This window comes from Micromonospora sp. LH3U1, from assembly GCF_028475105.1.
Classification (GTDB): domain Bacteria; phylum Actinomycetota; class Actinomycetes; order Mycobacteriales; family Micromonosporaceae; genus Micromonospora.
Map to the genome: position 1 here is coordinate 6,155,432 of NZ_CP116936.1, position 57,671 is coordinate 6,213,102.

Genomic DNA, 57,671 nt, shown 5'->3' on the forward strand with positions numbered 1-57,671 from the left:
TCGATGTCTCGCTGTTGGAGGTGGGATGACCTCGACCTTGCCCGAGCTGTACATCGCCGTCGATGTGGAGGCGGACGGGCCGATTCCCGGGCCGTACAGCATGATCTCGCTGGGTATGGCCGTGGCCGGCCACCCGGACATGGCGTTCTATACCGAGCTGCGGCCCATCTCCGACGAGTTCGTTCCGGCGGCGCTGGCGGTGTCCGGCCTAGACCGGGACCGTCTGCTGCGGGAGGCGCCCACCGCGCAGGAGGCGATGGCCGCCGCGGCGGCCTGGGTCAACGGGCTGCGCCGGATCGGCCGCCCGGTCTTCCTCGCCGCGCCCGCCGTCTGGGACGGCATGTTCGTGCACTGGTACTTCGTCCGCTTCGTCGGCCACAGCCCGTTCGGAGCCACCGGCTCGGGTGTCGATCTCCGCAGCTACTGGATGGGGCTGACGGGCAGCGAGTGGGTCCAGACCCGCAAGGGCAAGATCAAGCACGAGCTGGGCCTGCACGACGTGCCGCACACGCACCACGCTGGTGAGGACGCCGCCGAGCTGGCGCAGGTCTTCGACGCGGTGCTCCGCCGGCGGCAGCCGGGCGAGCAGGAATGACACTCAGCCGAGCAGGCGTGGGGCGATGACCGCCTCCCGGACGCTGCCGTCCGCGCCGCGGCTGACCTCGTACGCCGAGACACCCTCGCGGTCCGCGATTGCCTCGACCAGCCGGGTGCCTCGGTAGAGCAGGCCGACCCCGTCGTCGGTGCAGTGGCTGGTCGGCAGCGTCCCGTCGCCGACCAGCTCGTGCATGAGCGGGCGGCGCTGGCCCTCGCTGTCGTAGTGCACCCCGTTGCCGTACGGCAGCCAGGCCAAGCCCTCGGTGAAGCCGCGCAGCCGGGGGCCGAAGCTGTCGGTGGCGCCGCCGACATGCCAGCAGATCGAGCCGGCGGAGACGCCGGCCAGCACCACGCCGGCCTGCCAGCACTCGTGCAGGATCTCGTCGAGCCCGTGCACCCGCCAGACGGCGACCAGGTTGGCCACGCTGCCGCCGCCAACCCAGATCACGTCCTGGGCGAGCAGGTGGGCGCGGACGTCGTCGACGTTCGGCATCGGGAACAGGGCGAGGTGCGACAGCCGGAACCGGGTGTCGGCGAACGCGCCGTAGACGGTGGCGAACGAGGTGGGCTGATCGCCGACGGCCTGCCCGAGGTAGCAGACCCGCGGCTGCGGACCGGCCTCGGCCAGTTCGGCCGCCAACTCGAAGACCGGGCTGGGGCGCAGGTCGGCGGGACCCCGGTCACCCCGGAAGAAGCCCATGCTGGTGGCGAGGATGGTCGGTTCACTGGCGGGCATCGAGCGTCCTTCCGTCGGGGGTCGTGCAGCGTCCATCCTGCCGCAGCCGGCCGCATCATGGTCAACGAGACGGGTCGGGCCGCCGCTGGCGAGGCACCTCGACTTCGGCCCACAGAGGCCGGTCGGCCAGTGGCAGTTGCCCGGCAGCGGCACGCGGCAGGGTGAACCGGTCGGCGGCGGCCGGACCGGCCGAGACCGACTCGCGCAGCATCCACCGCACCTCGTCGGCCGTCCAACCCAACCCTGACCGAGCGGCGATCTCGCGAACCAGCCGCCGACCGACGCGGGTGTCGTCGTCGTAGAAGCGCATGCACCAGTGGTGCGTCCACATCCCGAGCGCCCGCAGGCCCGCGTCGTCGAGTGAGCCGGCCAGCCGGCCGCATGCGGTGTCGGGAAACGCCTGCTCGGGGTCGCCCGCCCGGTCCCGTTCGATGGCGCCCACCGCGGCCGGCGCGACGGCTCGCATCCGGCGGTAGAAGGACTGCGCCACCGCGCGGGGCAACGGCGGGAACGCACCCTGTGTCGACGCCGCCGCCCAACCCGCCACGCTCGTCATCCCCGCACCCCTTCTTGAGTTGGTGGCCGGACGGTACCCGTCACGACCGACACTTCCGGGCCGAAAAACCCCTCGGATCGTGGATAGCGACGATGACCTGGGGCGTCTGTATGGGTGACAACGAAACGGGGGTGGTGGATGGACGAGGACGAGCGCACCCGGCTGGCCGAGTTCGTCGGCAGCCGGACTCCGGCGCTGATGCGGGTCGCGTACCTGCTGACCGGGGACCGCAACGCCGCCGAGGACCTGTTCCAGTCGGCGTTGACACGGACCATCCCGAAGTGGGGAACCATCCGGCACGCCGATCCCGAGGGGTATCTACGCGCGGTGATGTACCGCGAGCAGATCAGCTGGTGGCGACGACTTCGTCGGTGGCGGGAGACACCGCTCAACCCGGCGGACGAACCGGTCGGCGCCGACCCGAGCAGCGGCTCCGACGTGCGGTTGGCGATGCGTGCCGCGCTGCGTCACCTGCCACCGGCACAGCGGGCGGTGGTGGTCCTGCGCTACTACGAGGACCTACCCGAGGCCCGGGTGGCCGAGTTGCTGGGCTGCTCGGTGGGCACCGTACGCAGCCGTACCCACCGGGCGGTCAAGCGACTGCGCGACCTGCTGCCGGAGGTCGAGTTGCTGGAGGTACGGCAATGAACGATCCCTTCGAGCACCTCATCCGCTCCACCCTCACCGACCTGGCCGAGGAGGCACCGATCGTGCATGACCAATTGAGCCGAGCGGAACGGCGGGTCCGCAACCGACGCCGCGCCACGGTGACGATGGGGGCGGTGAGCACCCTTGCGGCGGTCCTGATCGCCACCCCGCTCGCCCTGGCCGCGACCGGCTCGGACGAGCTTCCACCGGCCGCGCCCAGCCCGGCGGGCCCACCGGCCGTGCCCAGCCCGCCCGTGCCCAGCCCGTCCGTGGTGCCGACAGTCACACCGAGCCCCGACGGCCCGACCCCGTCGCCGTCGAGTCCGCTGGGCCCACCCGGGGTGCCGGGCCGGCCGACGGTCACGCCGATTCCGCCGGCCCCGCCCGGCGTGCCAGGTCGACCGACGATCAGCCCGACCCCGCTGGGCCCGCCCGGCGTGCCCGGCCGGCCGACGGTCACGCCAATCCCGTCGCCGTGAGCAGGACCGGTCAGGCCGGCGGTCTCCCCGCCCGGCCTGACCGGCAACCCACGGTCGTCTCCGGCCGCGGCGCCACGACGACGGTGGCTTCCTCCGGAGATCCCGGTCACCTTCGCGCCGGCACTCCCCGTACCAGCGAGCGCCGGGTGTCGCGGCGAACAGGTTGCGCCGGTCCACGGAGTTTGCCGAGGGCGGCAGGCCCGCTCATTCTTGGCCCATGACCGATCGCGGACACCCGAGGTGCGAGCTGCGGGGGCAACGATGAGCACCGCCATGGCCCGGGTGCCCGACTCGCTCACCGGGCAGATCGTCACACCCGGTGATCGCCGGTACGCGCAGCTGCGCTCGACGTACACCACGTCGGCGTCGCCGGCCGCCGTCCTGCTGCCGAAGACCACCGCGCAGGTGATCGACGCCATCCGGTACGCGCGGGAGCAACGGCTGCCCATCGCCGTTCGCAGCGGGGGACACGGCTTCTCCGGGGCGTCCTCCAACAACGGTGGCGTGGTCATCGACCTGTCCATGCTCAACCGGGTGCAGGTGCTCGACGAACGGGCCGGGCTGGTCCGGGTCGAGGCCGGCGCACGCTGGGCGAACGTCGCGAAGACGCTGGCCCCGTACGGCCTGGTGATCAGCTCAGGTGACCACGGCGGTGTCGGGGTCGGCGGCCTGGCCACCGGCGGCGGTATCGGCTGGCTGGTCCGTGCCCACGGACTGACCATCGACCGTGTCCGCGCGGTCGAGGTGGTGCTCGCGGACGGGACCCTGGTACGCGCGGACGCGGAGCACGAACCGGAGCTGTTCTGGCTGGTCCGGGGCGCCGGTGCGGGTGCGGGGATCGTGGTGGCGTTCGAGATCGAAGCCGCCGAGCAGCGCAACGTCGGCGTGACGCAGTTGGTCGTCGAGGCGCACCCGGACGGCCGCACCATCCGGGAGTGGACGAGTTACCTCGCGCAGGCCCCACGGGAGTTGTCCGCAGCCGCCATGGTCTACGCGGAGGGCCGCTCGGCCCTCCTGTCCATCACCGCCGTGGTGGCCGCCGAGAGCCTGCGCCGGGCCCGGCCCGCCGTGGAGCCGCTGCTCGCCATCGGCAAGGTGCTCGAACACCGGACCGACCTGCTGCCCTACCCGACCCTGGTGCCGACCGCGCACCTGCACCCCAACGTCGGGCAGCAGCGCGGAACGACCACGAACGGCCTGTTCACCGGGCTGGACGAGGCCGGTGCGCGGGCCGTCATGCGAGCGGTCACCGGACCGGGGCGGGCGGTGGTCCAGCTCCGCTCGTTGGGTGGGGCGATCAACGACGTCGCTACCGACGCGACCGCGTACCCGCATCGCCACCAGGACTTCATGGTCGCGGCCTCGGTGTTCCCGCCGCAGGGTGGCGCGGCGTTGGACGCCGCCTGGCGGGCCGTGGGCGCCCGCGCCGACGGCGCGTACGTCAACTTCGAGAGCCGGCCGGACCCGGCCGCGTTCGCCCGGATCTACCCGGGCGAGACCGGGGTCCGGGTGCGGCGGCTGTGGAAGCGGTACGACCCGGACGGTGTGTTCCGGCCGGCCCTGCTGACCGGTCAGCCCAACCGGTCCGGCCAACCCGCCCGATCCGGCCAACCCGCCCGATCCGGCCAACCCGCCCGATCCGGCCAACCCGCCCGATCCGGCCAACCCGCCCGATCCGGCCAACCCCACCGACGCCGCCGCTGACCGTCGACCGGGCCGCCGACCCACCCCGACCCGGAGGCGCGCACAGCGAGGTCCGATTCCCGCCAGCCGATGGCCCGCCGAGCGGGGCATCATCGGTGACATGGAGATGGACTTCGAGCGGTGTTACCGAGCTGTGGACAGCCGTGACCAGCGGTTCGACGGCTGGTTCTTCACCGGTGTGACGTCCACCGGCATCTACTGCCGGCCGTCCTGCCCGGCGATCACACCCAAGCGGCAGAACGTCCGGTTCTTCCCGTCCGCCGCCGCCGCGCAGGGTGCCGGGCTGCGCGCCTGCCGCCGCTGCCGGCCGGACGCCACGCCCGGCTCGCCCCTGTGGGACATTCGCGCCGACGTGGTCGGCCGGGCGATGCGGCTGATCTCCGACGGCGTGGTCGACCGGGACGGCGTACCGGGGCTGGCCTCCCGTCTGGGCTACACCGAGCGGCACCTGCACCGGATGCTGAGCGCCGAGATGGGTGCCGGGCCGCTGGCGCTGGCCCGGGCCCAGCGGGCACAGACCGCCCGGATCCTGATCGAGACGACCGACCTTGCGATGGCCGAGATCGCGTTCGCCGCGGGCTTTGGCAGCGTGCGGCAGTTCAACGACACGCTCCGCGAGGTGTACGCGAGCGCCCCGTCCGACCTGCGGACGGCCCGTGGCCACCAGCAGGCACCGGCCGGGGCGGGGACCATCGCGCTCCGGCTGGCGTACCGTCCGCCGCTGCACGCCCAGGCGCTGCTGGACTTCCTCGCGGTGCGGGCGCTGCCCGGCGTTGAAGAGGTTCGCGACGGGACGTACCACCGGGGTTTGCGGTTGCCGCACGGCACCGGCCAGGTGGCGCTGACCCCGGCGGACGGGCACGTGGCGGCGACGCTGCGGCTGGCCGACCTGCGGGACCTGGCGCCGGCGGTGGCCCGCTGCCGCCGGTTGCTCGACCTGGACGCGGATCCGGTGGCCATCGACGCCACGCTCGCCGCCGACCCGGCGCTCGCCCCGGCGGTCGCCGCCGAACCCGGCATCCGGGTCCCCCGCGCGGTCGACGGTTTCGAGATGGCCGTCCGCGCCATCATCGGCCAGCAGGTCTCGGTCCTCTCCGCCAAAACAACCCTGACCCGCCTCCTAACCACCCCCACCCCACAGGTTGATCATGACGTTGTTGTCAACGACACCGGCGTGTCGCGACAACAGCTTCATGATCAACAGGGCGAAGGAGGGCCGGGGGGACTGCGGGGGTTTTTGGGGGCGGAGGAGGTTTTGGCCCTGCCGGACTCGGGGTTCGGGATGCCCGTGGGGCGGCGGGAGAGCCTGCGCGGGCTGGCTCGGGCAGTGGTTGACGGGTCCCTCGACCTCGCGGCGGGTGTGGATCGGGAGGAGACCGTGCGGCGACTGCTCGCGCTGCCCGGCATCGGCCCGTGGACCGCGAACTACCTGGCCATGCGCGCCTTCGGCGACCCGGACGTCCTCCTCAGCACCGACCTCGCGGTCCGGCGCGGCGCCGCCGCGCTCGGCCTGCCCGACACCCCGACAACCCTCGACGGGTACGCCGACCGTTGGCGTCCCTGGCGGTCCTACGCCACGATCAGACTCTGGAGAGCGGCATGAGCATCGACAGCACCGTACTGAGCACGCCGACCGGCCCGCTGAGCATCCTCGCCGGCCCGGATGGCGACGTACGGGCAGCCGGCTTCACCCCGGACCCGGCGGCGCTGCTGCCCCTCGTCCACCCGACCCTGCGGGCGCCACTGCGACAGCGGAACGACCTCGGCCCGGTCAGTGCGGCGGTCCGGTCCTACCTGGACGGTGATCTCGCCGCCATCGACGCGGTGCCGGTCCGTCAGCTGACCGGTGGAGAGTTCATGGCGCACGCCTGGCAGGTGCTGCGCGAGGTGCCGCCCGGCACCCCGGTCACCTACACGGGGTACGCCGCGCTGGCCGGGCGGCCACCGGCGGTGCGGGCCGCCGCGGCTGCCTGCGCCCGGAACGCGGCGGCACTGTTCGTACCCTGCCACCGGGTACTTCGGACCGACGGCACGCTCGGCGGCTACCGCTGGGGGCTGGACGTGAAGAAGTGGCTTCTCGGTCATGAGCGGCGGTTGACAACAAGCTGACAGCAGCAGGGACACCCATTGCCGCTACCGTCGGGTAGTGCCTGCGGAGAACGAGGGCGACCCGGCCGCTCGGGCCGCTGCGGGCTTCCACCCGGTGCACAACCTCTGGCGGCTGCGCCCCTACCTGCGCCCGTACGCCGCCGAGTTCGCCTGGCTGCTCGTCGCGGGTCTCGCCGGCACGGCGGCCGGAATCGCCGTACCACTGGTCGTGCAGCGGGTGGTGGACGGGCCGGTGGCCCGACACGAACCCGCCGGGCTGCTCCAACTCGGCGGCCTGGCGCTGCTGCTCGGCGTGGTCGAGGCGGTGCTCATCTTCATCCGCCGGTGGGTGCAGTCCTCCTCCGCCGTGGGCATGGAGGCGGCGCTGCGCGCCGACGTCTACGCCCACCTGCAACGGTTGCCGACGAGCTTCCACGACCGCTGGCAGTCCGGCCAGTTGCTCTCCCGGATCACCAGCGACCTGTCGGTGATCCGCCGGTTCCTCTCCTTCGGCGTGTTCTTCCTGGTGCTCAACCTGACGACCTACGTGGTCGTGGTCCTGCTGCTGATCAACCTGCACCCGGCACTGGGTGTGCTGGTCGCGGCCAGCGCGGTGCCGCTGCTGTTGATCAGTCGACGGTTTGGGCGGCACTACCACGCCGCCTCCCGCCGGATGCAGGACCAGCAGGGCGACGTGGCGACCCTGGTCGAGGAGACCGCGCAGGGCCTACGCACCATGAAGGCGTACGGCCGGGGGCCCGAACTGGCCGCCCGCTTCGCCGGTGGGGCCCGGCGGCTGCACGACACGGGCGTCAGCAAGGGGCGGCTGTTGGCCAACACCTCGGCGCTGCTCGACCTGGTGCCCAACGTGACCCTGGGCGTGGTCCTGGTGGCTGGGGCGGCCGCCGCCGCGGAGGGCGCGCTCACCATCGGTGAGCTGGTCGCGTTCGTCAGCCTCCAACTGATGCTCATCTGGCCGGTGCAGTCGCTGGGTTGGATCATCGCCAACGGTCAGGAGGCCGCCACCGCCGCCGACCGGATCCAGGAGGTGCTGGACACCCCACCCCAGATCGTCGACTCCCCCGGCGCGCTCGCGCTGCCCAGCGACGCGGTCCAGGGCCGGCTCCGCTTCGAGCGGGTCGCGTTCAGCTACCCGGGTGCGACGGCACCGGTGCTGCGCGAGATCGACCTGACCATCGAGCCAGGCGAGACGCTGGCACTGGTCGGCGCCACCGGGTCCGGCAAGAGCACGCTGCTCTCCCTGGTGCCCCGGCTGCACGAGGTGACCGCCGGCAGGATCACCCTGGACGGGCACGACCTGCGCGAGCTGCGGCTGGCCTCACTGCGCCGACTTGTCGGGGTGGCGTTCGAGGAACCCACGCTGTTCTCCATGTCGGTGCGGGAAAACCTCACCCTGGGTCGCCCGGACGCCGGCGACGACGACGTCCGGGCGGCCCTCGCGCTGGCCCAGGCCGACTTCGCGTACGACCTGCCGTGGGGGTTGGACACCCGGGTGGGTGAGCAGGGGTTGTCTCTCTCCGGCGGGCAACGGCAGCGGCTCGCGTTGGCGCGGGCCGTGCTCGGCCGACCTGCGGTGCTGGTGCTGGACGATCCGCTGTCCGCTCTCGACGTGCACACCGAGGCGCTGGTCGAGGCTGCGCTGCGGCGGGTCCTGCGCAACAGCACCGCACTGCTGGTGGTGCACCGGCCGTCGACGATCGCGCTGGCCGACCGGGTCGCCCTGCTCGAAGACGGACGGATAACCGCGATCGGCCGACACTCCGAACTGCTGGCCACCGTGCCGGCGTACCGGGCGCTGCTCGCCGCCGAACCGCCCGCCGGGGAGCCGCCGCCGTCCGGAGCCACCGGGTCGAGCCCGTCCGCTTCGGACGGCTGGGGGCTGGTGCACTCGTGACCGTCCCGAAGCAGGCCGACCCACCGCCCGAGGAGGAGCCCGAACTCACCCGCTGGCGCGGAACCGCCACCGACCCGGAGGCCGACCGGAGTCGAGCCGAGGACGACACACCCGAGGCGGTGGCCCGGCTGCGCCGGCTCAGCCGGACCCTGCTGGCCGACCTGCTCCGCCCGCACCGGAGACGACTCGCCGCCGCCGTCGGTCTGCTGCTGGCCCAGAACGCCGCCGCGATGGCCGGCCCGTACCTGGTCATGATCGGCATCGACCGGGCCATCCCGCCGTTACGCGCCGGCGACCCCGGCCCGCTGGTCGCCGTCGCCGGGGCGTTCGCGGTCGCCTCGGTGACCGAGTACGCGGCCCGCCGCGGGTTCCTCACACTCTCCGCCCGGATCGGCCAGGCCGTCCTGCTCGACCTGCGGCAGCGGGTGTTCGGGCACTTCCTGCGGCTGTCCGTGGGCTTCCACGAGCGGTACACCTCCGGCCGGATGGTCTCCCGGCTCACCAGTGACCTGGACTCGATCGCCGAGCTGGTCGACGGTGGTATCGACAGCCTGGTGCTGGCCGGGCTGTCGATCCTGTCGGTGGCCGCCATCCTGCTCTGGCTGGACCTGCCGCTGGCCACCGTGACGCTGCTCGCCTTCCCGTTCCTGTTCTGGCTGTCCCGCTGGTTCGCCCGGTCGTCGGCCAGCGCGTACCGGCGGACCCGGGACGCCGTCGCGCTGGTCATCGTGCACTTCGTCGAGTCGATGCGGGGCATCCGGGCCGTGCAGGCGTTCCGGCGGGAGCCGCGCAACCAACGGATCTTCGTGGCGCTCGGCGACGACTACCGACGCACCAGCCTGCACGCGTTCCGGCTGATCGCCACGTACTCGCCCGCGATCAAGCTGATCGGCAACGTCGCCGTGGCGGTGGTGCTCTGCTACGGCGGTTGGCGGGTGCTCGGCGGCCAGACCGAGATCGGTGTGCTGGCCGCGTTCCTGCTCTACCTGCGCCGCTTCTTCGAGCCGATGCAGGAGTTGAGCCAGTTCTACAACTCGCTGCAGTCGGCCACCGCGGCATTGGAGAAGCTGGCCGGGGTGCTCGACGAACCGCCGGCCGTCGCCGAACCGGTCCGGCCCACCCCGCTGCCGACCGGGCCCGCTCGCGGCGAGTTGACCTTCCGGGCGGTCTCCTTCGGCTACCGCGCGGACACGCCGATCCTCGCCGGGTTGGAGCTGACCGTGCCGGCCGGGCAGACCGTGGCGCTGATCGGGCCGACCGGCGCGGGCAAGTCGACCATCGCCAAGCTGGTCGCCCGGTTCCACGACCCGGACACCGGCACGGTCCGGCTCGACGGGGTCGACCTGCGCGACGTGAGCGACGCCGACCTACGCCGGGCGGTGGTCCTGGTGACGCAGGAGAACCACCTGTTCAGTGGGACCGTCGCGGAGAACATCCGGTTCGGCCGCCCGGGCGCGGACGACGCCGCGGTCCAGGCCGCCGCGCGGGCGATCGGCGCGCATGACTTCATCGCCGCACTGCCCGAGGGGTACGCCACTCAGGTGCACCGACGCGGCGGCCGGCTCTCCGCCGGGCAGCGGCAACTTGTCGCGTTCGCCCGGGCGTTCCTGGCCGACCCGACCGTGCTGATCCTGGACGAGGCGACGTCGTCGCTGGACGTACCGACCGAACGGCTGGTGCAGCGGGCGCTCGGCACCATCCTGCGCGACCGCACCGCCCTGGTGATCGCACACCGACTCTCCACCGTGGAGACCGCCGACCGGGTGCTCGTCCTCGACGACGGGAAGGTCGTCGAGGACGGCCCACCCGCCGCGCTGGCCGAGACCGACGGCCGGTACGCGGCCCTGCACCGGCAGTGGCGCGACTCGCTGATCTAGCCGTGCGGCCCCGGCCGGTGGCCGTTCCCTGCCGGCCGGTGTGTTCGGCCGCAACTACGTCGCCCCACACCCGGCAGGTGCCTACGATCGCAGGATGACCGATACGGCGAGGACGGCCCGCGCCGGCGTTCCCGAGCGTCCGACCCTGGACGGGCTCGAGGAGAGCTGGGCACGCCGCTGGCAGGAGGAGGGCACGTACGCGTTCGACCGCTCCAAGCCGGCTGTTCCGGGTCGCGGCGCGGCGTCAGACGCGCCGAGCCGGAATGGTCGCAGCGTCGACGTGTACTCCATCGACACCCCGCCGCCGACCGTATCCGGCGAGTTGCACATGGGGCACGTGTTCTCGTACACGCATACCGACACGGTCGCGCGGTACCAGCGGATGCGCGGCAAGGCTGTCTTCTACCCGATGGGTTGGGACGACAACGGCCTGCCCACCGAGCGTCGCGTGCAGAACGTCTACGGGGTGCGCTGCGATCCCGCACTGCCGTACGACCCGGTGTGGCGGCCACCGTCGGCGCCGGTCGACGACGCGGCCCGCCGCGACCCCACCCCGATCTCCCGCCGCAACTTCATCGAGCTGTGCGAACGGCTGACGGTCGCCGACGAGCAGGTCTTCGAGGCGCTGTGGCGGCGGCTCGGGCTCTCGGTGGACTGGTCCCTGACGTACACGACGATCGGCCGGATCGCGCGGGCCACCAGCCAGCGGGCGTTCGTGCGCAACCTGCTCCGCGGCGAGGCGTACCAGTCGGAGGCGCCGACGCTCTGGGACGTCGGTTTCGCCACCGCGGTCGCCCAGGCCGAGTTGGAGGACCGGGAGCGTCCCGGCGCCTACCACCGGCTGCGGTTCATCGCGTCCGGTGGGCGCGAGGTGCTCATCGACACCACCCGACCCGAGCTGTTGCCGGCCTGTGTGGCGCTGGTCTGCCACCCCGACGACGAGCGGTACGCCGACCTGGTGGGCGGCACCGTGCGCAGCCCGTTGTTCGACGTCGAGGTGCCGGTGCACGCCCACCCGCTCGCCGACCCGGGCAAGGGCACCGGCGTCGCGATGGTCTGCACGTTCGGTGACCTGACCGACGTGACCTGGTGGCGTGAGCTGGGGCTGGCCACGCGGGTGGTGATCGGCCGGGACGGCCGGCTGCTCCCCGAACCGCCGGCCGGGGTGCCGGCGCAGCCGTACGCGGCGCTGGCCGGGCAGACCGTCAACGGCGCCCGCCGGGAGATCGTCGGAATGCTGGCCGACGCGGGTGACCTGATCGGTGAGCCGCGCCCGATCACCCACCCGGTCAAGTTCTACGAACGCGGCGACCGGCCACTGGAGATCGTCTCGACCCGGCAATGGTATCTGCGCAACGGCGGCCGGGACGACGCGCTGCGGGCGACGCTGCTGGCCCGGGGCGAAGAGCTGCACTGGGTGCCGGCGCACATGAAGCACCGCTACGACCACTGGGTGGGCGGCCTGACCGGGGACTGGTTGGTCAGCCGCCAACGCTTCTTCGGGGTGCCGGTGCCGGTGTGGTACCGGCTCGACAACACTGGCGAGCCGGACTGGACCCACCCTCTCACGCCGGACGAGTCCGCGCTGCCGGTCGACCCATCGACCGACCCGGCACCCGGTTACGACGAGTCGCAGCGCGGCCAACCGGGCGGCTTCATCGGCGACCCGGACGTGCTGGACACCTGGGCCACCTCGTCGCTGACCCCGCAGATCGTCGGCGGCTGGGAGACCGACCCGGACCTGTTCGCCCGGATCTTCCCGATGGACCTCCGCCCGCAGGGGCAGGAGATCATCCGGACCTGGCTCTTCGACAGCGTGGTCCGTTCGCATTTCGAACACGGGGTGCTGCCCTGGCGGGACACCGTGCTCTCGGGCTGGATCCTCGACCCGGACCGCAAGAAGATGGCCAAGTCCAAGGGCAACGTCGTCACCCCGCTGGCGCTGTTGGAACAGCACGGTTCGGACGCGGTGCGCTATTGGGCGGCCAGCGGCAAGCCCGGCATGGACCTGGCCTTCGACCCGGCGCAGATCAAGGTCGGCCGGCGGCTGGCCACCAAACTGCTCAACGCGTCCAAGTTCGCGCTCGGGCTGGGCGCGGCGGACGCGCTGCGCGCCCCGGCGACCGCTCCACTGGACCGGGCCATGCTCGCCGAGCTGGCCACCGTGGTCACCGCCGCGAGCACCGCCTTCGACGCGTACGACCACACGGCCGCGTTGCAGGTGACCGAGGCGTTCTTCTGGCGGTTCTGCGACGACTACATCGAGCTGGTCAAGGAACGCGCGTACGGCACCGGCGCGGCAGCCGACTCGGCGCGCGCGGCGCTGGCCTCGGCGCTGTCGGTGCAGCTGCGGCTGTTCGCCCCGGTGCTGCCCTACGTGACCGAGGAGGTCTGGTCGTGGTGGCGGTACGGCTCGGTGCACCGAGCGCCGTGGCCCACCACCCACGAGGTGGCCCGCACCATCGAGGGGACGGGTGAGCCGGCGCTGCTGCGGCTTGCCGGCGACGCGTTGAGCCAGGTGCGGCGGGCCAAGTCGGAGCGGAAGCTGTCGATGAAGGCGGAGGTGCCGCTCGCCGAGGCGCTCGGCCCGGCAGCTCTTCTGGAACAGCTCACCCTGGTCGCCGACGACCTGCGGGCAGCCGGCCGGATCGGCAAACTCGACCTGCTCCCCGACCGCACCCCGGAGCTCGTCATCGCCTGCGCCTTCTGAGCTGCGCCCGCCGCCCATTCCGCTGGAGCGGCTCCGTCCGCCGCCGCCCACCCCGCCGGGGCGGCGACGGACGGGCCGTCACCAGCCGCGCAGGAAGCGCAGCCCGAGCAGGAACGCGACCACGGCGGGCCCCACCAACAGGGTGATCGCCTGGAGGCGGTAGGGCATCCGGTGCCGGGTCAGCTCACCCGCGTTGCCCAGCACGATGGCCCCAGCCAGCATAAGGAACGCACCCCACCAACCGGTCTCCGGGTGGATCAGATCCACCCGGATCAGTTGCAGGGTCAGGCCGAGCAGCGCGCCGGTCAGCGCGAGCAGGGCCACCGCCCGGTGCAGGCCGCGGGCCAGCGGGTGGGCTGCCCGCCAGCCGTAGGTGCCGGCGACCGCCAGGCAGGGCAGCACCACCAGCAGCGGCCAACCCCGACTCATCACGCCGAACATCAGCAGCGCGCCCACCGCGAACACCAGGGTGCCGACGCAGGCGAGCATGTACCCGGCGAAGGCCCGGCCACCGCCCCGGGCCAGCAACGGCCCACCGCTGGCCGCGATCAACGCGGCCGGAATCAGGATGAACACCGCCCACCAGTGAAACTGGCCGGTGCCCTGAGCGGCCGTGGCGACCGTGGCGCAGGCCAGCCCGGCGACCGCCAGGCTGGTCAGCCACGGCCGGCTGGTTCGGGAGTACGGCTCAGCCAACGACGTCCGCTCCGCTTCGACGCTCACGCCCACCAGCCTGGCCCGAGGTGGCCCGGCCGGTCCATCCGGCCAGCCCTACCGCCGCGCGGGGGCTGGCCGGAACAGCGTCTCGCACCGTTGTCAGCTCGTCTCGCCAGCCACGCTGAACGAGCGCAGGCGGTCGATGGCGAGCACTGTGAAGCCGACGCTGACCAGCGCCGTCATCACCGACGCCACCGGCACCGACACGCCGCTCTCCAGCAGTCCGGTGGGGGCGATCCGGTCGGCGAGGGTGATCACGTACTGCTGAATGGAGAGCACCTTCGTGCCGCTGACGACGTTGCCCAGCAGCCCTTCCCAGATCAGCACGTAGACCAGGCCGAGCAGCACCGGCCGCCTGGTGACCAGGCTGAGTGCGAGGAACAACGCCGAGTACGCCAGCGCGCCGAGCGCCGCCGCGACCGCCAGCGCCAGTCCGAGGCGTACCGAATCGGCGAGCACGCCCGCGACGTAGAGCGGCACCGCCACGGTGACCGCGGTGACCCCGGCGGCCACCGCGAGCTTCGGCAGCACGATCTGCCAGCGCGGCAGCGGCTTGGTCAGGATGTGCACCACAGTGCCGTCGTCGATCTCGGCGCCCAGCACGCCCGTGCCGATGATCAGCGCGACCACCGGCAGCACCACGGCCAGCCCGAGGCCGACCAGCACCGGCGGCCCCCACTGGCCCGGGTCGACGCCCAGCGACCGGCAGAGCACGGCCAGCCCGAGCAGCAGCAACGGCAGCGGGAGCAGCAGCAGAAACCGGCGGCGGCCGAACAGCCCGCGCGCGGTGATCCAGGTAATTGTCGACATGTCAGGCCTCCACCAGGTAGGAGAAGACGCTCTCCAGGGACTCGTCGGACGGCACCAACTGGCGCACCCGGATGCCTTTGTTCAGGGCGATCCGGGGTAGCGCCCGGGTGAACGCGCCGTAGTCACCGGCCCGCACGGTCAGGCCGGTCGGGTCCAACTCCACCCCGCTCACCGACGGCTCGGCGATCAGCGCGACGGCCAGCGCCCGGTCGTCGGTGGAACGCACCGCGAAGACGTGCGGGCGGTTGGTCATCAACCGGCGGATGGTCCGGAAGTCGCCGGAGGCGGCCAACCGGCCGGCCACCATCACCTGCACCGTTCCGGAGACCTGTTCGACCTCCTCCAGGATGTGCGAGCTGAACAGGATCGTCCGGCCGGCGTCGCCCAGGGTGTGCAGCAGCTGCATCATGTGCAGCCGCTGGCGCGGGTCCATCCCGTTGAACGGCTCGTCGAGCAACAGCACCTGCGGGTCGTGCACCAACGCGGCGGCCACCCGGGCGCGCTGGCGCATGCCCTTGGAGTACGTGCCGATCCGGCGGTCCTGCGCCGACTCGAGCTCCACCAGATCGATCGCCCGTCGCGCTGCGGCCGCCGGATCGGGCAGCCGGTGCAGCTTCGCGCTGGCCAGCACGAACTCGTACGCGGTGAGGAAACCCTGCACCGCCTCCCGTTCACTGACCAGCCCCAGCCGCCGGTAGACGTCGGGGTTACGCCAGGTCGGATCGTCGTCGAGGGTGACCGTGCCGCGCGACGGGGCGAGAAACCCGGCCATCATGTGCAGCAGCGTGGTCTTGCCGGCGCCGTTCGGGCCGAGCAGCCCGGTCACGCCCGGCCCCAGCGCCATGCTGATGTCGTTGACCGCGACCACGTTGCCATACCACCGGGACACCCCGGTCAGGCTCAGCGTGCTCATCAGGAGGCGACCTTCCGATAGCGGGCCAGCAGGAGGGCGATGGCGCCGGCGACCAGCAGCACCGCGGCCAGGGCGTAGACCGGGCCGAACCCGCCGATCATCATCTCGCCCGGATCGCCCTCGACCAGCAGGTCACCCAGCGACCAGATGCCCACCCCCTGCACCAGCGTGGAGGGGGAGGCAAGCCCGGCCAGTTCGTTGGCGGCGCGCGACGGCAGGATGCTCAGCACGCCCACGATCGGGGTGGTCATCAGGAAGACCGCCACCACGCCGCCGGCGGCGAAGGCGCGCTTGCCGGTCAGCGATGCGACCAGCAGCCCGACCGAGGCGAAGACCACCGCCCACAGCCCGGCGTAGAGCAGCCCGGGCAGCAGGTCGAGCAGCTCGTTCCACACCCCGCGCATGCCCTGCTTGGTGGTGAAGGCGGCACCCAGGAACATCAGCAGCTGCGGCCCGCCGAGCAGCAGCCAGAGGGCGGTGACCAGCGCCAGCAGCTTGGCCAACGCGTAGTCGGCGCGCGGCAGCGGCCGGGAGAAGTACAGCGGCAGCACGCCGCTGCGCAGATCCCGGGAGACCAACTCCGGGGCGACGACCGCGACGAAGAAGATGACCAGCCAGCTCATCGCGTCGGCGAACTGGGCGTACGTGGCGACCGGCTCGCCGATCTGGCTGCGTACCGCGGCCAGGGCCACCGCGACCAGGGAGACGATGCCGACCACCAGCCACGGGAAGATCTTGGCTTTGGCGCTGCGGCCGAAGCCGAACGCGGTGCGCAGCCCGTGCAGGTAGAGCGCGCCGAAGACCTGGCGGCGGCCCAGCCTCGGACCCTCGTAGCGTTGGTAGCCGATGTCATGGATGACGCCGGTCGGCGCGGGGCGCACGGCGGCTGCGGTCGGCTCAGGCATGGGAGAGCTCCCTCGTGGCGAAGAGTTCGGCCACCCGGTGCCGGCGCTGGTCCAGTCGGTGCAGTGGCAGGTCCAGTTCGGCGACCGCGCCGAGGATCAGGTCGTAGGTGCCGTCGTCGGCGAGTGGCACGAGGAGCAGTCGCCCGTCCCGGGCGACCGGCAGTTTCAGCTCGGCGAGCCGGGCGGCGAGCTCCTCGGTGCCCTCGCTGACCTCCACGGCGAGCACGTCGGTGGCCGTGGTCATCGCGGAGATGTGGTCGGCGCGCAGCAGCTTGCCGCCGTCGATGGCGATCAGCGTGTCGCAGATCCGCTCGACCTCACCGAGCAGGTGCGAGCAGACCAGGACGGAGATGCCGAACTCGGTGCCGATCCGGTGCACCAGGGCCAGCATGGCGTCCCGGCCGGCCGGGTCCAGGCCGTTGGTCGGCTCGTCGAGCAGCAGCAGGTCGGGGTCGTGCACCAGCGCCTGGGCCAGCTTGACCCGCTGCTTCATGCCGGTCGAGTAGCCACCGACCGGGCGGTAGCGCTCCTCGTAGAGCCCCACGTGCCGCAGCGCCTCCGAGGCCCGCTCGCGAGCCGCGGTGCGGGGCAGGCCGCTCATCCGGCCGAGGTGGGTGACCAGCTCGGCGGCGGAGAGGTCCGGTGGGAGGCAGTCGTGTTCCGGCATGTAGCCGACCCGGGCGCGGACGGCCGCCGGGTCGGCGGTCGGGTCGATGCCGAGCACCGAGACCTGACCACTGGTCGGTGCGATCAGGCCGAGCAGAATCTTGATCAACGTGGATTTGCCGGCGCCGTTCGCGCCCACCAGGCCGATGATCCCGGGCTCGACGGCGACGGTGAGGTCGGCGAGTGCGGTGACCCGACCTCCGTACGTCTTGGTGAGCGACTGGGTCGCGATCAGTGTCACGCTGCCCAGCGTAGGGAGTCGCTGCCCACTACGGACACCGGCGCGCCCCCGGCGCTCCCCTGATCCTTGCCGCGGCGAACCCCTAAGGTCCACCGGCGGGGGCGGTTGTGATGTTTCGGCCGGTCCCGCGCTCGGCCCGACCCCGCCTATTGAAAGACATATCTGGGGTGGCACCATTCACCTCCCGTTCATCAGGCAGCAAGCCCGCAGGATGATCGACTGACGACACAGGAGGGATCCTGATGGCCGAGGTTGGCGTCCCCAAGGTGAGCGTCGTGGTGCCGGCTTACAACTGCGGCCCGCACATCGAGAAACTTGTCGCCTCGCTGCTGCGTCAGTCACTGCCCGCCGCCGAGTTCGAAGCGGTCTTCGTCGACGACGGCTCGACCGACGACACCGCCGAACGACTGGACCGACTGGCCGCCAAGCACTCACACATCAGGGTGCTGCACATCGAGAACTCCGGCTGGCCGTCGCGCCCGCGCAACCTGGGTGTCGAGAACGCCCGCGGCGAGTACGTCTTCTTCGCCGACGACGACGACTGGGTCGCCGACGAGGCGCTTGAGCGGCTGTACGCCTGCGCGAAGACGAACGACGCGGACATCGTCGTCGGGAAGATGGCCGGACACGGGCGCCCCGTGCCCCGGGAGCTGTTCCGGAAGAACCGCTTCGAGGCCACCCTGGAGAACTCCCCGCTGATCGACAGTTTGACCTGCCACAAGCTGTTCCGGCGGTCGTTCCTCAACGAGCACGGTCTGCGGTTCCCGGAGGGCGGCAAGCGTCGGCTGGAGGACCACGCAATGGTCGTGCGGGCCTACTTCCTGTCCCGACGCACCTCCGTGCTGTCCGACTACACCTGCTATCACCACGTCCAGAGGAGCGACGCGCGCAACGTCACCGCGACCCAGCTGGACCCGTCGAGCTACTTCGTGAGCGTGCGGGACGCGCTGGACACCGTGGATGCCAACACCGAGCCGGGTCCGCTGCGGGACCGGCTGCACCGGCGGTGGCTGCGCAACGAGATGCTCAGCCGACTGCGCGGGAAGCGGCTCCTGAACGCCCCCGAGGACTGGCTGGAGCAGCTCGCGCTGGAGACCCAGAAGGTCATTCAGGACAGGTTCGCCCCTGGCGTCGCCGCTGGGCTGCCACCCCTGCTCCGAGCCGTGGCGTACCTGGCCGAGCGAGGCCGTGTCGCGGACCTGCGCCGGCTCGCCCACTGGGAGGCGGGCATCGCCGCACACGGCACGATCGACGAACTTCAGTGCGACGACCGCGTCGTCACGGTGACCATCTCCGCCGAGCTGCGCTCTGCGGGCCAGCCGGTCGGCTTCCGCGCCGACGACGGCCGGGACGTGTTGGTGCTCCCGATGGAGGAGATCGCCACCGAGGTGCTCGACGCCACCGCGCAGGTCCGCAAGGCCCGCCTGGATCTGGTCGCCCGCCGGCGGGAGACCGGTGACGAAATCTTCCTCCCGGTGACCTTCCAGACCGAGCGGGTCACCGGGACGGCCGGGGCGGACACCGTCCACCTGGTCCACCGGGCCACCACCACGATCGACTTCGGCGCCCTCAACGGCGGCCGGACCCGGGGTAGCTGGCTGCTCAAAGCCCGGATCACCAACGTGGGCTGGACCGAGGACGCGCGGCTGCCGCTGTTGTTCATCTGCCGGGCCGACGGCTCGCGGCCCCGGATCCGCGACGAGCGGAGGGTGTGGAACCGGGTGCGGTCGGCGGTGGGCCGGCGGATCCGGCGCTGATCCGCCCGCCCGGGTCGTGGAGTGGCGCCCTCGACCGATCGGCGGTCGGCTGCGAAACTGTGTGCCGGTCAGCGAGTGGGGGGCGTGGATGAGTAACGGCTGGGTGCTGCCCGACGAGGTGCTGCGGGACGCACCGGCGTACACGCCACGTCCCGGTGAGCTCGCGGATCTGGAGCTGTTGCTCACCGGCGCGTACGCCCCTCTGACCGGTTTCATGACCCGCGCCGACCTGGTCTCGGTCAGCCGACGCGGCCGACTGGCCGACGGCGCACCGTGGCAGGTCGCGGTGACCCTCCAGGTGCCGCCCACGCTGGCCCAGAGCCTCGATCCGCGCGACCCGGCCCGCCGGGCGCTGGTGCTGACCGACGGTGAGGGCGCACCGACGGCCGCGCTGGACGTGGCCGACGTCTGGCAGGTGCGCGAGGGCGTGGCAGGGGTGGGTGGCCAGGTCCGGCGACTGGGCGACGGTGGCCACGGCCCGTTCCAGCGACTGCGCCGCAGCCCGGAGGAGGTCCGGGCGCTGCTGCCCCCGGGCCGGGTGCTCGGGGTGATCGCCGACCGGCCGCTGCATCGTCCGCAACTCGCCCAGATCGCTCATGCGGCCCGCACCCTGGCCGCGCACCTGCTTGTGATGATCCCGGTCGGCGAGGGTGGCGTCGGTGGGCTCCCACCGGAGGCGCTGGTACGCACCATCTTCGCCGCCCGGGACCGGATGCCGCCCGCCACCCTGGTCGCGGTGCCGCTGTCGCACCGACGCGAGGAGATCAGTGACGCGCTGCTGCGCGCCCGGGTCTCCGCCGCGTACGGGGTCACCCACCTGCTCTCCACCGGGGAGATGCTCTCCGGTGCCGGGCTGCGGGTGCTGGTGCCACGCGAGCTCGCGTACGACAACCGGGACGGGCAGTGGCGGTGGCGGGAGGACATCCCACCCCGCAACCGTCGGCTGGCGCTGACCCAGCAGGAGATCGACGACCTGCTCGACCGAGGCTTCCCGTTGCCGGAGTGGCACACCCCGCCGGCTGTGGCGAGGGAGTTGGCCCGGGCTCGGCCGCCGCGCCGGCACCGGGGGTTGGTGGTCTTCCTGACCGGCCTGTCCGGTTCCGGCAAGTCGACCATCGCCCGAGGGCTGGCGGACGCGTTGCGGGAGAGCGGCGACCGCACGGTGACCCTGCTCGACGGGGACGTGGTGCGCCGGGAGCTCTCCGCCGGGTTGGGTTTCAGCAAGGCCGACCGGGATCTCAACGTCCGGCGGATCGGGTGGGTGGCCGCCGAGATCGCCCGGCACCGTGGGGTGGGCATCTGCTGCCCGATCGCCCCGTACGCGGCGGCCCGCGCCACGGCCCACGAGATGGCTCTGGCCGCCGGGGCGGGTTTCGTGCTGGTGCACGTGGCCACTCCGCTGGAGGTGTGCGAGCGTCGGGACCGCAAGGGCCTGTACGCGCGAGCGCGGGCTGGCCTGCTCACCGGGATGACCGGCATCGACGACCCGTACGAGGAGCCGACCGACGCCGACCTGGTGCTCGACACCACCGACCTGAGCGTGCCGGACGCCGTGCAGGCCGTGCTGCACCATCTGACCGAGACCGGCTGGGTGGAGCTGAAGATCGCGTCTGCCTGAGGCGCCGCACCCCGTTCCTTTCACCACTGCCGGCCACGCGCTAGTGTTCATCTTTGTTGGAACACGTTTGACCGCGTGAGAGTACGTGGACCCCCGGGAGGCACGGCGAATGCTCGCTCAGCAGCGGCAGGCGGCCATCCTGGAGCGGGTCCGGTTGACCGGCGGTCTCCGGGTGAGCGAGTTGGCAGGCGAGTTCGGTGTCTCCGACATGACCATCCGGCGCGATCTGGAAGCGCTGCACGAGCGCGGCCTGCTGGCCAAGGTGCACGGCGGTGCCACGACAGCCGGGCCGAGCTCGACCGACGAGCCGGGCTTCCACGCCAAGTCGGTCCGTCAGCTACCGGAGAAGGCCGCCATCGCGGACCGGGCGGCCCAACTGGTCCGGCCCGGCGCGGCGGTCGCGCTCTCCGCCGGCACCACCACGGCCGAGCTGGCCCGGAGGCTGGTGGACGTGCCCGGCCTGACCGTGGTGACCAACTCGCTGCCGGTGGCCGAGATCCTGCACGCCGGTGGCCGACCGGACCAGACGGTGGTGCTCACCGGCGGCGTCCGCACCCCGTCGGACGCGCTGGTCGGCCCAATTGCGGTCGGGGCCGTCCGGTCACTGCACCTGGATCTGCTCTTCCTGGGCGTCCACGGCGTCACCGAGCGGGCCGGCTTCACCACCCCGAACCTCATGGAGGCGGAGACCGACCGGGCGCTCGTGGCCGCGGCGGACCGGCTGGTGGTGCTCGCCGATCACACCAAGTGGGGCACGGTGGGCATCTCCTCGATCGTCGAGCTGGCCGCGGCACACGTACTGGTCAGCGACGACCGGTTGTCTCCGCCCGCACGACGGGTACTCGGCGAACAGGTGGGCGAACTGATCATGGTGAAGGCGACCACAGGGGCGGGCCGCGCGACGCGCACGCCGACGAGTGAGGGGACGGCGCAGTGAAGCGCACCGCGATCGACCTGGCCGACGGCCGGGAGCTGATCTACTTCGACGAGCGCGACGACGCGGTCCGCGACCAGCCCGACCGACGAGACCTGCCGCCGCCGCCCTCCGCGTCCCAACTGCGCTACGACCCGCTGACCGACGAGTGGGTGGCGGTCGCCGTGCACCGGCAGACCCGCATCTTCCTCCCGCCGGCGAACGAGTGCCCCCTCGACCCGTCGGTGGGCGACCGGCTGACCGAGATCCCCGCGCCCGACTACGACGTGGTGGTCTTCGAGAACCGGTTCCCGTCGCTGAGCGGCCGGGTGGCCGACGAGCCCGGGGAGATCACCCCGTTCACGCCGGTTCGGCCGGGCCTCGGCCGGTGCGAGGTGGTCTGCTTCACCTCGGACCACAACGCCTCCTTCGCCAGCCTTCCTCCGCGCCGGGTCCGCACCGTGCTGGACGCGCTCGCCGACCGCACCGAGGTGCTCGGCGAACTGCCCGGCGTGGAGCAGGTCTTCTGCTTCGAGAACCGGGGCGTCGAGATCGGCGTGACGCTGCACCACCCGCACGGGCAGATCTACGCGTACCCCTTCGTGACGCCGCGCACCCGCGCGCTGCTGGCCGCGGCACGCCGACACGCCGAGCGGACCGGCGGGGGCAACCTGTACGCGGACGTCCTGGCCGCCGAGCGCGCCACCGGCGACCGGGTGGTCGTCGAGAACGAACACTGGACGGCGTTCGTCCCGGCGGCTGCCCGCTGGCCGTTCGAGGTGCACGTCGCGCCGCGCCGTGTGGTGCCGGACATCCCGGCGCTCAGCGACAGCGAGCGGGACGCCTTCGGGCCGCTCTACCTGGATCTGCTGCGCCGTTTCGACGGCCTGTTCGACATGCCGATGCCGTACATCTCGGCCTGGCACCAGGCGCCGGTGCGGATCGACCGCGAGCTCGCCTACCTGCACCTACAGCTGTTCAGCATCCGGCGAGCCAAGGACAAGCTGAAGTTCCTGGCGGGCTCCGAGTCCGGGATGGGTGTCTTCATCAACGACATTGCCCCCGAGCATGCCGCCAACCTGCTGCGCGCCGCCTGAGACGGCCGGCGACACCGCCTGACCTGGGTGGGGAACAGGGCGCGGGGGGCCCGGGACAGGGCCCCCCGCAGGGAAGGGACGGCTGGCTGTGCACGGCACAGCCGGGAAGGCTGGCTGATCGGCGCACGGGTGCCGCGGGTCGACCGAGGTCAACCTTCCTGGACTCGACTGGCATCTTGTCCATCCGGGCCAACGAGGCGCGCCGGCCGGAGTAACGCCAAACGGCGCGTCAGCGCCGGACACGCCGACGCAGCACCGCCGGACACGCCGAAGCCCGCCGGCGGGTGCCGGCGGGCTCCGATGACGCGGTACGCGGGATCAGGCGCCGATCTTGCGGGCCAGGTTCTCGTCGAGCGCGTTCATGAACTCGTCGGTGGTCAGCCACGGGGCGTCACGCGAGATGAGCAGCGAGAGGTCCTTGGTCATCTGGCCGCCTTCGACGGTGTCGACGATGACCTGCTCCAGGGTGTTGGCGAACTCGGTGACCGCCGGAGTGCCGTCCAGCTTGCCCCGGTGGGCCAGGCCCCGGGTCCAGGCGTAGATCGACGCGATCGGGTTGGTCGAGGTCTTCTCGCCCTTCTGGTACTGCCGGTAGTGCCGGGTGACCGTGCCGTGCGCGGCCTCGGCCTCGACGGTCCGGCCGTCCGGGGAGAGCAGAACCGAGGTCATCAGACCCAGCGAGCCGAAGCCCTGCGCGACGGTGTCGGACTGCACGTCACCGTCGTAGTTCTTGCAGGCCCAGACATAGCCGCCCTCCCACTTGAGCGCGGCGGCGACCATGTCGTCGATCAGCCGGTGCTCGTAGGTGATGCCGGCAGCGGCGAACTCGGCCTTGAACTCGGCCTCGAACACCTCAGCGAAGATGTCCTTGAACCGGCCGTCGTACGCCTTGAGGATGGTGTTCTTGGTGGACAGGTAGACCGGGTAGTTGCGGTCCAGCCCGTACCGGAACGACGCCCGGGCGAAGTCCCGGATCGACTCGTCGTAGTTGTACATGCCCATGGCGATGCCGCCGCCCGGGAAGTTGGCGACCTCCATCTCCATCGGCGCGCCGCCGTCGGCCGGGGTGTAGGTGATGGTCACCGTGCCCGGGCCGGGGACGACGAAGTCGGTGGCCTTGTACTGGTCACCGTGGGCGTGCCGGCCGATGATGATCGGCTTGGTCCAGCCGGGGACCAGCCGCGGCACGTTGGACATGATGATCGGCTCACGGAAGACGACGCCGCCGAGGATGTTGCGGATGGTGCCGTTGGGCGACCGCCACATCTTCTTCAGGCCGAACTCCTCCACCCGGGCCTCGTCCGGGGTGATGGTCGCGCACTTGACGCCGACGCCGTGCTCCTTGATGGCGTTGGCGGCGTCAATGGTGACCTGGTCGTCGGTCTCGTCGCGGTGCTGGATCGACAGGTCGTAGTAGTGCAGGTCGACGTCGAGGTAGGGCAGGATCAGCTGCTCCCGGATCTGCTTCCAGATGATCCGGGTCATCTCGTCGCCGTCGAGTTCTACGACCGGGTTGTTTACCTTGATCTTCGCCATCGGCCGGCGCTCCTCTCGGGGGACACGTGCTCAAGCAGTACGAGCGTACTGCAATTGGGCCGGCAGCCCTCAGTCGGCCTCGACCGGCCGACGGAAACCGGGCTGCACGGCGCAGAAATTCCCTGACATCATCGCCCGATGCCACTGAGCCGCACTCTCGGGTCTATCACGGTCACGGCGCTCACCGACGGCGAGGGCGCTTTCTTCCAGCCCCGCACGCAGGCGTTTCCGGACGCCACAGCTGCCCACTGGCGGGAGGCCGACCAGCGCGACCCCGGCTCGGTGACCGCCGACGGGCAGTGGTGGCTGCCGTTCCGCAGCTTCGCGATCCGCAGCGGCGACGGGCCGGTCACCCTGGTCGACGCCGGGATCGGCCCGGCCGACGCGCCCGCCGCGAGCTGGGCACCGGTGCCCGGCCGCATGCCGGCCGAGTTGGCCGCCGCGGGCATCGACCCGGCCGACGTCGACACGGTCGTGCTGACCCACCTGCACAGCGACCACATCGGCTGGGCGGTCACCGGCACGCCGGGCCGGCCGTACTTCCCGAACGCCACCTACCTCGTGCAGCGCGCCGAGATCGACGCGGCGGAGACGATCAACCCGGGACTGCCGGCCGGCCTGATCGCGCCCTTGCGCGCCGCCGGCCAGCTCCGGGTGGTCGACGGCGAGACCACCCTCACCCCAGCGGTACGCCTGCTGTCCACCCCCGGCCACACCCCCGGCCACCAGTCGGTGCTCCTGACCTCGGCCGACGAACGAATGCTCATCACCGGCGACCTGCTGGTGCACATGGTGCAACTCGTCGACCCCAACCTGGCGTACGCCCACGAGGTGGACCCCGAAACCGCCCGGCTCTCCCGCACCAGGGCCCTCCAGACCCACTCCCCCACCCTCCTGGCCACCCCCCACCTAGGCACCCCTTCACCCCCCACCCCTAACCCCTCCCCTGTTGATCATGAAGTTATTGCGGTGACACACCGATGAGACGGGCAACAACTTCATGATCACCGGGGATCTGGGGGTGGGCCGGGGGCGGGGTCGGGAGGGGCCGGACGGCGGAGGGCCCGCCGGCTTGGCCGGCGGGCCCTCCGCAGTGGGTCTGGTTCGGGACTACATGCTGGCGATGTCGCCCTGCTTGGCGCGGACGGCTTCGGCGGCCTCGAGGAGGCTGGCGCGCTCGTCGGCGTCCAGGTCGGTCTCGACGACCCGCTTGACGCCCTCGGCGCCGATCGCGGCCTCGACACCCAGGTAGACACCGGAGATGCCGTACTCGCCGTCGACCCAGGCGCAGACCGGCATGACGTCGCCGGAGTCCTCCGCGACGGCCTTCGCCATCCGTGCCGCGGCGGCGGACGGGGCGTAGTACGCCGAGCCCGTCTTGAGCAGCGCGACCACCTCGGCGCCACCGTTGCGGGTCTTGACGACCAGCTCCTCGATCTGCTCGGCCGGCATCGCGTCACGCAGCGGCTTGCCGTTGACGGTGCTCTTCGACGGCACCGGGACCATCGTGTCGCCGTGCGAGCCGAGGGTCAGCGTGCGCACCGACGCCACCGGCACGTCCAGCGCCTCGGCGACGAAGTTGCTGAACCGGGCGGTGTCCAGCATGCCGGCCTGGCCGAGCACCCGGTTCTTCGGGAACTGGGTGGCGAGCTGGGCCAGCGCGGTCATCTCGTCCAGCGGGTTGGAGACGACGATGACGACGGCGTTCGGGGCGTACTTGGCGACGTTCTCGGCGACCTGACGCACGATCTTGGCGTTGGTCTCCAGCAGGTCCATCCGGCTCATGCCGGGCTTCCGCGGCAGACCGGCGGTGATCACGACGACGTCGGAGCCCTCGATGTTCTCGTAGCCCTCACCGTTGGGGCCGGTGGTCACGCCGACCACCTTGGTCTCGAAGCCCTCAATGGCCCGGGACTGGTTGAGGTCGAGCGCGAGACCCGCGGGCTTGCCCTCCACGATGTCGGTGATCACTACGGTGTCGAAGACGTCGTACTCGGCCAGGCGCTGTGCGGTGGTGGAGCCGTAGAAGCCAGCCCCGACGACAGTGACCTTCTTACCCATGGTCGTCCCACTCCCTGATACCAGTCGGTTTTCCGGACCGTATCAGTCATCCTGGCACCGATCGGGCCAGGGGCGGACGGTTACGGCCCTACACCTCAGCCGCGCTCGGCGCGCTCCACGACGTTGGTGAGCAGCATGGCCCGGGTCATCGGACCCACGCCGCCGGGCATGGGGACCAGCGCGCCGGCCGTCTCGGCCACCTCCGGGTCCACGTCGCCGGTGTAGCGGCCCTTGCCGTCCGCGCCGATCACGCGCGTGATGCCGACGTCCACCACGACCGCACCGGGGTTGATCATGTCGGCGGTGAGCAGGCCCGGTACGCCGGCCGCGACGATGACGATGTCGGCGGCGCGGGTGTGCGAGGCGAGGTCGAGGGTGCCGGTGTGGCAGAGGGTGACCGTGGCGTTCTCGCTGCGCCGGGTGAGCAGCAGGCCGAGCGGTCGGCCGACGGTGTTGCCCCGACCGACCACCGCGACGGTGGCGCCGCGCAGCGCCACGTCGTGCCGGCGGAGCAGTTCGACGATGCCGCGCGGGGTGCAGGGCAGCGGGCCGTCGTAGCCGAGGACGAGCCGGCCCAGGTTGACTGGGTGCAGACCGTCGGCGTCCTTCTCCGGGTCGATCAACTCGAGCACCCGCTGGGTGTCGAGGTGGGCCGGCAGCGGCAGCTGGACGATGTAGCCGTGGCACGCCGGGTCGGCGTTCAGCTCGGCCAGCACGTCGTCGACCTGCTGCTGGGTGGCGTCGGCCGGCAGCTCCCGGCGGATCGAGGCGATGCCCACCTCGGCGCAGTCGCGGTGCTTGCCGTTGACGTACGCCTGGCTGCCCGGGTCCGCCCCGACCAGGACCGTGCCCAGCCCGGGGATGATGCCGCGTTCCGCGAGTGCCTTCACCCGTATCCGCAGCTCGTCCTTGATTTCCGCTGCGGTTGCCTTGCCGTCCAGAATCGTCGCCGTCACGACCAGATCGTCTCACGGCCGCCGCCCGCGATTCGGAGGACCTCGCTCGGGCCGCCTGCCACCATCTCGCTCAGCGCCGCCACACGTAACCATGCGTGACGTGTCGCTAGTCACTCTCAGTCACAATCTATGGGTTCGGTCACCGTCGAACCAGACAGCAAGATGAAGTGCGGCGCAGACCGGACCTCCGGTCCAGAGGGTTCCAACTTCGCCCAGGTAGGGACGGCCAGCCCTCTCGGGCGCCTAAATATCCCCAGGCCAACGAGGTTTAGCGGCTTTTCACTACCAGGCCGGTCGAGCTTCGGCAAGGGAGGCCACCCTGGACCGTTACCCATCCGCAACCGCGTCGTTGCCGAAGGCCCATCGCCGACCTACCGTTGCCGCTTGTTGCGCAGCGTAACCCAGCGTCGGGCCTGACTGCGCAGCGTGAGGAGATGAGGAGGCTCAATGCGAGTTCGTAGACTCGCCGCCTGGACCGCCCTCCCGCTCGCGGTGACGCTGGGCCTCGCGGCCTGCGGCAGCGGCGGAGACGGTGGATCCGGTGGCAGCGACAGTTCGGCGGTCAGCATTCAGATCGCCGAGCCGAAGCACCTGGTTCCCACCAACACCACCGAGACGTCCGGGTCGCAGGTGCTCGCCGGCCTGTTCAGCCCGCTCGTGGACTACGACGCCCAGAACAAGCCGTACGAGGTCGCCGCCCAGTCGGTCACCTCGTCCGACAACAAGGTCTGGACGATCAAGCTCAAGGACGGCTTCACCTTCCACAACGGTGAGAAGGTCACGTCCCAGAACTACATCAACGCCTGGAACTACGGCGCGTACGCCCCCAACGGTCAGGACAGCAACTACTTCTTCGAGAAGATCGCTGGCTACGCGGACCTGCAGGGCAAGGCGCCCAAGGCCAAGGAGTTGTCCGGGCTGAAGAAGGTCGACGACTCCACCTTCACCGCGACGCTGTCCGAGCCGTACATCGACTTCAAGACCACGCTGGGCTACAACGCGTTCTTCCCACTGCCGGACGCCGCGTTCTCGGCCCCGGGCGTGCTCAAGGACGGCTACGAGCAGGCGCCGATCGGGCAGGGCCCCTTCAAGATGAAGGGCACCTGGCAGCACGACAGCAAGATCGATGTCGAGCGCTACGACGCGTTCCCGGGCGAGAAGCCCAAGGTCAAGAACGTTGAGTTCCGGATCTACCAGCAGCTGACCGCGGCGTACGCGGACGTCCAGGCGGACAACCTGGATGTGCTGCCCACGATCCCGACCGAGAGCCTGAGCACCGCGCCGAGCGACCTGGGCGACCGGTACCAGACCAGCCCGATGTCGTCGTTCCAGTTCCTGGCGTTCCCGACGTTCGACAAGGACTACAGCAACCCGGACGTGCGTAAGGCCATCTCGATGGCGATCGACCGTGACGAGATCACCAAGTCGGTCTTCAAGGGCTCGCAGCAGTCGGCGCGCTCCTTCGTCTCGCCGGTCCTGCCGGGCTACCGGGACAACACCGCGGGCAAGGCCGGCGAGTTCAACCCGACCGAGGCCAAGAAGCTCTACCAGGCCGCCGGTGGTCCGTCGAAGATCGTCATCTCGTACAACGGCGACGGCGGTCACAAGGACTGGGTCGACGCCACGGTCAACCAGCTCAAGGCCAACCTGGGTGTCGACGCTGTCGGCTCGGCCGAGCCGAAGTTCGCCGACCTGCTCACCAAGGTCGAGAAGAAGACGCCGGTCGGCGCCTTCCGCATGGGTTGGGTCATGGACTACCCGACCATGGAGGACTACCTCGGCCCGCTGTACAGCACCAACGGCTCGTCGAACTACTACGGCTACAGCAACCCGGAGTTCGACAAGCTGGTCAAGGAGGGTTCCGCCGCCAAGACGCAGGACGAGGCGATCGCCAAGTACCAGCAGGCGGAGGACATCCTGGCCAAGGACATGCCGGTGATCCCGCTCCGCTTCGGCGAGAACGTGTTCGGCCACTCGTCCAAGGTCAAGAACGTGGAGATGGACCTGTTCCAGCGGGTCAACCTCGTCAAGATCGAAGCGGCCAGCTGAGCTGACCATGGTGCGGGCCACCCGGGCGACGATGCCCGGGTGGCCCGAACCGCACCACCGGGGCCGGGCCGCAGAAGCGGACCCGGCGTCGGTGGTGCCGGCTCCCCCGGGCCGGACGGCACGTCTCAGACATTTCGGGTACGACCAGAGATGCCGTCCTGCGACCCTTTCGCACATTTCCGGAGAGACTGCTAAGCATGTTCCGCTACATCTTGCGGCGCCTACTGCAGATGGTCCTGGCGTTCTTCGGGACCACCCTGATCGTCTACGCGCTGACATTCGCCGGGCAGGGCGACCCGATCCAGGCGCTCGCCGGTGAGCGGCCGGTGACGGCAGCCCAACGGGCCTACCTGACCGAGAAGTACCACCTGGACGCCACGGGCGTCGGCGGCTTCTTCTACCGCTACTTCGACTACGTGAAGAACCTGCTCCAGGGCGATCTGGGCGAGTCGCTCACCGGCCGGAACATCGGTGACATCCTCCAGCAGGCCTGGCCGGTCACCGTGCGGCTCGCGCTCATCGCGCTCGCCGTGGCGATCATCTTCGGTGTCAGCGCCGGTGTGATCGCCGGTATCCGCCGGGCCAGCATCTTCGACAACTCGACCCTGGTGCTGACCCTGCTGGTGCTCGGCATCCCGACCATCGTGCTGGCGCCGCTCGCGCAGTACTTCCTGGGTGTCAGGTGGCAGCTCTTCCCACCCACCGCCGGGTCCGACCCGACGTTCTACGCGCTCCTGCTGCCGGGCATCGTGCTCGGCTCGCTGTCGCTGGCCACCGCACTGCGGCTCACCCGGGCCTCGGTTGCGGAGAACCTGCGCGCGGACTACGTCCGGACCGCCCGGTCCAAGGGCCTGGTCAAGCGCCGCATCGTCGTCGTCCACGTCCTGCGCAACTCGCTCATCCCGGTGGTCACCTTCCTCGGTGTGGAGCTGGGCAACCTCATGAGCGGCGCGATCATCACCGAGGGCGTCTTCAACATCCCCGGCGTGGGCTTCAACCTCTTCCGCGGCATCCGCACCGAGGACGGCCCCCTGGTGGTTGGCATCGTCAGTGTGCTCGTCGTGGTCTACCTGGTCTCGAACCTGGTGGTGGACGTCCTGTACGCCGTACTCGACCCGAGGATCCGCTATGAGTGACTTTGAAACTGTGGCGGCCACCGAGAACCAGGCCGCCCGGCGTGGCCCCTCGGGCGAGCCGGGCACACCCAACCAGATCGGCGCCGCGCAGAAGCCGCGCAGCCTGGCCGGCGACGCCTGGCGCGACCTGCGCAGCAACCCCATCTTCTGGATCTCGCTGGCGCTGGTCGTCATCTTCACCCTGATGGCGCTGCTCCCCGGGGTGTTCACCGCCAACAACCCGAACGACTGCCTGCTCTCCCGGCAGCACGCCGGGCCGTCCGGCGGGGCCATTTTCGGGTACGACTTCCAGGGCTGCGACACGTACTCCCGGGCGGTCTACGGCACCCGGGCCTCGCTGCTGGTCGGCGCGCTCGCCGCGCTCGGCACCGGGATCATCGCGTTGGTGATCGGCATGCTGGCCGGTTACTTCGGCCGCTGGGTCGACGCGGTGCTGTCCCGGGTGATCGACGTGGTGCTCGGCATCCCGCTGCTGCTGGCCGCGATCGTGCTGCTCAAGCGGGTGTCCAGCGACAGCCAGTGGGCACGGATCGGCGCGGTCGTCTTCGTGCTGGCACTCCTCGGCTGGACCACCGCCGCCCGAGTGGTCCGTTCCTCGGTGATCACCGCCAAGGAGCAGGACTACGTCGCGGCGGCCCGCATGCTCGGTGCCGGGAACAGCCGGATCATGTGGCGGCACATCCTGCCGAACTCGCTGGCCCCGGCCATCGTGGTGCTGACCATCGCGCTCGGCTCGTTCATCGCGGCCGAGGCGACGCTCTCCTTCCTGGGCATCGGTCTGAAGGCGCCGACCATCTCGTGGGGCCAGGACATCGACACCGGCCGCATCCACATGCGCGAGGCGGCCACCCCGCTGATCGTCCCGTCGGCCTTCCTCGCGCTGACCGTGCTGGCGTTCATCATGCTCGGCGACGCGATCCGTGACGCCTTCGACCCGAAGCTGCGGTGACTCATGCGAGCGCGAAAAGTGAGCGAAGCGAGCCCCGCAGTCGCGAGCGAAAGGCAGGCACAGCCATGACCGTTCAACCCACGCCCGCCTCCGCCACGCCCGAGGGCGGCCACCTGCTGGAGTTGCGGGACCTGCACGTCGAGTTCCGCACCAACGAGGGTGTGGCTCGGGTGATCAACGGCGTGTCGTACCACCTGGACGCCGGCGAGACGCTGGCCGTGCTCGGCGAGTCCGGCTCGGGTAAGTCGGTCACCGCCCAGGCGATCATGGGCATCCTCGACACCCCGCCCGCGTTCGTCCGCTCCGGCCAGATCCTCTACCAGGGTCAGGACCTGCTCACCCGTTCCGAGGAGCAGCGCCGGCAGGTACGCGGCAAGGAGATCGCGATGATCTTCCAGGACGCGCTCTCCGCCCTGAATCCGGTCTTCCCGGTTGGCTGGCAGATCGGCGAGACACTGCGCCAGCGCGCCGGGCTGTCCCGGGCCGACGCCCGGCGCCGTGCCATCGAGCTGATGGATCTGGTCAAGATTCCGGGCGCCGCGAAGCGGATCGGCGACTACCCGCACCAGTTCTCCGGCGGCATGCGGCAGCGCGTCATGATCGCCATGGCGCTGGCGCTGGACCCGAAGGTGCTGATCGCCGACGAGCCCACCACGGCACTCGACGTGACCGTGCAGGCCCAGATCATGGACCTGCTGGCCGACCTGCGCCGGGACCTCAACATGGCGATGATCCTGATCACCCACGACCTGGGCGTGGTCGCCGGCGTCGCGGACCGGATCGCGGTCATGTACGCCGGCCGGATCGTCGAGCACGCCGACGTCCGCTCGCTCTACAAGGCGCCCGCCCACCCGTACACCAAGGGGTTGTTGGAATCGATCCCGCGCCTGGACGTCCGCGGCCAGGAACTGTCGACGATCAAGGGGTTGCCGCCGAACCTGATGCGCATCCCGTCCGGCTGCCCGTTCCACCCCCGGTGCCCGTACGTCCAGCAGGTCTGCGTGGACGTGGTGCCGCACGACCTGGTCCTCGGCGACGGCCGGACCAGCGCTTGCCACTTCGCGCAGGAGGTCCGTGATGACAGCATCGCCCGCTAACTCCACCAAGGTCCGCGGCGAGACCATCCTCTCCGTCGACAACCTGGTGAAGCACTTCCCGATCACCCAGGGCGTGCTGTTCCAGCGGCAGATCGGCGCGGTGAAGGCTGTCGACGGGGTGAGCTTCGAGCTGCGTCGGGGCGAGACGCTGGGCGTGGTCGGCGAGTCCGGCTGCGGCAAGTCGACCCTCGCCCGGCTGCTGATGCGGCTGGAGACGCCCACCTCGGGCCGGGCCACCCTGGAGGGCAGGGACCTGTTCAAGGCCTCCGGGCGCGAGCTGCGCCGGCTGCGCCGCAACATGCAGATGGTGATGCAGGACCCGTACACCTCGCTGAACCCACGGATGACCGTCGGCGACATCATCGGCGAGCCGTTCGAGATCCACCCGGACGCCGCGCCGAAGGGCAGCAAGCAGGGGCGGGTCCAGGAACTGTTGGACGTGGTCGGGCTCAACCCGGAGCACATCAACCGGTACCCGCACCAGTTCTCCGGCGGTCAGCGTCAGCGCATCGGCATCGCCCGTGCGCTCGCGCTGCGGCCCGAGATCATCGTCTGCGACGAGCCCGTGTCGGCGCTGGACGTCTCCATCCAGGCCCAGGTGATCAACCTGTTGAAGCAGTTGCAGGGCGAGTTGGGGCTCTCGTACATCTTCATCGCCCACGACCTGTCCGTGGTGCGGCACATCGCCGACCGGGTCGCGGTGATGTACCTCGGCCGGATCGTCGAGGTCGGCACCGAGGACGAGATCTACGAGCGGGCCACCCACCCGTACACCCAGGCTCTGCTCTCCGCGGTGCCGGTGCCCGACCCGGAGGCCCGCGATCAGCGCAACATGATCCGGCTGGTCGGCGACGTGCCGAGCCCGGCCGACCCGCCCAGCGGGTGCCACTTCCGGACCCGCTGCTGGAAGGCCCAGGACATCTGCGCGACCCAGGACCCCCAAACCGTGCCCCGCGCCGCGGACCCCCACCCGTCCGCCTGCCACTTCGCCGAACTCCGCCCCACAACCCCGGCCTAACCCCACCCCGTCTCCGCGCCCGCGCCCCCGCGCCCGCCCTCCGCGCCCCCGCGCCCGCCGCGCCCGCCCCACCCCCGCGTCGATCTAGGGCAGATCGTCGTGAGTTGATCTCCATCGACGACGATATGCCCTAGATCGACGCGGCCAAGAGGTGGCGCGAGGGGGCGGAGGGGAGGGGAGGGGCGGGGGCGGGGGTTAGTGGAAGAAGTGGCGGGTGCCTGTTAGGTACATCGTTACGTTGGCTTTCTTGGCTGCTTCGATGACTTCTTCGTCGCGGATCGAGCCGCCGGGCTGCACGATGGCGCGGACGCCGGCGTCGATGAGGATCTGCGGGCCGTCGGCGAACGGGAAGAACGCGTCCGAGGCGGCGACCGACCCGCGAGCCCGGTCAGCGCCGGCGCGGCTGACCGCGAGCTGCGCCGAGTCGACCCGGTTGACCTGACCCATACCGACACCCACGGTGGCGCCGTCCTTGGCGAGCAGGATCGCGTTGCTCTTCACCGCGCGGACCGCCCGCCAGGCGAACGCGAGATCCCGCAGCAGCTCCTCGTCGGCGGCCTCGCCGGTTGCCAGCTGCCAGCCCGCCGGGTCGTCACCGGGGGCGTCCACCCGGTCGGCGACCTGGGTCAGCACGCCGCCGGTCACCGGCCGCCACTCGACCTTCGCCGGGGTCCAGGCCGGCGCGCGCAGCAGCCGGATGTTCTTCTTGCCCTGCAGCACCTCGACTGCGCCCTCGTCGTAGCCGGGGGCGACCACCACCTCGGTGAAGATGTCGGCGACCTGCCGGGCCAGCTCGACCGAGACCGGCCGGTTGACCGCGATGACGCCGCCGAACGCCGACACCGGGTCGCAGTCGTGCGCCCTGCGGTGCGCCTCGGCCACGTCCGCGCCCACCGCGATGCCGCACGGGTTGGCGTGCTTGATGATCGCCACCGCCGGCTGGTCGGCGAAGTCGTTCGCTGCCCGCCAGGCGGCGTCCGCGTCGACGTAGTTGTTGTAGGACATCTCCTTGCCGTGCAACTGCTCGGCCTGTGCCAGCCCCGCCGGGGCGTCCGGGTCGATGTAGAGCGCGGCGGGCTGGTGCGGGTTCTCCCCGTAGCGCAGCACGGTCGACTTGCGCAGCGCCGAACCGGCGAACGTCGGCCAGGTGTCGTCAGCCGGGGCCAGCTCCTGAGCGCACCACTGGGCCACAGCCACGTCGTACTCGGCGATGTCGGCGAACGCCCGGGCGGCCAGCGCGCGGCGCTGGGCCAGGGTGAAGCCACCCTCGCCGAGCGCGCCGAGGAGCGCCGGGTAACCGGTCGGGTCGGTGAGCACGGCAACCGAGGCGTGGTTCTTGGCGGCGGCCCGCACCATGGCCGGGCCACCGATGTCGATCTGCTCCACGCACTCCTCGACGCCGGCACCGGAGGCGACGGTCGCCTGGAACGGGTAGAGGTTGGAGACCAGCAGGTCGAACGCCGCCACCCCCAGCTCGTCGAGCTGCGCGACGTGTGTGTCCTTGCGCAGGTCGGCGAGGAGACCCGCGTGCACCTTCGGGTGCAGGGTCTTCACCCGGCCGTCGAGCACCTCGGGGAACCCGGTCACCGTCTCCACCGGCGTCACCGGCACGCCTGCGGCGGCGATGGTGCCCGCCGTGCTGCCGGTGGACACGATCTCCACACCGGCCGCGTGCAGGGCCTGGGCCAGCTCCACCAGCCCGGTCTTGTCGTAGACGCTGACCAGCGCCCGCCTGATCGGGCGGCGCCCGTCCTGAGTGGGACTCACGGAACCGTGACCTTCCTTCCGGTGATGGTCCAGCCTTCGCGGACCAGACGGCCGACCTGCTCGACGAGTTGGCGCCGCTCGGCTTCCTTGATGCGCTCGGTGAGCGTGTCCACGTCGTCGTCGTCGAGCACCGGCACCGCGACCTGCGCGACGATCGGCCCGGTGTCCATGCCGGCATCGACGAAGAAGAGCGTGGCCCCGGTGAGTTTCACGCCGTAGGCGAGGGCGTCACGCGGGCCGTGGATGCCGGGGAACGCCGGCAGCAGGGTGTTGTGGGTGTTCAGGTAGCGGTCCCCGAAGGCGGCGAGGAAGTGTGGGCCGACCAGCTTGAGGAACCCGGCGGAGATGACCAGGTCGGGTTGGTGCTTCGCGACGTGCGCGGTGAGCGCGAGATCCCAGTCCTCCCGGGTGTCGTGATCGCGTACCCGCTCGACGAAGGTCGGCACCCCGGCCGCGTCGGCCCGGTCCAGGCCCACGATGCCGTCGCGGTCCGCGCCGACCGCGACGACCTGTGCGCCGTACGCGGGGTCGACGGCGGCATCCAGCAGCGACTGAAGGTTGCTCCCGGAGCCGGAAATGAGGACGACGATGCGGGCGACGGACGCGGGCTCGGTCACCGGGTCACCCTATCGGGCAGGTCAGGATGCCCCTCCGCTGGGCGGCGCGCCGATCTTTGGCAGGTGCCGACGGGCATCGACCCGGTACGCTGCCGCTCGCTCGGGCCGGACGCCGCGCCGACCCGACCTCCGCCACTGATCCGGCACACGAAGAGTGTCTTTTCGAGTGTTTTGGAAGGAATGTCATCCTGTTGCTGCACTGGGCATTGGGAGGACTGGCCGCGATCATGGATGGAAACAAAAAGCAGTAACTGACGGAACCAGTCCAAGGAGCTTCTCGAATGCAGCCCGGTAACCCCGGTCAGGACCCGTACGGCCAGCAGCCCAACCAGGATCCGACCGCTCCCCAGCCGCCAGCCGCCCCGTACGGCCAGCAGCCGCAGGACCCGTACGCGGCACCGCAGGCGCCGTACGGTCAGCAGCCCACCTCCGGCCAGCCGTACGGCCAGCAGCCGCCGCACCAGGACCCGTACGGCCAGCAGCAGGCCCCGTACGGCCAGCAGCCGGCCCCGTACGGCGGCGGTCCGACGTACCCGAACGCTGGCTACCCGCCGGCACAGGGGCAGGGGCAGAACAACACCCTCGGCCTGGTGTCGATGATCCTCGGTATCGCGTCGATCCCGCTCATCTGCTGCCTGTACCTGGGCATCCCGGTCGGCATCGCGGGCGTGGTGACCGGTTACCTCGCCCGGCAGAAGGTCGCCCAGGGCCAGGCCAGCAACGCCGGACAGGCCAAGGCCGGCCTGATCTGCGGCGCGGTCGGCGTCGTGCTGGGCATTCTGCTGCTCATCGTGAGCATCGTGGCGCAGGTCAAACTGCCCACCCAGCCCTGACGGGCTCGGAATCGACGGGGCGCTCCGGATTCGTCCGGGGCGCCCCGCGCTCGTCTACTGCGCCGGGGCGCGCCGGCTCTCCTGCGCGGGGGCGCGGGTGAGCATGCGGGTGGCAGCGGCCCCGAGCAGTGCGCCGACCGCGACGACACCGGCCGCCACCAAGCCGACCTGCCAACCCACCGGCCCCACCTGCGCCAGCCGACCGGCGCCGAGCGACCCGCCGGAGACCGCGGCGGCCACGCCGAGCAGCACGCCGGCCACCGGCCCGGCCAGCGCCGCCGGCGCCAGCAACTCGGCCCAGCGCTGCGGGGCCCGCTCCGGCCCGGCGAGTCGGGCCACCCGGCGGGCGAGCAGCCAGCCGGCGACCATCCCGGCCAGCACCGGCACCGCGAGCAGCAGGGCGCCGAAGCCGTCCACCGGGCCACGCGGCAGGCCAGCGAGCAACGGTACGGCCGGCAGCGCGCCGACCGACACCTCACTGGTACGTACCGCGGTGTCGGTGCCGACCGCAAAGCCCGGACCGAGCAGGTAACTGGCTGACCAGATCGCCGCGTTCGGCGCGTACGCGACACTGACCAGGGTCACCCCGGCCTGCCCGGCAACCCCGGTCCGGTACGCCCCGATCATGTCCGCCGCGTCGCCGCCGCCGGTGGCGACCGCCAGGCCGGCCGCGCCGGCGCCCGCGCCGAGCAGCAGCAGCCCGGCTACCAGACCGGTACGGATGCCGTCGCGCACCGGACCCGGCATCCGGTCGTGCAGCAGCCGGGTCACGGCGGTGATGCGGGTGGCGCCGACCAGCGCGGCGAGTGTGCCGACCACGGCGAAGGTGGCGCCCGCACGGACCGGGGACACATTCGGCCCACCGGTGCCGACCAGCACCGCCGCGAGCGCGCCGAGCAGCGCGTACGCGATGCCGACCGCGCCCGCGGCGAGCAGCGCCCGGCGCGGTGAGCGGCTGTCACGGGCGCCGATCGCGCGGCTGACGTGCACACCGGCCCGGGTCAGCCGCCAGAGCGCAAGCACGGTCAGCGCCAGTGGGGCGAGCCCGAGCGGACCGGACTCCGTGTGGATCGGCACGCCGTGCCCGAGCAACCAACCGGCCAGCGCGGTGCGCAGGGTGTTGGTCAGGGTGGTGGAGTCCCCGCCGAGGTGGACCAGGCCGAGCACGATGGCAACCGGCAGGTAGGACGTCAGGGCGGCCCAACCGGCAGCCACCCCGGCGGCGACGGGCAACGGTGCGCGCCCCCGTGGTGACCCGCCCGCGCGGGGCGCGGGCACCCGCCGGGCCGGCACGGCACGGTTGACCGGCCGGTCGTCGGCGCTCACACCGCCGGGACGGCTGGGACGGTCAGGGGTGACGGGGGACATCCGCTCTACTCTGGCACGTCGCGCGGGACGGTGGCAGTCCGTTGACCCCTCGAAGGGCGGCGAGTTGACCGAACCGGGGTCCAGGCCACCCGGTCCGGTCTAGCCTCGGCCCAGAGGGGGGCGCGAGTCGCCGCCACCCGGGTCGGGTCCGCCGGTCGGGGTCCGGGTCGGCGCGCCGACCACGACCGCCCGGAGGACGCCGTGACGACCGCATACCCGCCGCCCCCGCCGCCGCCGGCCAGGGGCAGGGACCGCACCACGCTCTGGGGCGTGCTGGGCATCGTGCTCGGCCTGATCTGTTGCGGCATCCTCGGCATCATCTTCGGCTACCTGTCGATCCGCGACGCCCGGCGCAACGGTCAGTCGCCGGTGCTCGGCTACCTCGCCATCGTGTTCGGCGTGATCAACATCATCGGTGGCGCGATCCTGCGGGCGACCGGCAACTACCCGTTCTGGAACAACGACTGAGCGGACCGGTCGCCAACGACGAGCCCGCGCACGTACGCCGAAGGGGGCCGACCGGTTGCGGTCGACCCCCTTCGGTGTTGCCTGGCCGGCTCAGTTGCCGGACATGATCTCCCGCATCAGCTTCGCGGTCTCGGTCGGCGTCTTGCCGACCTTGACACCGACCGCCTCCAGCGCCGCCTGCTTCCCCTCGGCGGTGCCGGCCGAGCCGGAGATGATCGCCCCGGCGTGACCCATGGTCTTGCCGGGAGGAGCGGTGAAGCCGGCGATGTAGCCGACCACCGGCTTGGTGACGTTGGCCTTGATGAACTCGGCGGCCCGCTCCTCGGCGTCGCCACCGATCTCACCGATCATGACGATGGCGTCGGTCTCCGGGTCGGCCTCGAACGCCGCCAGGGCGTCGATGTGGGTGGTCCCGATGATCGGGTCACCGCCGATGCCGACGCAGGTGGAGAAGCCGATGTCGCGCAGCTCGTACATCATCTGGTAGGTCAGCGTGCCGCTCTTGCTGACCAGGCCGATCCGGCCGGAGCCGGTGATGTCGGCCGGGATGATGCCGGCGTTGGACGCGCCGGGCGAGGCGATGCCCGGGCAGTTCGGCCCGATGATCCGGGTCCGCTCGCCCTGCGCCACGTTGTACGCCCAGAACGACGCGGTGTCGTGCACCGGAACGCCCTCGGTGATCACCACGGCCAGCGGGATCGCGGCGTCGATCGCCTCGACCACGGCGGCCTTGGTGAACTGCGGCGGCACGAAGATGACGGTGACGTCGGCCCCGGTCTCGGCCATCGCGTCCGCGACGGACGCGAAGACCGGCAGCTCGGTGCCGTCGAAGTCGACCTTCTGGCCCGCCTTGCGCGGGTTGACGCCGCCCACCACGTTGGTGCCGGCGGCGAGCATCCGCCGGGTGTGCTTGGAACCCTCGGAACCGGTCATCCCCTGAACGATGACCTTCGAGTCCTTGGTCAGCCAGATAGCCATGATCAGACCCCCGCAGCTGCCAGCTCGGCGGCCCGCTCGGCCGCACCGTCCATGGTGTCCACCCGCTGCACGAGCGGGTTGTTCGCGCTGTCCAGGATCGCCCGACCGGCCTCGGCGTTGTTGCCGTCGAGACGGACGACGAGCGGCTTGGTGACCTGCTCGCCGCGCTGCTCCAGCAGGGCCAGCGCCTGGATGATGCCGTTGGCGACCTCGTCGCAGGCGGTGATGCCGCCGAAGACGTTGACGAAGACGCTCTTCACTGCCGGGTCGGAGAGCACGATCTCCAGCCCGTTCGCCATCACCGCAGCGCTCGCGCCGCCGCCGATGTCGAGGAAGTTGGCCGGCTTGACGTTGCCGTGCCGCTCACCGGCGTACGCGACCACGTCGAGGGTCGACATGACCAGACCCGCGCCGTTGCCGATGATGCCGACCTCGCCGTCGAGCTTGACGTAGTTGAGGTCCTTGGCCTTGGCGGCCTGCTCCAGCGGGTCCACCGCGGCCTGGTCGACCAGCGCCTCGTGGTCCGGGTGCCGGAACCCCGCGTTCTCGTCCAGGCTGATCTTGGCGTCGAGCAGCAGCAGCCGCCCGTCGCCGTTCTTGGCGAGGGGGTTGACCTCGACCAGCGTGGCGTCCTCGGCGACGAACGCCTGCCACAGGCCGACGGCCACCTCGACCACCTGGTCGGCGACCTCGGCCGGGAAGCGGGCGGCGGTCACGATCTCGCGAGCCTTGGCCTCGTCCACGCCCTTCACGGCGTCGATCGGGGCCTTCACGACCTTGTCCGGGGTATCGGCAGCGACCTGCTCGATGTCCATGCCGCCGGCGACGCTGGCGATGCAGAGGAAGGTGCGGTTCGCCCGGTCGAGCAGGTACGAGAAGTAGTACTCCTCGACCACGTCCGCGGTCACCGTGATCATGACCTTGTGGACGGTGTGACCCTTGATGTCCATGCCGAGGATGTCGGTGGCCCTGGCCACCGCCTCATCCGGGCCCTCAGCCAGCTTGACGCCGCCGGCCTTACCTCGGCCGCCGACCTTCACCTGCGCCTTGACGACCACGCGACCGCCGAGGCGTTCGGCGATCGCGCGGGCCTCTTCCGGGGTAGTGGCGACGCCGCCGGCCAGCACGGGCAAGCCGTGCCGCTCGAACAGGTCCCGCCCCTGGTACTCGTACAGGTCCACGATTGCGCGTCCCGTCCCGTCTCCGCGGCGCGCCGTCGCGCCGCCACCAGCGTTCAAAAACAGTTTGACGCCTGTCATCAGTTGAAACAGGCCATTGGCCGCAGCCTAGCGATGTCGGCACCACCGGCAACCGAGCGGGTGCACGGTGTGCGGTAATGCACAACCGAACATCGGACGCGGCCGGTTTCCGGCCATGACTGGAGCGGCATCCACCGTCCGGGCGATGTTGCCGGGGGTCCGTAACCCGGCCGTGGGGGCGTCGTTGAGTCAGATGTCGGAGCGCTGAAAAGCGCAATGACGGGAGACGGCCGATGCCCTGTCGGTCGAGGGGTGGCGGCGGGGCATCGTGCATAGAGGGGCCGGACGTGTGAGGGGTGCGTCCGGCCCCTCCCCCGTGCCCGGAAACCGGTCTCCGACCTCATTGACGCCTGGCGCGCCCTTCGCGGGATGCCTCAGGAAACCGGCTGCGCGACGTTCTGTCGGACCCACTCGACAATCGCCTGAGTGGTGGCGCCCGGCGTGAAGATCTTTGCGACGCCCAGCTTCTCCAACTCGGGAATGTCGCCGTTCGGAATGATGCCGCCACCGAACACGACGATGTCGCGGGCGTCCCGCTCGCTGAGCAGTTCCAGCACCCGACGGAAGAGCGTCATGTGCGCGCCGGAGAGGACGGACAGGCCGACGGCGTCGGCGTCCTCCTGGATGGCGGTCTCCACGATCTGCTCGGGGGTCTGGTGCAGGCCGGTGTAGACGACCTCCATCCCGGCATCACGCAGGGCACGCGCGACGACCTTCGCGCCCCGGTCATGGCCGTCCAGGCCAGGCTTGGCGACGACGACCCGAATACGAGAGCTCATCAGCGCACACCTTTCACCGGCTCCACGGCCTTCAACTGAACGAACGGTAACCCGGCGGACCCAACCCGGGAAATCCGGGCTCTGTCACCGGGCATCACTCTTCGCGACCAGCGAGCCGCCTGGGGAGGTTGGCTGGTCGAGATCCGACACTGCCGTTGTTGCCATCCGGCACTGCTCGCAGTCAAGCCGGACGACTCCGCCGGACCGGTCACGCTCGGCGACGAACGGGCAGCAACAGGGGCACCGTTCGGCGTCGCGATGCATGACAATCATGGACGCAAACGGACAGATCGACACGCCAATTTCTCGCTCTAGCTTGTGACTCGCCTGGCGGTTGGCTAACGTGTCCACGGTTGTCATCAGGTCCATGGACGGGTGACGACGCGGTCAGCGGACGTTCATTGGAGCCTCACGAACGTCCACCGGCCGCTTCGGAACCCCGACAACGGAGGGTGTGCGTGCGCCAGCGCCTGTCGTCTGAGCCCGATCGATATCGCGGTCGCCGCCGCGTACCCACCCCACCGCGGAGCCGTTACGCCGCTGTCGTCACCACCGCGTTCGTCGGGGCCGGCCTCGTCGCACTCGGCGCGAGCGCCCTGCCGGACGCCAAGGACGTCAGCCCGACGGTGCTCGACGAGCTCAAGCAGGCGTCGGTCACCAGCCAGGACGCCGCAGCCCGTGCGGACAGCGCCGACCGCGCCTCCCGGGACGACAGTCGGGCCAAGGACAGCGCCGAGCCCGAGGTCTGGCTGCTGCCGCTGCAGGGCTACGACTTCAACTCCCCCTACGGGATGCGCTGGGGCAAGCTGCACACCGGCGTGGACCTGGTCGCTGGTGAGGGCACTCCGTATGTGGCGATCCACGACGGGCTGGTCACCAAGGCCGGTTGGTTCGGCGGATACGGCAACGCCGTGATCGTTCAGCACGCCGACGGCAGCGAGGCCATCTACGGCCACTCCTCTGCGGTGAGCGTGAAGGAAGGCCAGCAGGTCAAGGCGGGCGACCAGCTCGGCCTCGTGGGCCAGACCGGCCACGCGTACGGCACGCACCTGCACCTGGAGATCCATGTCAAGGGGCAGCCGGAAGACCCGGTACCGTTCCTCCAGGAGCGCGGAGTGGACATCAAGCTGCAAGTCGAGACATATTACAACGAGGTAGCTGCGTCCTGACGCTGCGTACCGACCGTTGACCGCCCGGATCGATCGATCCGGGCGGTTTTTCGTTGCCCGGGTGCGGCGGATGTCTCCCGGGTCACAGCCCGGAGTGTGACCGGCGACACCTCGCAGCATGATCACTTTTATGGATGTAACGCCGCACAACGGGTCATACCCGGGCACGCGGTCCACCGTCCCCCGCCCGACCACCCGGTCCCCGTACCGGCCCCAGCTCGGCCCGACACCAGTATTTCGAGGTCAAGTGCCCCTCGACTGTGAAGGTCCGCCGTGCAGGAAGACAGCCCCGTCCAGAACGAGAACACCCCCGACACCGCCCCGACCGAGCAGCCGCAGCGCGGCGGCCGGCGGAACCGCCTCATCGTGCTCGGCGCTGCCGCCCTGGTAGCCCTCGGCCTCGGTGGTGTCGCCGTCGCCACCACCGGCAGCGACCACCCGGCACCCGCCGCCGTCAGCCTCGACGCGCAGTCCCGGGCCGAAGCCGCCAGCCGGGCGGACCGCTCCGCCCGCGAGTCGAGCACGCCGGTCGCCCCCGCCGCCAGCCCCACGCCGAGCCCCTCAGCGGCCAGCGCCAGCCCGACACCCACGAAGACGGCCACCGCGAAGGCCAAGCCGAAGCCGAAGCCGAAGAAGACCACCAAGCCCACGCCCGCCTGGGTCGACCCGATGCCGGGCGCCGCGGTCACCTCCTGCTACGGGCAGCGCTGGGGCACCCTGCACGCCGGTATCGACCTGGCGCTGCCCTCCGGTACGCCGATCCGCGCCGCAGCGGCCGGCACCGTGACCCAGGCCGGAGACGCCTCCGACGGGTACGGCAACTCCGTCTTCATCGACCACGGGAACGGGTACCTGACCCACTACGCCCACCAGAGCCGCATCGCGGTAACGGTCGGCCAGGCGGTCAAGGCCGGCCAGGTCATCGGCTACGAGGGCGCCACCGGCGATGCCACCGGCCCGCACCTGCACTTCGAGGTGCACCAGGGCATGTGGAACCAGATCGACCCGGCCCCGTTCATGCGCGCACGTGGCGTCGACCTGGGCTGCTGAGGGGACATCCCTGCGCGGTTCGCGGGCAACATCAAGGAAAGAGTGGCCTCAGTGGTGCAGGAGGCCACTCTTTCCTTGATTTAGTGCGATCTTGGGGCGCCGGTCAGAGCTTGTCGACCGGGGCGTGCCGCAGCACCAGCCACATGGTCTGATCGCCGAAGTCGATCTGCGCACGGGCGCCCGGGCCGTGGCCCTCGACGGCGAGCACCCGCCCCAGCCCGTACCGCTGGTGATTGACCCGGTCGCCAGCAGACACCTTCGGCCCCTGCGGCAGCTCACTGGCCGTGGTCAGCCGACTGGCGTCCACGCCGAGCCGCTGGGCCAGCTGAGCCGCCTTCGGCGTGCCCCCGGTGAAGGTGCCCCGGCCGCCGGGCGTGCGGTCCGCACGGCCGCCGACGCCGCCGCCTCCACCAGCCCACGAGGTGTACGACCCTTCGGTGCGCTCCCAGTGCACCAACTCCGTCGGCAGCTCCTCCAGGAACCGCGACGGCGGGTTGTAGGACGGCTGCCCCCAGGCCGAGCGTGTCACCGCCCGGGAGAGGTAGAGCCGCTGCCGGGCGCGGGTGATGCCGACGTACGCCAGGCGGCGCTCCTCCTCCAACTCGCGGGTGTCGCCCAGCGAGCGGAGGTGCGGGAAGACGCCGTCCTCCAACCCGGTGAGGAAGACCACCGGGAACTCCAGCCCCTTGGCGGTGTGCAACGTCATCAGCGTGACCACGCCCTGGTGGTCGGGGTCGTCAGAGGGGATCTGGTCGGCGTCGGCGACCAGCGCCACCTGCTCCAGGAAACCGGCCAGGGTGGCCCGCTCCCCCTCCTCGCCCAGCGCCTCGATCCGCTCGGTGTACTCCCGGGCGACACTGACCAGCTCCTGGAGGTTGTCCACCCGGCCGGCGTCCTGCGGGTCCAGGCTCTCCTCCAGCTCGGTGAGGTAGCCCGAGCGGGTCAGCAGCGCCTCCAGCACCTCTTCCGGGGTGCCGGTCTCGGACAACTCCCGGGCGCCGTCGAGCAGCGCCACGAAGTCCCCGATGCCGTTGGCCGCCCGGCTGGAGATGCCCGGAGCCTCCCTGGCCCGGCGCAGCGCCGCGCCGAACGAGATCCGGTCGCGGCTGGAGAGGGCCTCGACACACGCCTCCGCGCGGTCGCCGATCCCCCGGCGCGGGGTGTTCAGCACTCGCCGCAGGCTCACCGTGTCGTCGTCGTTGACCACCGAACGCAGGTACGCCAGTGCGTCGCGGACCTCCTTGCGCTCGTAGAAGCGCACCCCGCCAACCACCTTGTAGGGCAGGCCGACGCGGATGAACACCTCTTCGAAGACGCGGGACTGGGCATTGGTGCGGTAGAAGACCGCGACGTCGCCGGGACGGGTCTCGTCGGCGTCGACCAGCCGATCGATCTCCCGGGCCACCCAGTCGGCCTCGGCATGCTCGGTGTCGGCCACGTACCCGACGATCTGCTCGCCGGCGCCGGCCTCGCTCCACAGCCGCTTGGGCTTGCGGGAGGTGTTCCGGTCGATCACCGCGTTGGCCGCGTTGAGGATGGTCTGCGTGGAGCGGTAGTTCTGCTCCAGCAGGATCGTCCGCGCGTCGGTGAAGTCCCGTTCGAACTCCAGGATGTTGCGGATCGTCGCACCCCGGAACGCGTAGATCGACTGGTCGGCGTCGCCGACCACGCACAGCTCGGCGGGCTCCAGCCCGTCGGTGCCGGAGACCAGCTCCTTGATCAGGACGTACTGGGCGTGGTTGGTGTCCTGGTATTCGTCCACCAGCACGTGCCGGAACCGCCGACGGTAGCTCTCCGCGACGTGCGGGTGGGACTGGAGCAGGTGCACCGTGGTCATGATCAGGTCGTCGAAGTCCAGTGCGTGCGCCTCACGCAGCCGGCGCTGGTAGAGCGTGTACGCCTCGGCCAACGCCCGCTCGTTGGGCCCGCTGGCCCGCGCCGCGAACTGCTCCGGATCGATCAGCTCGTTCTTGAGATTGGAGACCTGCGCGGCCAGCCCGCGCGCCGGGTAGCGCTTCGGGTCGAGATCGAGCTCGCGGGTGACCAACTGCATGAGCCGGCGGGAGTCGTCCGCGTCGTAGATCGAGAACGTCGACTTGAGGCCGGCGTGCTCGTGCTCGGCGCGCAGAATTCGGACGCAGGCGGAGTGGAACGTCGACACCCACATCAGTCGGGCCCGGGGGCCCACCAACGCGGCGACGCGCTCCTTCATCTCGCCGGCCGCCTTGTTGGTGAAGGTGATCGCGATGATCTCCCCGGGATGTACGTCCCGTGCGGCGAGGAGGTAGGCGATCCGGTGCGCGAGCACCCGGGTCTTGCCCGACCCGGCGCCGGCCACGATCAGCAACGGCGAGCCGGCGTGGCTGACCGCGTCGCGTTGGGGCCCGTTCAGCCCGTCGAGCAGCTGCTGCGGACCGAGGCGCGCAGCAGCCGGCCCGGGTCGGTGCGGGCGGGCCGGCGCGGACTCCGGCGCAGGCGGGGACGCGGGGATGTCGAAGAGAGGATGCATCGCCCGACAAGTCTATGCCGCCACCCGGACACTTCCCGACCGCGCGCTACCACCACCCTCCGCGCCCAGCGGCAAGAAAGGCCCCCTACTCAGCGCCGAATGCTTGCGCACCCGGTGTCGACGTGGGCATACTCGACGGCGTGTTCGCTCAGCGCTACTACTTTTACTACGGCACCGGGAGTCCGGCTGCCGTAGGTCGCGCCTGATCGATTCAGACCTACGAAAGCCCCGGGCTCCTGGAGTCCGGGGCTTTTTCCGTCCCAGGTTCCGGGCACCGGGCGCCACAGTGCGAGAGGTACCCGATGATGACAAACGTGATGGAGCAGAGCGGCGGCCCGATCCGACCGGAGGCTGGGCAGCCCGCGGTGAACGGGAGCGAGCCGGCGGTCCCCGTGCCGCCGACGGCAGGGAACGCTGGGCCGGCCGAGGCGCAGACCGGCACCGAAGAGCCGTCCGCCGCCGCGCGGATCGTGCAGATCAGGGAACGGATCGACGAGATCGACCACGCGCTGATCACGCTCTGGCAGGAGCGGGCCGCGTTGTCCCAGGAGGTCGGCACGACCCGGATGGCGTCCGGCGGGACACGCCTGGTCCTCTCCCGGGAACGGGAGATCCTGGAGCGGTTCCGGGTCGCGCTCGGCGCCGACGGCACCCAGTTGGCCCTGCTGCTGCTCCGCGCGGCCGCGGGCCGCTGTGAGCCGCGACCCGCGGTGAGGCCGCGCGGCCCGCGGTGACACCGCGCCCGCGGGGAACGACATCGGCCCCACGTGGCCACGCGGGCCGCTGTGAGCCCCGCCGGCGCGCCGTCGGCTGCCGGGGCGACCCCGACTACCGAGCGACCGTTCGGCGCGGGAGCGGCCCGATCCTGGTCTTGGAAAGACGAAACCGCCTGCCGGCGTCGTGGTGACGTCGGCAGGCGGTTCCGGTGACTCACGCCTCGTGAGTGGCGACGATCTCGCGCCGCTCCGCGAAGTGGCAGGCGCTCGGGTGGTCCGTGCCCCGCCGGATCTCCAGCAGCGGCACCTGCTCGGCGCAGACGTCCTGCGCCTTCCAGCAGCGGGTCCGGAACCGGCAGCCCGAAGGCGGGCTGATCGGCGACGGCACGTCACCCGTGAGCCGGATGATCGTCTTGTTGTTCCGCTGTGTCGGGTCCGGAACCGGCACCGCCGAGAGCAGAGCCTGCGTGTACGGGTGGGTCGGCCGCTCGTAGATCTCGTCCTCGGTGCCGATCTCGACGACCTTGCCGAGATACATGACCGCGACCCGGTCCGAGAGGTGGCGGACCACCGACAGATCGTGGGCGATGAAGACGTACGAGAGCCCGAACTCGTTCTGCAGCTTCTCCAGAAGGTTCATCACCTGGGCCTGGATGGAGACATCCAGCGCCGACACCGGCTCGTCGCAGACGATGATCTCGGGCCGCAGCGCGAGCGCACGGGCGATGCCGATGCGCTGACGCTGACCGCCGGAGAACTGGTGCGGGTACCGGTTGATGTGCTCCGGGTTGAGCCCGACCAGGTCGAGCAGCTCCCTGACCTTGGCCCGACGGCTGCCCTTCGGCGCCACCTCCGGGTGGATCTCGAACGGCTCACCAAGCAGGTCGCCGACGGTCATCCGCGGGTTCAGCGAGGTGTACGGGTCCTGCATGACCAGCTGGATCTGCCGGCGGAGGCGCCGCAGCGCCCCACCGGACAGCTTGGAGGTGTCCTGGCCCTTGTAGATCACGCTGCCAGCGGTCGGCTTCTCCAGGTTCATCAGAACCCGGGCGAGGGTCGACTTGCCGCAGCCGGACTCGCCGACCACGCCGAGGGTCTCACCGGCACGCAGGCCGAACGAAACTCCGTCGACCGCCTTGACCTGACCGACGGTCTTCTTGAACACCACACCCTGGGTGACGGGGTAGTGCTTGACCAGGTCACGGACCTCGAGGATGTTCTCAGACACGGTTCACCAGCTCCTCGGCGAAGTGGCAGGCGCTGGCCCGCGCGTTGCCCACCTGCAGCAGCGGCGGGACCTTCTCCCGGCACACCGGCTGAGCCATGGGGCAACGCGGGTTGAACGGGCAGCCCGGTGGGATGTTCATGAGGTTCGGCGGAAGGCCCTTGATCGTCCGGAGCTGCTGCCCCTTCTCGTCCAGGCGCGGGATCGATTCGATCAGGCCGATCGTGTACGGGTGCGCCGGCTTGGCGTACAGGTCGTACACATCGGCTTCCTCAACGATCCGACCCGCGTACATGACCGCGATCCGGTCCGCGACGTCGGCGACCACGCCGAGGTCGTGGGTGATCAGGATCATGCCCATCTGCCGCTCACGCTGGAGCTCGGCGAGCAGGTCCATGATCTGGGCCTGCACGGTCACGTCGAGCGCGGTGGTCGGCTCGTCCGCGATCAGCACCTCGGGGTCGAGCGCCAGCGACATCGCGATCATCGCGCGCTGCCGCATACCACCGGAGAACTGGTGTGGGTAGTTGTTGAACCGGTCCTTGGCGTTCGGGATCTTGACCTGGTCGAGCATGTCGATCGCGCGCTTCTTGGCCTCCGCGCGACCCATGCCCCGCCGGACCCGGAACTGCTCGGCGATCTGGAACCCGACGGTGAAGACGGGGTTCAGCGCGGAGAGCGCGTCCTGGAAGATCATCGCGATGCCCTCACCGCGGATGCGGCGGCGCTCCTCGTCGGACATGCGGAGCATGTCCTTGCCGTGGAAGCGGACATGCCCACCGGTGACGAAGCCGGGCGGCGTGTCGAGGATGCCCATGATGGTCTGCGCCGTGACGCTCTTACCGGAGCCGGACTCGCCCAACACGGCGAGGGTCTCCCCCGCGTCGACGTGGTACGTGACCCCGTTGATGACCTTTGCGACGCCGTCCCGGGTACGGAACTCCACCCGCAGGTCGTCGACCTCGAGCAGCCGGCCGGAGGGACGTCCGGACCCGCCGGGTCCCGGCGCGGACTGCTCGGACACGAGAATGTCGGACAACTGGATCTCCCCTAGCGGAGTTTCGGATCGAGGGCCTCGCGGACCGCCTCACCGAGCATCACGAAGCTCAGCACTGCGGTGACGAGGAACGCGGCGGGGAAGAAGACCAGCCCTGGCGCGACCCGGATGAAATCCTTACCGTCGCTGATCATGATGCCCCAGGACACCACTGGCGACTTCAGACCGACGCCCAGGAACGACAGGGTGGCCTCGGCGCCGATGAACGAGCCGACCATGATCGTGCCGTAGACCAGCAGCGGGGCCAGGCAGTTCGGCAGCAGGTGCTTGAGGATGATCCGACCGGTGCCGGCACCCAGGGCGCGGGCCGCGACGATGTAGTCGGCTTCCTTGGTGGCAAGCACCGAGGAACGCATCAGGCGCATCACGACCGGCCAACTCAGCACGACCAGCGAGACGATCACCAGGCCCATGATCTCGGCCTTGCTGTTGCCGGCGGTCGAACCGTTGAACGTGGTCAGAATGACGATCGCGCCGAGCACGAAGGGCAGCCCGAAGAAGACGTCGGCGATCCGGCTCAGCAGTCCGTCCACCCAGCCACCGCGGTAGCCGGAGATGATGCCCATGGCGCCGCCGACGAGCAGGGTGCCAATCACGGAGAGCACGGCGACGATGACGGATGCCCGCGCACCGTAGATGACCCGGGCGTAGACGTCGCGGCCCTGCACGTCGTAGCCGAACCAGCCATCGGCGGACGGCTTGTTGAGGCTGCGGGACAGCGACCCGTTGACCGCGTCGCCCGGGGCGAACAGCGCCGGGAAGGCCGCCATCAGCAGGAAGATCACGATCAGCGTGGCGGAGATCCAGAACAACGGCTTGCGCCGAAGGTCCCGCCAGGCGTCACCGAGCAGGCCACGAGGCTTTTCGTTGCTCTGCGGCTGGCCCACGGTGGCAGGGGCGGCAGAGTCGGTCGGGTGCGCGCCAGGGGTACTGACGATCGATGCGGTACTCGGGTCACTCATAACGGATCCTCGGGTCCAGGGCGGCGTAGAGCAGGTCAACCAGCAGGTTCATCACGAGATAGACCAGCACTAGGACGACCACGATGCCCACCACGGTGGCGCTCTCCTTGGTCACGATCGCGCGGTAGACCGCGCGGCCGATACCGTTGATGCCGAAGATCCCCTCGGTGACGATCGCGCCGCCCATCAGGGCACCGAGGTCGGTGCCGAGCAGGGTGACCACCGGGATGAGCGAGTTGCGCAGCAGGTGCACGCCCACCACCCGACGCATCGGCAGACCCTTGGCGATGGCGGTGCGCACGTAGTCGGCACGGCGGTTCTCCGCGATGCTCGTACGTGCCACCCGGGCGATGTACGCCACCGACGCGCTGCCGAGCACGAAGCCCGGCACGATCAGCTCGGACCATCGCATCTCGGAGGACACGGTCGGCTTGACGATGCCCCACTGCACGCCCAGCAGCCACTGGAGCACGAAGCCGACCACGAAGACCGGCAGCGCGATCAGGAAGAGCGTGGAAACCAGGACCAGGTTGTCCAGGAAGCCGTTGCGCCGCAGACCGGTCAGCACGCCAGCGCCGAGGCCGATCACGGCCTCGATGGCGAGCGCCACCAAGGCAAGCTTCAGGGTGTTCGGGTACGCCGTCGCGATGATGTCGCCGATCTCGCGCTGCGAGAACGTCTGACCGAAGTCACCCTGGAGCAGGTTCTTCATGTAGTTGGCGTACTGCACGAAGACGTTCTGGTCAAGGTGGTACTTCTCAGTCATGAAGGCGATGTACTGGTCCGGGCAGCGTCGCTCGCCGCACTTGCCGGCGAACGGATCGCCCGGGACGGCCCAGACGAGCCAGTAGATCAGGAACGTCGTACCGATGAAGACCGGCACGAGTTGGAGCAGCCGTCTCAACAGATAACGGCCCATGGGGTGGTCCTCCAGACAGGGGGCGCGTCGGACGGCCGACACGGTGGTGACAACGTGCGAGTGGGGTGTTGTAACACCCGCTCGCGGAACGGCCCCGGGTCGGGCTCACCGGATGTGGCGAGCCCGACCCGGGGTCAGACCGTTCGGATCAGAGCTCGACCGAGGTGATGTCGAGTTCGCCGACGTTGTTCAGCTCGAGCTTCTTGATCTTCTCCGAGTGGCCGGACTGCTGACCGTAGAAGTAGACCGGGATGCTCGGGACGTCCTGGTCGACCAGCTCGACGGCCTTGGCGAAGCCCTCGTGCGAAGCCTCCAGGCTCGGCGCGCCGCTGGCCGACTTGGCCAGAGCGTCGACGTCCTTGTTGCTGTATTCGCCGTCGTTCGAGGAGCCACCCGTCACGAAGAGCGGGTTGACCCAGTTCTCGACGTCCGGGTAGTCCTGCTGCCAGGCAGCACGGTACGGACCGTTCATCTTGTGCGCGTTGACGTTCTGGCGGAAGACCGCGAAGGTCGGCACGCCCTCGGCCCGAGCCTCGATGTTGAGGTTGGTCTTGACCTGCTGCGCAACGGCGTCCATCCAGTCCTTGTGGCTGGAGTCCGCGTTGTAGTAGAAGACCATCTCACCGGTGAAGCCACCGGCCTCGGCCAGCAGCTGCTTGGCCGTGGTGGGGTCGAACTTGCAGGCGGTGCAGTTGCCCGGCTTGGCGCCCGGGGTCAGCGGGTTCGCCCAGCTGTCGGCCGGCTTGCGAGTGCCGAAGAAGATCTTGTCCGAGATCTCCTGCCGGTTCACGGCCAGCGACACGGCACGACGCAGCTTCGGGTTCGCGTAGCGCTTGTCGTAGATCGGGAACGCGATGAACGCGGTCGACGGCGTGACGGTCGACAGGCCCCGGTCACCGAGGTCGGTCTTCCACTTGTCACCGGCGAGCGCCGAGGTGGGGACAACCTCCATGAAGTCGAGGTTGTTCGCCAGCAGGTCGGCGTAGGCGGCCGTCTCGTCCTGGTAGAGCTTGACGTCGACGTCCTTGACCTTCATCTTGTCGCGAAGGTTGTAGTCGTCGAAGCGCGTCAGCTTGATGAGGACGTTGTCGTCCCACGACACGAACTTCACCGGGCCGTTACCGATCGGCTTCTTGCCGAAGTCCTCGGGCTTCATGGTGAAGAAGGCGTCCGGCAGCGGCATGAAGGCGCTGTAGCCGAGCTTGGTCGGGAAGACCGCGGTCGGCGCTGCCAGGGTGACCTCGAAGGTCTGCTCGTCGATGACCTTCAGGCCGGACATCTCCTTGGCCGACGGCTCCGGGGCCTTCAGCGGCTTGTCCGGGCCATCCGGGTCCTCGGTGTAGGTCTTGTCGAAGCCCGCGATGTCCGCGAAGAAGGTGCCGTTCTGCGCGCCGTTCGGCGAGTAGGCGGCCCAGTTCCAGGCGTCGACGAAGTTCTTCGCCTTCACCTCGGTACCGTCGTGGAACTTGGTACCCTTCTTGATCTTGATCGTGAAGACCTTGGAGTCCGTGGTGTTGATGGACTCCGCCAGCGCGTTACGCGGGGCCCCACCGTCGTTCGGGTACTCGACCAGGCCGGTCCACAGCCAGTCGATGACCTTGCCACCGCCGGTCTCCGTGGTGTTCGACGGGACCAGCGGGTTCTCCGGCTGGACACCGTGGACAACGATCGCGCCGTCCTTGCTGTCGGCAGCATCGCCATCGCCACCACTCGAGCAACCGCTCGCGACAAGCGCGGCAGCCGCGCTGAGCGCGATCGCGCTCGTCGCCCGCTTCGAGACTCTCATTCCGAGGGGCCTCCTCTTTCTAACCAGGTTCCGTCGTGGGTTTCACGCACGTTTGGGGGGTGACACCGCCCGACCACCCCGGGGCGCGGGTCGTCGGGACCACAGGGAAGTTGGAGACCCCCCTGATGTTTCCGATCCGCCGGGCTCCCCCTCCAACGAGGCGCGACACGACGCAGGAGGCACAGCCACGAACCGCCGCGAGCGGCGAGGACATGGTCATGGGCCGTACGGAGTGCCACACACCGATGGTGAGGTGCTGCCACTGTGACACCCACTGGCCGCTTCCGTGAAGGTGCCGTTATCAAGCCGTTAGTTGCCCGCCACGTTGCCGATACTTGAAAAATGATCATAAAACGGTTGCTGCGGGCAGCACTGAGCAGGAAATACGTTGCGCCACCCCGAACATTGGCCCTCGACCTGCGTTCAGCCCGGCGAGCTTCCGCGGGTCCACGGGTACGCGGTGGGACGTGCGTCACCACTCACGTTTCCACCCGTCCGGACAGGTCGACTACGGCTGCACGGGCACCATCACCGACTGGGTGGATGAGGTCGTCGAGATCATTTCTCTGATCCTCAGCCCGTGCTCAGGCACGGTCACACGAGCCGGCGATCCGCCGCCCAGCGGGAAAGCTCGTAACGGTTGGACATCTGAAGCTTGCGCAGCACGTTCGACACGTGCGTCTCCACCGTCTTGATGGAGATGAACAGCTCCTTGGCGATCTCCTTGTACGCGTACCCCCGGGCCAGCAGCCGCAGCACCTCACGCTCACGGTTGGTGAGCTGGTCCAGCTCGGGGTCGGCCACCGGGGCGTCCGGTCGTGCCGCGAAGGCATCCAGCACGAACCCGGCCAGCCGCGGGCTGAACACGGCGTCGCCATCGGCCACGCGACGGATCGCCGCGGCCAGTTCGTCCGGGGAGATGGTCTTGGTGACGTACCCCCGGGCGCCGGCACGGATCAACCCGATCACGTCCTCCGCCGCGTCGGAGACGCTCAACGCCAGGAACTTGACCTGCGGGTGACTGCGCCGCATCGCCTCCAGCACCGCACGTCCGCCGCCGTCGGGCATGTGCACGTCGAGCAGCACCACGTCCGGCGCAACGGCGGCGATCCGGGTCACCGCCTCGGCGACCGTGCTCGCCTCGCCCACCACCTCGACGTGGGCGCCCAACTCCGCGCGCACCCCGGCCCGGAACATGGCGTGATCGTCCACCAGAAACACCCGCAGCCGCTCGGGGCGGGCATCCGCCGGGTCGAGGTGCTCGGTCGACTGCTCGGCCATGGTCATCTGTTCCTCTCCGCTGCGGACGAGTCCCGGGAGATCGGCAGGATCAACCGGACCTCGGTCCCCTCCCCCGGGCCGGACCGGATTTCGGCCCGTCCGCCGTGCCGCTTCATCCGCCCGATGATCGAGCCGCGTACGCCGTGCCGGTGGTCCTCCACGGTATCCGGATCGAAGCCCTTCCCCCGGTCCCGGACGAAGACGCTGACCTGATCGGGCTCCACCTCGGCGTAGAGCGACACGGTCTGCACCTCAGCGTGGCGGGCCGCGTTGACCAGAGCCTCTCGCGCGGCCGCGACCAGCGCGCCGACCTTCTCGTCGGTCTCCCGGTCCCCGACCACCACCGTCTCCACGGTGATCGCGAAGGTGTCCTCGACCTCGGCTGCGGCCTGCTCCAGCGCGGCGGCGAAACGCTCACTCGGCGACGCCGTCGGCTTGTAGAGCCAGTTGCGCAGGGAACGCTCCTGCCCTCGGGCCAGCCGCTGCACCGTCTTGACGTCGCTGGCATTGCGCTGGATCAGCGCCAACGTGTGCAGCACCTGGTCGTGCACCATGGCGGCCAGCTCGGCCCGCTCCTGCTCGCGGATGCGCCCCTCGCGCTCCGAGCGGAGCTGGCTGTACGTCCGCCAGAGCACCGGCGCGGCGACCACGCCGACGCCCGCCAGCCCGACCAGTGCGAAGATCACGCCGTTGATGACCGCGTCGAAGTTCTGCGCCGGCGAGTAGACCGCCGCGACGCCGATGATGCCGACCGCGACCAGCACGCCACCGCCGATGAACCGGAGCACGAAGGCACGCCGGTCGCTCTCCTCGACGACCGCGCCGAGCCAGGGCACCGGCATCGTGTCACCCCACTGCCGCCGCCGCTCAGGCGCGGACTGGTGCCAGATGACCCCGGCGCCGACCGCGATGATGGCCACCAGCCAGCCGGCGGTGCCCGCCGCACCGACCGAGTCGAAGACCATCACCTGGATCAGCAGCACGCCGAGCCCGATCCCCACGAAGGGCAGGAGTTGGGCCACGTCGCGTCGGGGCGGCACCGCCGTGTCGCCGGGCCGCAGCGGCACCACCGCCCAGAAGGCCGCGTAGAGCAGCAGGCCGAGCCCGCTCAGCCCGAGCAGAACCATGAACGCGACGCGCACCCGCAGCACCGAGATGCCGAGATGGTCGGCGATACCGGCGGCGACGCCGGCGGCCATCCGGTGCTCGGGGGCCCGGTAGAGGCGCGGGGGCGGACTCACAGTGCTGATCGGAGGCTCCCTGGTCACGGTGGCGGACTGGTCGAGGTCGGTGAACCGATCGTCACACGCTGCGGCGTCCACGACCACGGGGACGCCCCCGACATTCCGGCCGCCGGATCTCAGGGTGGGGTCAGGGTCGGGTCCTGAGGTCGCTCGGGCTCACCTGGCAGCAGGATCGAAGCATGACCGAGGAAGCTGCCCCGCCACCCCGACCGGGGTCGGCACAGCCGGGCGGTTCATCACCGCCCCCGCCAGCCGCCACGCCCGCCGAATGGACCGAGCCGAGCACGTTCGGCCCGTACACCGGCTCCGGCTCCGCCGCCGACACCGCACCAGGCGATCCGGCCGGCGGCTACGGGCCGCCCGCCCCGGGCTACGGCCCGGGCCCGGGGTTCGCGGCCGGCACCGGCTACGGGGTCGGCGGCACGCCACCCGGGCAGGGTGGTCCCGGTCCGTCCGCGACGCCGCCGCCGCTGGGCGGCACTGGTTTCACCTCACGGTACGGGCTGGTCCGTCCCCGCGAGGGGCGGTATCTGGCTGGCGTCTGCGCGGCGATCGGACGAGCCACCAACACCGATCCGGTGCTCTGGCGGGTGCTGCTCGCGGTGCTCGGGTTCTTCGGGGGCATCGGCATCCTGGTGTACGTCGCCGCCTGGCTGATCATCCCGAACGAGGGCGACACCGCGTCCCCGGTCGAGTCCATGCTCGGCCGCGGTCGCTCCAGCATGTCGCCGGTGACGGTGATCATCCTGGGCATCCTGGTCGCGGCCAGCTTCGGCTACATCGTCACCGACGCCTTCCGCGCGGTGCTGCTCGGCGCGGCCATCCTGGTCGCCGGCGCGCTGCTGCTCAACCGGGACAGCCGCAACCCACAGCCCGGCACCCCGGGCGGTCCGGCACCGTCCGCGCCGTCCGGCACCCCGCCCGGTCCGGTCCCACCGGTGGCCTGGCCCGCGCCGTCGTACGGTGCGGCGCCGCCGACCGGCCCGCTGGCGACGGCACCGATGGTCGGCGGCGATACGGCATCCGCGACCGCGACGATGGGGAGCGCCCACCGTCACCACCCCGGCGTACGACGTGCAGCCGACCGCCACGGCGCAGCCGGTGTCCGGGGCGGGCCCGCTGTCCGGGCAGCCGGCCGGCACGACGACTGTCCAGGCCGGCTGGCCGGCACCGGCCACGGGCTGGCCGAGCACCGGCACGCCCAGCGCCGGTTGGCCGTCGGCGCCGGTGACCGGCGCACCCGCTGCCCCGTCCGGCTACCCGACCGCCGCGCCACCGTCCGGATACCGCCCCCGTTCGCGCCACACGGCCCGTACGCCTCGCCGGCCCCGGCCGCATCTCCCCCGCCCAAACCACCGAAGCCGCCGAAGCGCCCCCGGGAGCGTTCGCCACTCGGCGCGGTGACCTTCTCGCTGATCTTCCTGGTCCTCGGGGTGGTCGCCCTGCTCGACCTGCTGGACGTGTTCGCCATCAGCGCCTCGGCGTACTTCGCGGCCGCGCTGGCCACGATCGCGCTGGGGCTGCTGGTCGGCACCTGGTTCGGGCGGGCCCGCTGGCTCATCGCGCTCGGCCTGGTGACCGCGGCGGCGCTGGGCACGGCGACCGTCGCCGAGTCCTACGACCGGATCCGCGGGGTCGACGGCGCGGTGACCTGGGCGCCCACCGACTATCGCGACCTCGCCGACCGGTACGAGAACAGCTTCGGTGACGCCGTGCTCGACCTGCGGGGGATCGACTTCGCGAAGCGGGACAGCCAGGTGACCGTCGCCATCAACTTCGGCAAGGCGACGGTGGTCGTACCCCCGAACGTGGACGTCACCACGGTGGCCGACGTCAACGCGGGTGACGCCACCATCTTCGGCAACCGATCCGGAGGGCTGGACGGCCGCCTGCGGGAGATTACCGACCTCGGCGTGGACGGGCCCGGCGGCGGAA

The 57,671-nt window shown here is 70.8% G+C and carries 49 protein-coding genes (1 of these 49 cut by a window edge); 25 read left to right on the forward strand and 24 right to left on the reverse strand.

The window, feature by feature from the left end; genetic code table 11:
* The first annotated feature begins 25 nt into the window (after positions 1-25).
* The gene (locus PCA76_RS28215) at positions 26-595 is read left to right on the forward strand and encodes an exonuclease (protein ID WP_272613469.1); all 570 of its coding nucleotides are present in this window, start codon (positions 26-28) and stop codon (positions 593-595) included.
* Between the two features lie 3 nt (positions 596-598).
* On the opposite strand, the gene PCA76_RS28220 is transcribed toward PCA76_RS28215, so the two are convergent.
* On the reverse strand, positions 599-1,333 hold the full coding sequence (locus PCA76_RS28220) for a peptidase E (RefSeq protein WP_272613470.1): 735 nt from the start codon (positions 1,331-1,333) through the stop codon (positions 599-601).
* A 61-nt stretch (positions 1,334-1,394) separates the two neighbouring features.
* The gene (locus tag PCA76_RS28225; protein ID WP_272613471.1) at positions 1,395-1,889 is read right to left on the reverse strand and encodes a hypothetical protein; all 495 of its coding nucleotides are present in this window, start codon (positions 1,887-1,889) and stop codon (positions 1,395-1,397) included.
* Between the two features lie 138 nt (positions 1,890-2,027).
* Here PCA76_RS28225 and PCA76_RS28230 point away from each other — a divergent pair, with 138 nt between their 5' ends.
* The 8 genes from PCA76_RS28230 to valS all read left to right on the forward strand — a co-directional run bounded on the left by PCA76_RS28230 (position 2,028) and on the right by valS (position 13,310).
* Positions 2,028-2,537, forward strand: coding sequence for a SigE family RNA polymerase sigma factor (locus tag PCA76_RS28230; RefSeq protein ID WP_272613472.1), 510 nt, complete (start codon positions 2,028-2,030; stop codon positions 2,535-2,537).
* Positions 2,534-3,016, forward strand: coding sequence for a hypothetical protein (locus PCA76_RS28235; RefSeq protein WP_272613473.1), 483 nt, complete (start codon positions 2,534-2,536; stop codon positions 3,014-3,016). Before PCA76_RS28230 ends, PCA76_RS28235 begins: the two co-directional genes overlap by 4 nt.
* A 261-nt stretch (positions 3,017-3,277) precedes the next feature.
* Positions 3,278-4,720 (forward strand): FAD-binding oxidoreductase, encoded by a 1,443-nt coding sequence (locus tag PCA76_RS28240; protein WP_272613474.1) that lies wholly within the window; start codon positions 3,278-3,280, stop codon positions 4,718-4,720.
* Between the two features lie 100 nt (positions 4,721-4,820).
* Positions 4,821-6,323, forward strand: coding sequence for a DNA-3-methyladenine glycosylase 2 family protein (locus PCA76_RS28245; protein WP_272613475.1), 1,503 nt, complete (start codon positions 4,821-4,823; stop codon positions 6,321-6,323).
* On the forward strand, positions 6,320-6,829 hold the full coding sequence (locus PCA76_RS28250) for a methylated-DNA--[protein]-cysteine S-methyltransferase (protein WP_272613476.1): 510 nt from the start codon (positions 6,320-6,322) through the stop codon (positions 6,827-6,829). The genes PCA76_RS28245 and PCA76_RS28250 overlap by 4 nt, the downstream gene beginning before the upstream one ends.
* Before the next feature lie 37 nt (positions 6,830-6,866).
* Positions 6,867-8,723 (forward strand): ABC transporter ATP-binding protein, encoded by a 1,857-nt coding sequence (locus PCA76_RS28255; protein ID WP_272613477.1) that lies wholly within the window; start codon positions 6,867-6,869, stop codon positions 8,721-8,723.
* Entirely contained in the window at positions 8,720-10,600 is a 1,881-nt protein-coding gene (locus tag PCA76_RS28260; protein WP_272613478.1) for an ABC transporter ATP-binding protein, read from the forward strand. The genes PCA76_RS28255 and PCA76_RS28260 overlap by 4 nt, the downstream gene beginning before the upstream one ends.
* Before the next feature lie 94 nt (positions 10,601-10,694).
* Complete coding sequence (valS, locus tag PCA76_RS28265) at positions 10,695-13,310, forward strand: valine--tRNA ligase (RefSeq protein ID WP_272613479.1); 2,616 nt, start codon at positions 10,695-10,697, stop codon at positions 13,308-13,310.
* Positions 13,311-13,388: 78 nt separating this feature from the next.
* On the opposite strand, the gene PCA76_RS28270 is transcribed toward valS, so the two are convergent.
* The 5 genes from PCA76_RS28270 to PCA76_RS28290 all read right to left on the reverse strand — a co-directional run bounded on the left by PCA76_RS28270 (position 13,389) and on the right by PCA76_RS28290 (position 17,562).
* Positions 13,389-14,033: a hypothetical protein gene (locus PCA76_RS28270; protein ID WP_272613480.1), complete on the reverse strand. Its 645-nt coding sequence runs from the start codon at positions 14,031-14,033 to the stop codon at positions 13,389-13,391.
* 93 nt (positions 14,034-14,126) lie between these two features.
* The gene (locus PCA76_RS28275; RefSeq protein ID WP_272613481.1) at positions 14,127-14,837 is read right to left on the reverse strand and encodes an ABC transporter permease subunit; all 711 of its coding nucleotides are present in this window, start codon (positions 14,835-14,837) and stop codon (positions 14,127-14,129) included.
* Position 14,838: 1 nt separating this feature from the next.
* Positions 14,839-15,750, reverse strand: a complete 912-nt coding sequence (locus PCA76_RS28280; RefSeq protein WP_238681678.1) for an ABC transporter ATP-binding protein — start codon at positions 15,748-15,750, stop codon at positions 14,839-14,841.
* Positions 15,750-16,655, reverse strand: coding sequence for an ABC transporter permease (locus PCA76_RS28285; protein ID WP_272613482.1), 906 nt, complete (start codon positions 16,653-16,655; stop codon positions 15,750-15,752). Before PCA76_RS28285 ends, PCA76_RS28280 begins: the two co-directional genes overlap by 1 nt.
* The gene (locus PCA76_RS28290) at positions 16,648-17,562 is read right to left on the reverse strand and encodes an ABC transporter ATP-binding protein (RefSeq protein ID WP_272613483.1); all 915 of its coding nucleotides are present in this window, start codon (positions 17,560-17,562) and stop codon (positions 16,648-16,650) included. Before PCA76_RS28290 ends, PCA76_RS28285 begins: the two co-directional genes overlap by 8 nt.
* A 242-nt stretch (positions 17,563-17,804) precedes the next feature.
* Between PCA76_RS28290 and PCA76_RS28295 the strand changes: the two genes are divergently transcribed.
* From PCA76_RS28295 to galT, 4 genes are all read left to right on the forward strand, one after another.
* The gene (locus tag PCA76_RS28295; RefSeq protein WP_272613484.1) at positions 17,805-19,319 is read left to right on the forward strand and encodes a glycosyltransferase family 2 protein; all 1,515 of its coding nucleotides are present in this window, start codon (positions 17,805-17,807) and stop codon (positions 19,317-19,319) included.
* An 88-nt stretch (positions 19,320-19,407) separates the two neighbouring features.
* On the forward strand, positions 19,408-20,937 hold the full coding sequence (cysC, locus tag PCA76_RS28300; protein WP_272613485.1) for an adenylyl-sulfate kinase: 1,530 nt from the start codon (positions 19,408-19,410) through the stop codon (positions 20,935-20,937).
* A 109-nt stretch (positions 20,938-21,046) separates the two neighbouring features.
* On the forward strand, positions 21,047-21,874 hold the full coding sequence (locus PCA76_RS28305; RefSeq protein ID WP_272613486.1) for a DeoR/GlpR family DNA-binding transcription regulator: 828 nt from the start codon (positions 21,047-21,049) through the stop codon (positions 21,872-21,874).
* A complete protein-coding gene (gene galT / locus PCA76_RS28310; RefSeq protein ID WP_272613487.1) occupies positions 21,871-22,947 on the forward strand; it encodes a galactose-1-phosphate uridylyltransferase in 1,077 nt (358 codons plus the stop codon). Before PCA76_RS28305 ends, galT begins: the two co-directional genes overlap by 4 nt.
* Positions 22,948-23,265: 318 nt before the next feature.
* Here the strand turns inward: galT and PCA76_RS28315 are convergent, their stop codons facing one another.
* Positions 23,266-24,483, reverse strand: coding sequence for an NADP-dependent isocitrate dehydrogenase (locus PCA76_RS28315; protein WP_272613488.1), 1,218 nt, complete (start codon positions 24,481-24,483; stop codon positions 23,266-23,268).
* 138 nt (positions 24,484-24,621) lie between these two features.
* Between PCA76_RS28315 and PCA76_RS28320 the strand changes: the two genes are divergently transcribed.
* Positions 24,622-25,467, forward strand: coding sequence for an MBL fold metallo-hydrolase (locus PCA76_RS28320; RefSeq protein WP_272613489.1), 846 nt, complete (start codon positions 24,622-24,624; stop codon positions 25,465-25,467).
* Positions 25,468-25,593: 126 nt separating this feature from the next.
* Here PCA76_RS28320 and PCA76_RS28325 read toward each other — a convergent pair whose 3' ends face one another.
* A complete protein-coding gene (locus PCA76_RS28325) occupies positions 25,594-26,544 on the reverse strand; it encodes a malate dehydrogenase (protein ID WP_272613490.1) in 951 nt (316 codons plus the stop codon).
* A 95-nt stretch (positions 26,545-26,639) separates the two neighbouring features.
* Positions 26,640-27,500: a bifunctional methylenetetrahydrofolate dehydrogenase/methenyltetrahydrofolate cyclohydrolase gene (locus tag PCA76_RS28330; RefSeq protein ID WP_272613491.1), complete on the reverse strand. Its 861-nt coding sequence runs from the start codon at positions 27,498-27,500 to the stop codon at positions 26,640-26,642.
* Between the two features lie 447 nt (positions 27,501-27,947).
* On the opposite strand from PCA76_RS28330, the gene PCA76_RS28335 reads away from it, so the two are divergent.
* The 5 genes from PCA76_RS28335 (at position 27,948) to PCA76_RS28355 (ending at position 33,749) form a co-directional block, all read left to right on the forward strand.
* Positions 27,948-29,549, forward strand: a complete 1,602-nt coding sequence (locus PCA76_RS28335) for a peptide ABC transporter substrate-binding protein (protein ID WP_272613492.1) — start codon at positions 27,948-27,950, stop codon at positions 29,547-29,549.
* Positions 29,550-29,746: 197 nt separating this feature from the next.
* A complete protein-coding gene (locus PCA76_RS28340; protein WP_272613493.1) occupies positions 29,747-30,685 on the forward strand; it encodes an ABC transporter permease in 939 nt (312 codons plus the stop codon).
* Entirely contained in the window at positions 30,678-31,634 is a 957-nt protein-coding gene (locus PCA76_RS28345) for an ABC transporter permease (protein WP_272613494.1), read from the forward strand. Before PCA76_RS28340 ends, PCA76_RS28345 begins: the two co-directional genes overlap by 8 nt.
* Before the next feature lie 65 nt (positions 31,635-31,699).
* Positions 31,700-32,731, forward strand: a complete 1,032-nt coding sequence (locus PCA76_RS28350) for an ABC transporter ATP-binding protein (protein ID WP_272613495.1) — start codon at positions 31,700-31,702, stop codon at positions 32,729-32,731.
* A complete protein-coding gene (locus PCA76_RS28355) occupies positions 32,712-33,749 on the forward strand; it encodes an ABC transporter ATP-binding protein (protein ID WP_272613496.1) in 1,038 nt (345 codons plus the stop codon). Before PCA76_RS28350 ends, PCA76_RS28355 begins: the two co-directional genes overlap by 20 nt.
* Positions 33,750-33,944: 195 nt before the next feature.
* Here PCA76_RS28355 and purH read toward each other — a convergent pair whose 3' ends face one another.
* Both purH and purN read right to left on the reverse strand, forming a co-directional pair.
* The gene (gene purH / locus PCA76_RS28360) at positions 33,945-35,516 is read right to left on the reverse strand and encodes a bifunctional phosphoribosylaminoimidazolecarboxamide formyltransferase/IMP cyclohydrolase (protein ID WP_272613497.1); all 1,572 of its coding nucleotides are present in this window, start codon (positions 35,514-35,516) and stop codon (positions 33,945-33,947) included.
* Complete coding sequence (gene purN / locus PCA76_RS28365) at positions 35,513-36,133, reverse strand: phosphoribosylglycinamide formyltransferase (RefSeq protein WP_272613498.1); 621 nt, start codon at positions 36,131-36,133, stop codon at positions 35,513-35,515. Before purN ends, purH begins: the two co-directional genes overlap by 4 nt.
* 281 nt (positions 36,134-36,414) lie before the next feature.
* On the opposite strand from purN, the gene PCA76_RS28370 reads away from it, so the two are divergent.
* Positions 36,415-36,966 (forward strand): DUF4190 domain-containing protein, encoded by a 552-nt coding sequence (locus PCA76_RS28370; RefSeq protein WP_272613499.1) that lies wholly within the window; start codon positions 36,415-36,417, stop codon positions 36,964-36,966.
* Positions 36,967-37,020: 54 nt separating this feature from the next.
* Here the strand turns inward: PCA76_RS28370 and PCA76_RS28375 are convergent, their stop codons facing one another.
* Positions 37,021-38,334, reverse strand: coding sequence for a cell division protein PerM (locus PCA76_RS28375; RefSeq protein ID WP_272613500.1), 1,314 nt, complete (start codon positions 38,332-38,334; stop codon positions 37,021-37,023).
* A 201-nt stretch (positions 38,335-38,535) separates the two neighbouring features.
* On the opposite strand from PCA76_RS28375, the gene PCA76_RS28380 reads away from it, so the two are divergent.
* A complete protein-coding gene (locus PCA76_RS28380) occupies positions 38,536-38,802 on the forward strand; it encodes a DUF4190 domain-containing protein (RefSeq protein WP_272613501.1) in 267 nt (88 codons plus the stop codon).
* A 90-nt stretch (positions 38,803-38,892) separates the two neighbouring features.
* Here the strand turns inward: PCA76_RS28380 and sucD are convergent, their stop codons facing one another.
* The 3 genes from sucD to PCA76_RS28395 form a co-directional block, all read right to left on the reverse strand.
* Positions 38,893-39,780 (reverse strand): succinate--CoA ligase subunit alpha, encoded by an 888-nt coding sequence (gene sucD / locus PCA76_RS28385; protein ID WP_272613502.1) that lies wholly within the window; start codon positions 39,778-39,780, stop codon positions 38,893-38,895.
* Between the two features lie 2 nt (positions 39,781-39,782).
* On the reverse strand, positions 39,783-40,961 hold the full coding sequence (gene sucC, locus PCA76_RS28390) for an ADP-forming succinate--CoA ligase subunit beta (protein ID WP_272613503.1): 1,179 nt from the start codon (positions 40,959-40,961) through the stop codon (positions 39,783-39,785).
* A gap of 452 nt (positions 40,962-41,413) precedes the next feature.
* Positions 41,414-41,818, reverse strand: coding sequence for a cobalamin B12-binding domain-containing protein (locus PCA76_RS28395; protein WP_088950145.1), 405 nt, complete (start codon positions 41,816-41,818; stop codon positions 41,414-41,416).
* Between the two features lie 458 nt (positions 41,819-42,276).
* Here PCA76_RS28395 and PCA76_RS28400 point away from each other — a divergent pair, with 458 nt between their 5' ends.
* Both PCA76_RS28400 and PCA76_RS28405 read left to right on the forward strand, forming a co-directional pair.
* Positions 42,277-42,987 carry a M23 family metallopeptidase gene (locus tag PCA76_RS28400; protein ID WP_272613504.1) on the forward strand — a complete coding sequence of 237 codons (711 nt, stop codon included), beginning with the start codon at positions 42,277-42,279 and terminating at the stop codon, positions 42,985-42,987.
* Between the two features lie 273 nt (positions 42,988-43,260).
* Positions 43,261-44,037: a M23 family metallopeptidase gene (locus PCA76_RS28405; RefSeq protein WP_272613505.1), complete on the forward strand. Its 777-nt coding sequence runs from the start codon at positions 43,261-43,263 to the stop codon at positions 44,035-44,037.
* A 103-nt stretch (positions 44,038-44,140) separates the two neighbouring features.
* Here PCA76_RS28405 and pcrA read toward each other — a convergent pair whose 3' ends face one another.
* Positions 44,141-46,546 carry a DNA helicase PcrA gene (pcrA, locus tag PCA76_RS28410; RefSeq protein ID WP_272613506.1) on the reverse strand — a complete coding sequence of 802 codons (2,406 nt, stop codon included), beginning with the start codon at positions 46,544-46,546 and terminating at the stop codon, positions 44,141-44,143.
* Between the two features lie 302 nt (positions 46,547-46,848).
* On the opposite strand from pcrA, the gene PCA76_RS28415 reads away from it, so the two are divergent.
* Positions 46,849-47,280: a chorismate mutase gene (locus PCA76_RS28415; protein WP_336298026.1), complete on the forward strand. Its 432-nt coding sequence runs from the start codon at positions 46,849-46,851 to the stop codon at positions 47,278-47,280.
* A 196-nt stretch (positions 47,281-47,476) separates the two neighbouring features.
* On the opposite strand, the gene PCA76_RS28420 is transcribed toward PCA76_RS28415, so the two are convergent.
* The 7 genes from PCA76_RS28420 to PCA76_RS28450 form a co-directional block, all read right to left on the reverse strand.
* Positions 47,477-48,490 (reverse strand): ABC transporter ATP-binding protein, encoded by a 1,014-nt coding sequence (locus PCA76_RS28420; protein ID WP_272613507.1) that lies wholly within the window; start codon positions 48,488-48,490, stop codon positions 47,477-47,479.
* On the reverse strand, positions 48,483-49,511 hold the full coding sequence (locus tag PCA76_RS28425) for an ABC transporter ATP-binding protein (protein ID WP_272619694.1): 1,029 nt from the start codon (positions 49,509-49,511) through the stop codon (positions 48,483-48,485). The genes PCA76_RS28420 and PCA76_RS28425 overlap by 8 nt, the downstream gene beginning before the upstream one ends.
* 26 nt (positions 49,512-49,537) lie before the next feature.
* Positions 49,538-50,506, reverse strand: coding sequence for an ABC transporter permease (locus PCA76_RS28430; protein ID WP_272613508.1), 969 nt, complete (start codon positions 50,504-50,506; stop codon positions 49,538-49,540).
* A complete protein-coding gene (locus PCA76_RS28435) occupies positions 50,499-51,425 on the reverse strand; it encodes an ABC transporter permease (RefSeq protein ID WP_088950152.1) in 927 nt (308 codons plus the stop codon). Before PCA76_RS28435 ends, PCA76_RS28430 begins: the two co-directional genes overlap by 8 nt.
* A 148-nt stretch (positions 51,426-51,573) precedes the next feature.
* The gene (locus PCA76_RS28440) at positions 51,574-53,211 is read right to left on the reverse strand and encodes a peptide ABC transporter substrate-binding protein (RefSeq protein WP_272613509.1); all 1,638 of its coding nucleotides are present in this window, start codon (positions 53,209-53,211) and stop codon (positions 51,574-51,576) included.
* Between the two features lie 594 nt (positions 53,212-53,805).
* Positions 53,806-54,492, reverse strand: coding sequence for a response regulator (locus PCA76_RS28445; protein WP_272619696.1), 687 nt, complete (start codon positions 54,490-54,492; stop codon positions 53,806-53,808).
* Positions 54,493-54,494: 2 nt separating this feature from the next.
* Entirely contained in the window at positions 54,495-55,760 is a 1,266-nt protein-coding gene (locus PCA76_RS28450) for an ATP-binding protein (RefSeq protein WP_272619698.1), read from the reverse strand.
* Between the two features lie 155 nt (positions 55,761-55,915).
* Between PCA76_RS28450 and PCA76_RS28455 the strand changes: the two genes are divergently transcribed.
* Positions 55,916-57,671, forward strand: partial view of a PspC domain-containing protein gene (locus PCA76_RS28455; protein WP_442930170.1) — the 5' portion only. The gene runs 53 nt beyond the window's last position; the window shows 1,756 of its 1,809 coding nt (coding positions 1-1,756); it begins with the start codon at positions 55,916-55,918; its stop codon lies beyond the right edge, outside the window.

Bases quoted from the DNA above. Each gene is read 5' to 3' on its own strand.
- PCA76_RS28355 (WP_272613496.1), top strand. From the start codon at position 32,712: ATGACAGCATCGCCCGCTAACTCCACCAAGGTCCGCGGCGAGACCATC.
- PCA76_RS28325 (WP_272613490.1), bottom strand. From the start codon at position 26,544: ATGGGTAAGAAGGTCACTGTCGTCGGGGCTGGCTTCTACGGCTCCACC.
- PCA76_RS28445 (WP_272619696.1), bottom strand. From the start codon at position 54,492: ATGGCCGAGCAGTCGACCGAGCACCTCGACCCGGCGGATGCCCGCCCC.
- PCA76_RS28280 (WP_238681678.1), bottom strand. From the start codon at position 15,750: ATGAGCACGCTGAGCCTGACCGGGGTGTCCCGGTGGTATGGCAACGTG.
- PCA76_RS28440 (WP_272613509.1), bottom strand. From the start codon at position 53,211: ATGAGAGTCTCGAAGCGGGCGACGAGCGCGATCGCGCTCAGCGCGGCT.
- PCA76_RS28305 (WP_272613486.1), top strand. From the start codon at position 21,047: ATGCTCGCTCAGCAGCGGCAGGCGGCCATCCTGGAGCGGGTCCGGTTG.
- PCA76_RS28335 (WP_272613492.1), top strand. From the start codon at position 27,948: ATGCGAGTTCGTAGACTCGCCGCCTGGACCGCCCTCCCGCTCGCGGTG.
- valS (WP_272613479.1), top strand. From the start codon at position 10,695: ATGACCGATACGGCGAGGACGGCCCGCGCCGGCGTTCCCGAGCGTCCG.
- pcrA (WP_272613506.1), bottom strand. From the start codon at position 46,546: ATGCATCCTCTCTTCGACATCCCCGCGTCCCCGCCTGCGCCGGAGTCC.
- PCA76_RS28220 (WP_272613470.1), bottom strand. From the start codon at position 1,333: ATGCCCGCCAGTGAACCGACCATCCTCGCCACCAGCATGGGCTTCTTC.
- PCA76_RS28235 (WP_272613473.1), top strand. From the start codon at position 2,534: ATGAACGATCCCTTCGAGCACCTCATCCGCTCCACCCTCACCGACCTG.
- PCA76_RS28320 (WP_272613489.1), top strand. From the start codon at position 24,622: ATGCCACTGAGCCGCACTCTCGGGTCTATCACGGTCACGGCGCTCACC.
- PCA76_RS28415 (WP_336298026.1), top strand. From the start codon at position 46,849: ATGATGACAAACGTGATGGAGCAGAGCGGCGGCCCGATCCGACCGGAG.
- PCA76_RS28240 (WP_272613474.1), top strand. From the start codon at position 3,278: ATGAGCACCGCCATGGCCCGGGTGCCCGACTCGCTCACCGGGCAGATC.
- PCA76_RS28230 (WP_272613472.1), top strand. From the start codon at position 2,028: ATGGACGAGGACGAGCGCACCCGGCTGGCCGAGTTCGTCGGCAGCCGG.
- cysC (WP_272613485.1), top strand. From the start codon at position 19,408: ATGAGTAACGGCTGGGTGCTGCCCGACGAGGTGCTGCGGGACGCACCG.
- PCA76_RS28395 (WP_088950145.1), bottom strand. From the start codon at position 41,818: ATGAGCTCTCGTATTCGGGTCGTCGTCGCCAAGCCTGGCCTGGACGGC.
- PCA76_RS28345 (WP_272613494.1), top strand. From the start codon at position 30,678: ATGAGTGACTTTGAAACTGTGGCGGCCACCGAGAACCAGGCCGCCCGG.
- PCA76_RS28375 (WP_272613500.1), bottom strand. From the start codon at position 38,334: ATGTCCCCCGTCACCCCTGACCGTCCCAGCCGTCCCGGCGGTGTGAGC.
- PCA76_RS28285 (WP_272613482.1), bottom strand. From the start codon at position 16,655: ATGCCTGAGCCGACCGCAGCCGCCGTGCGCCCCGCGCCGACCGGCGTC.
- PCA76_RS28435 (WP_088950152.1), bottom strand. From the start codon at position 51,425: ATGGGCCGTTATCTGTTGAGACGGCTGCTCCAACTCGTGCCGGTCTTC.
- PCA76_RS28225 (WP_272613471.1), bottom strand. From the start codon at position 1,889: ATGACGAGCGTGGCGGGTTGGGCGGCGGCGTCGACACAGGGTGCGTTC.
- PCA76_RS28215 (WP_272613469.1), top strand. From the start codon at position 26: ATGACCTCGACCTTGCCCGAGCTGTACATCGCCGTCGATGTGGAGGCG.
- PCA76_RS28370 (WP_272613499.1), top strand. From the start codon at position 36,415: ATGCAGCCCGGTAACCCCGGTCAGGACCCGTACGGCCAGCAGCCCAAC.
- PCA76_RS28350 (WP_272613495.1), top strand. From the start codon at position 31,700: ATGACCGTTCAACCCACGCCCGCCTCCGCCACGCCCGAGGGCGGCCAC.
- PCA76_RS28245 (WP_272613475.1), top strand. From the start codon at position 4,821: ATGGAGATGGACTTCGAGCGGTGTTACCGAGCTGTGGACAGCCGTGAC.
- PCA76_RS28295 (WP_272613484.1), top strand. From the start codon at position 17,805: ATGGCCGAGGTTGGCGTCCCCAAGGTGAGCGTCGTGGTGCCGGCTTAC.
- PCA76_RS28430 (WP_272613508.1), bottom strand. From the start codon at position 50,506: ATGAGTGACCCGAGTACCGCATCGATCGTCAGTACCCCTGGCGCGCAC.
- PCA76_RS28250 (WP_272613476.1), top strand. From the start codon at position 6,320: ATGAGCATCGACAGCACCGTACTGAGCACGCCGACCGGCCCGCTGAGC.
- PCA76_RS28340 (WP_272613493.1), top strand. From the start codon at position 29,747: ATGTTCCGCTACATCTTGCGGCGCCTACTGCAGATGGTCCTGGCGTTC.
- PCA76_RS28315 (WP_272613488.1), bottom strand. From the start codon at position 24,483: ATGGCGAAGATCAAGGTAAACAACCCGGTCGTAGAACTCGACGGCGAC.
- sucD (WP_272613502.1), bottom strand. From the start codon at position 39,780: ATGGCTATCTGGCTGACCAAGGACTCGAAGGTCATCGTTCAGGGGATG.
- PCA76_RS28275 (WP_272613481.1), bottom strand. From the start codon at position 14,837: ATGTCGACAATTACCTGGATCACCGCGCGCGGGCTGTTCGGCCGCCGC.